49 protein-coding genes and 1 pseudogene (2 of these 50 only partly in view) are annotated in these 57671 nt (G+C 52.8%); 29 read left to right on the plus strand and 21 right to left on the minus strand.

Features of this window, described 5'->3' with window-relative positions:
* The 4 genes from P0X86_RS08900 to P0X86_RS08915 form a co-directional block, all read right to left on the minus strand.
* On the minus strand, positions 1 to 847 hold the 5' portion of the coding sequence (locus tag P0X86_RS08900) for a cation:proton antiporter (RefSeq protein ID WP_096772978.1). The gene continues 398 nt to the left of window position 1, outside the view; 847 of the gene's 1245 nt are visible here — the first part of the coding sequence; its start codon is at positions 845 to 847; its stop codon lies off the left edge, out of view.
* Positions 848 to 850: 3 nt separating this feature from the next.
* Entirely contained in the window at positions 851 to 1342 is a 492-nt protein-coding gene (locus P0X86_RS08905) for a cation:proton antiporter regulatory subunit (protein WP_009591954.1), read from the minus strand.
* A gap of 237 nt (positions 1343 to 1579) precedes the next feature.
* On the minus strand, positions 1580 to 1924 hold the full coding sequence (locus P0X86_RS08910) for a hypothetical protein (RefSeq protein ID WP_015734106.1): 345 nt from the start codon (positions 1922 to 1924) through the stop codon (positions 1580 to 1582).
* 141 nt (positions 1925 to 2065) lie between these two features.
* Positions 2066 to 2257 (minus strand): hypothetical protein, encoded by a 192-nt coding sequence (locus P0X86_RS08915; RefSeq protein WP_096772979.1) that lies wholly within the window; start codon positions 2255 to 2257, stop codon positions 2066 to 2068.
* A 207-nt stretch (positions 2258 to 2464) separates the two neighbouring features.
* On the opposite strand from P0X86_RS08915, the gene P0X86_RS08920 reads away from it, so the two are divergent.
* Genes P0X86_RS08920 through P0X86_RS08930 form a run of 3 tightly spaced genes read left to right on the plus strand, consistent with a single transcriptional unit; the run spans position 2465 to position 3310 of the window.
* Positions 2465 to 2686, plus strand: a complete 222-nt coding sequence (locus P0X86_RS08920) for a YHYH domain-containing protein (protein ID WP_277748330.1) — start codon at positions 2465 to 2467, stop codon at positions 2684 to 2686.
* Positions 2601 to 2831 carry a copper amine oxidase N-terminal domain-containing protein gene (locus tag P0X86_RS08925; protein ID WP_277748331.1) on the plus strand — a complete coding sequence of 77 codons (231 nt, stop codon included), beginning with the start codon at positions 2601 to 2603 and terminating at the stop codon, positions 2829 to 2831. The genes P0X86_RS08920 and P0X86_RS08925 overlap by 86 nt, the downstream gene beginning before the upstream one ends.
* A gap of 47 nt (positions 2832 to 2878) precedes the next feature.
* Positions 2879 to 3310: a zinc ribbon domain-containing protein gene (locus P0X86_RS08930; protein ID WP_096772981.1), complete on the plus strand. Its 432-nt coding sequence runs from the start codon at positions 2879 to 2881 to the stop codon at positions 3308 to 3310.
* Positions 3311 to 3399: 89 nt separating this feature from the next.
* On the opposite strand, the gene P0X86_RS08935 is transcribed toward P0X86_RS08930, so the two are convergent.
* Entirely contained in the window at positions 3400 to 4293 is an 894-nt protein-coding gene (locus P0X86_RS08935) for an IS3 family transposase (RefSeq protein WP_277746080.1), read from the minus strand.
* The gene (locus P0X86_RS08940) at positions 4230 to 4574 is read right to left on the minus strand and encodes a transposase (protein ID WP_277746081.1); all 345 of its coding nucleotides are present in this window, start codon (positions 4572 to 4574) and stop codon (positions 4230 to 4232) included. The genes P0X86_RS08935 and P0X86_RS08940 overlap by 64 nt, the downstream gene beginning before the upstream one ends.
* A gap of 206 nt (positions 4575 to 4780) precedes the next feature.
* On the opposite strand from P0X86_RS08940, the gene P0X86_RS08945 reads away from it, so the two are divergent.
* The 8 genes and pseudogenes from P0X86_RS08945 to P0X86_RS08980 all read left to right on the plus strand — a co-directional run bounded on the left by P0X86_RS08945 (position 4781) and on the right by P0X86_RS08980 (position 20418).
* Positions 4781 to 6340, plus strand: a complete 1560-nt coding sequence (locus P0X86_RS08945; RefSeq protein WP_277748332.1) for an extracellular solute-binding protein — start codon at positions 4781 to 4783, stop codon at positions 6338 to 6340.
* Positions 6322 to 8173 (plus strand): annotated as a pseudogene (locus P0X86_RS08950) (sensor histidine kinase). The gene P0X86_RS08945 and the pseudogene P0X86_RS08950 overlap by 19 nt, the downstream one beginning before the upstream one ends.
* Positions 8174 to 8199: 26 nt before the next feature.
* Positions 8200 to 9810 carry a response regulator transcription factor gene (locus P0X86_RS08955; protein WP_213577345.1) on the plus strand — a complete coding sequence of 537 codons (1611 nt, stop codon included), beginning with the start codon at positions 8200 to 8202 and terminating at the stop codon, positions 9808 to 9810.
* A gap of 1136 nt (positions 9811 to 10946) precedes the next feature.
* The gene (locus P0X86_RS08960; protein ID WP_050802821.1) at positions 10947 to 11915 is read left to right on the plus strand and encodes an ABC transporter permease; all 969 of its coding nucleotides are present in this window, start codon (positions 10947 to 10949) and stop codon (positions 11913 to 11915) included.
* A gap of 16 nt (positions 11916 to 11931) precedes the next feature.
* Positions 11932 to 12849, plus strand: coding sequence for a carbohydrate ABC transporter permease (locus P0X86_RS08965; protein ID WP_096772986.1), 918 nt, complete (start codon positions 11932 to 11934; stop codon positions 12847 to 12849).
* Between the two features lie 288 nt (positions 12850 to 13137).
* Entirely contained in the window at positions 13138 to 14670 is a 1533-nt protein-coding gene (locus P0X86_RS08970) for an extracellular solute-binding protein (RefSeq protein WP_096772987.1), read from the plus strand.
* 124 nt (positions 14671 to 14794) lie between these two features.
* Positions 14795 to 19444, plus strand: a complete 4650-nt coding sequence (locus P0X86_RS08975) for an S-layer homology domain-containing protein (RefSeq protein WP_277748333.1) — start codon at positions 14795 to 14797, stop codon at positions 19442 to 19444.
* A gap of 866 nt (positions 19445 to 20310) precedes the next feature.
* Positions 20311 to 20418, plus strand: a complete 108-nt coding sequence (locus tag P0X86_RS08980) for a hypothetical protein (protein WP_015734120.1) — start codon at positions 20311 to 20313, stop codon at positions 20416 to 20418.
* A gap of 23 nt (positions 20419 to 20441) precedes the next feature.
* On the opposite strand, the gene P0X86_RS08985 is transcribed toward P0X86_RS08980, so the two are convergent.
* Positions 20442 to 21203 carry an aminoglycoside adenylyltransferase domain-containing protein gene (locus P0X86_RS08985; protein ID WP_277748334.1) on the minus strand — a complete coding sequence of 254 codons (762 nt, stop codon included), beginning with the start codon at positions 21201 to 21203 and terminating at the stop codon, positions 20442 to 20444.
* Between the two features lie 184 nt (positions 21204 to 21387).
* Here P0X86_RS08985 and P0X86_RS08990 point away from each other — a divergent pair, with 184 nt between their 5' ends.
* Positions 21388 to 22095: a 4'-phosphopantetheinyl transferase family protein gene (locus P0X86_RS08990; protein ID WP_277748335.1), complete on the plus strand. Its 708-nt coding sequence runs from the start codon at positions 21388 to 21390 to the stop codon at positions 22093 to 22095.
* 77 nt (positions 22096 to 22172) lie between these two features.
* Here the strand turns inward: P0X86_RS08990 and P0X86_RS08995 are convergent, their stop codons facing one another.
* Positions 22173 to 23747: an FAD-dependent oxidoreductase gene (locus tag P0X86_RS08995; RefSeq protein ID WP_277748336.1), complete on the minus strand. Its 1575-nt coding sequence runs from the start codon at positions 23745 to 23747 to the stop codon at positions 22173 to 22175.
* A gap of 145 nt (positions 23748 to 23892) precedes the next feature.
* On the minus strand, positions 23893 to 26205 hold the full coding sequence (locus P0X86_RS09000) for an AraC family transcriptional regulator (protein ID WP_277748337.1): 2313 nt from the start codon (positions 26203 to 26205) through the stop codon (positions 23893 to 23895).
* A 198-nt stretch (positions 26206 to 26403) separates the two neighbouring features.
* Between P0X86_RS09000 and P0X86_RS09005 the strand changes: the two genes are divergently transcribed.
* The 8 genes from P0X86_RS09005 to P0X86_RS09040 all read left to right on the plus strand — a co-directional run bounded on the left by P0X86_RS09005 (position 26404) and on the right by P0X86_RS09040 (position 35604).
* A complete protein-coding gene (locus P0X86_RS09005) occupies positions 26404 to 27942 on the plus strand; it encodes an extracellular solute-binding protein (RefSeq protein WP_277749018.1) in 1539 nt (512 codons plus the stop codon).
* 210 nt (positions 27943 to 28152) lie between these two features.
* Positions 28153 to 29691, plus strand: a complete 1539-nt coding sequence (locus P0X86_RS09010; protein ID WP_277749019.1) for an extracellular solute-binding protein — start codon at positions 28153 to 28155, stop codon at positions 29689 to 29691.
* 150 nt (positions 29692 to 29841) lie between these two features.
* On the plus strand, positions 29842 to 30735 hold the full coding sequence (locus P0X86_RS09015) for an ABC transporter permease (RefSeq protein WP_374705873.1): 894 nt from the start codon (positions 29842 to 29844) through the stop codon (positions 30733 to 30735).
* Between the two features lie 21 nt (positions 30736 to 30756).
* Positions 30757 to 31635, plus strand: a complete 879-nt coding sequence (locus P0X86_RS09020; protein WP_009592190.1) for a carbohydrate ABC transporter permease — start codon at positions 30757 to 30759, stop codon at positions 31633 to 31635.
* A gap of 46 nt (positions 31636 to 31681) precedes the next feature.
* Entirely contained in the window at positions 31682 to 33091 is a 1410-nt protein-coding gene (locus P0X86_RS09025; RefSeq protein WP_481858296.1) for a family 43 glycosylhydrolase, read from the plus strand.
* Positions 33092 to 33105: 14 nt separating this feature from the next.
* Positions 33106 to 34224 (plus strand): hypothetical protein, encoded by a 1119-nt coding sequence (locus P0X86_RS09030; RefSeq protein WP_277748339.1) that lies wholly within the window; start codon positions 33106 to 33108, stop codon positions 34222 to 34224.
* A 182-nt stretch (positions 34225 to 34406) separates the two neighbouring features.
* Positions 34407 to 34739, plus strand: a complete 333-nt coding sequence (locus tag P0X86_RS09035; RefSeq protein WP_192569267.1) for a cupin domain-containing protein — start codon at positions 34407 to 34409, stop codon at positions 34737 to 34739.
* Positions 34740 to 34794: 55 nt separating this feature from the next.
* Positions 34795 to 35604, plus strand: a complete 810-nt coding sequence (locus P0X86_RS09040) for an alpha/beta hydrolase (protein ID WP_192569266.1) — start codon at positions 34795 to 34797, stop codon at positions 35602 to 35604.
* A 96-nt stretch (positions 35605 to 35700) separates the two neighbouring features.
* Here the strand turns inward: P0X86_RS09040 and P0X86_RS09045 are convergent, their stop codons facing one another.
* Genes P0X86_RS09045 through P0X86_RS09055 form a run of 3 tightly spaced genes read right to left on the minus strand, consistent with a single transcriptional unit; the run spans position 35701 to position 38961 of the window.
* On the minus strand, positions 35701 to 36804 hold the full coding sequence (locus tag P0X86_RS09045) for an ABC transporter permease (protein ID WP_228468769.1): 1104 nt from the start codon (positions 36802 to 36804) through the stop codon (positions 35701 to 35703).
* Positions 36770 to 37792 carry an ABC transporter ATP-binding protein gene (locus P0X86_RS09050; protein WP_277748340.1) on the minus strand — a complete coding sequence of 341 codons (1023 nt, stop codon included), beginning with the start codon at positions 37790 to 37792 and terminating at the stop codon, positions 36770 to 36772. The genes P0X86_RS09045 and P0X86_RS09050 overlap by 35 nt, the downstream gene beginning before the upstream one ends.
* Before the next feature lie 5 nt (positions 37793 to 37797).
* Positions 37798 to 38961: an NEW3 domain-containing protein gene (locus P0X86_RS09055; RefSeq protein WP_192569264.1), complete on the minus strand. Its 1164-nt coding sequence runs from the start codon at positions 38959 to 38961 to the stop codon at positions 37798 to 37800.
* 234 nt (positions 38962 to 39195) lie between these two features.
* On the opposite strand from P0X86_RS09055, the gene P0X86_RS09060 reads away from it, so the two are divergent.
* The 3 genes from P0X86_RS09060 (at position 39196) to P0X86_RS09070 (ending at position 41793) form a co-directional block, all read left to right on the plus strand.
* A complete protein-coding gene (locus P0X86_RS09060; protein ID WP_277748341.1) occupies positions 39196 to 39795 on the plus strand; it encodes a sigma-70 family RNA polymerase sigma factor in 600 nt (199 codons plus the stop codon).
* Positions 39776 to 40657 (plus strand): anti-sigma factor, encoded by an 882-nt coding sequence (locus tag P0X86_RS09065; protein WP_277748342.1) that lies wholly within the window; start codon positions 39776 to 39778, stop codon positions 40655 to 40657. Before P0X86_RS09060 ends, P0X86_RS09065 begins: the two co-directional genes overlap by 20 nt.
* A 104-nt stretch (positions 40658 to 40761) precedes the next feature.
* Positions 40762 to 41793: a dienelactone hydrolase family protein gene (locus P0X86_RS09070; RefSeq protein WP_096773000.1), complete on the plus strand. Its 1032-nt coding sequence runs from the start codon at positions 40762 to 40764 to the stop codon at positions 41791 to 41793.
* 178 nt (positions 41794 to 41971) lie between these two features.
* On the opposite strand, the gene P0X86_RS09075 is transcribed toward P0X86_RS09070, so the two are convergent.
* The 6 genes from P0X86_RS09075 to P0X86_RS09100 form a co-directional block, all read right to left on the minus strand.
* Positions 41972 to 45223 carry a carbohydrate-binding protein gene (locus P0X86_RS09075; RefSeq protein WP_277748343.1) on the minus strand — a complete coding sequence of 1084 codons (3252 nt, stop codon included), beginning with the start codon at positions 45221 to 45223 and terminating at the stop codon, positions 41972 to 41974.
* An 80-nt stretch (positions 45224 to 45303) separates the two neighbouring features.
* Positions 45304 to 46377: an ABC transporter substrate-binding protein gene (locus tag P0X86_RS09080; RefSeq protein ID WP_277748344.1), complete on the minus strand. Its 1074-nt coding sequence runs from the start codon at positions 46375 to 46377 to the stop codon at positions 45304 to 45306.
* Positions 46370 to 46654, minus strand: coding sequence for a hypothetical protein (locus P0X86_RS09085; protein ID WP_277748345.1), 285 nt, complete (start codon positions 46652 to 46654; stop codon positions 46370 to 46372). Before P0X86_RS09085 ends, P0X86_RS09080 begins: the two co-directional genes overlap by 8 nt.
* 99 nt (positions 46655 to 46753) lie before the next feature.
* Complete coding sequence (locus P0X86_RS09090) at positions 46754 to 47653, minus strand: carbohydrate ABC transporter permease (protein WP_192569260.1); 900 nt, start codon at positions 47651 to 47653, stop codon at positions 46754 to 46756.
* A 14-nt stretch (positions 47654 to 47667) separates the two neighbouring features.
* Positions 47668 to 48558 (minus strand): carbohydrate ABC transporter permease, encoded by an 891-nt coding sequence (locus tag P0X86_RS09095; protein ID WP_036666123.1) that lies wholly within the window; start codon positions 48556 to 48558, stop codon positions 47668 to 47670.
* Entirely contained in the window at positions 48545 to 49876 is a 1332-nt protein-coding gene (locus P0X86_RS09100; RefSeq protein ID WP_277748346.1) for a glycoside hydrolase family 125 protein, read from the minus strand. The genes P0X86_RS09095 and P0X86_RS09100 overlap by 14 nt, the downstream gene beginning before the upstream one ends.
* Positions 49877 to 50401: 525 nt before the next feature.
* On the opposite strand from P0X86_RS09100, the gene sigK reads away from it, so the two are divergent.
* On the plus strand, positions 50402 to 51103 hold the full coding sequence (sigK, locus tag P0X86_RS09105) for an RNA polymerase sporulation sigma factor SigK (protein WP_006208952.1): 702 nt from the start codon (positions 50402 to 50404) through the stop codon (positions 51101 to 51103).
* A gap of 179 nt (positions 51104 to 51282) precedes the next feature.
* Here the strand turns inward: sigK and P0X86_RS09110 are convergent, their stop codons facing one another.
* From P0X86_RS09110 to P0X86_RS09120, 3 genes are all read right to left on the minus strand, one after another.
* On the minus strand, positions 51283 to 51552 hold the full coding sequence (locus P0X86_RS09110) for a hypothetical protein (protein ID WP_192569258.1): 270 nt from the start codon (positions 51550 to 51552) through the stop codon (positions 51283 to 51285).
* Between the two features lie 204 nt (positions 51553 to 51756).
* A complete protein-coding gene (locus tag P0X86_RS09115) occupies positions 51757 to 52035 on the minus strand; it encodes a hypothetical protein (RefSeq protein ID WP_096773007.1) in 279 nt (92 codons plus the stop codon).
* 103 nt (positions 52036 to 52138) lie between these two features.
* On the minus strand, positions 52139 to 52975 hold the full coding sequence (locus P0X86_RS09120; protein ID WP_277748347.1) for a sugar phosphate isomerase/epimerase family protein: 837 nt from the start codon (positions 52973 to 52975) through the stop codon (positions 52139 to 52141).
* Positions 52976 to 53277: 302 nt separating this feature from the next.
* Between P0X86_RS09120 and P0X86_RS09125 the strand changes: the two genes are divergently transcribed.
* From P0X86_RS09125 to P0X86_RS09145, 5 genes are all read left to right on the plus strand, one after another.
* On the plus strand, positions 53278 to 54243 hold the full coding sequence (locus P0X86_RS09125; RefSeq protein WP_277748348.1) for an acetylxylan esterase: 966 nt from the start codon (positions 53278 to 53280) through the stop codon (positions 54241 to 54243).
* 280 nt (positions 54244 to 54523) lie between these two features.
* Positions 54524 to 54898, plus strand: a complete 375-nt coding sequence (locus P0X86_RS09130) for a Na-translocating system protein MpsC family protein (RefSeq protein ID WP_009592183.1) — start codon at positions 54524 to 54526, stop codon at positions 54896 to 54898.
* 149 nt (positions 54899 to 55047) lie between these two features.
* Positions 55048 to 55827 (plus strand): ABC transporter ATP-binding protein, encoded by a 780-nt coding sequence (locus tag P0X86_RS09135; RefSeq protein ID WP_009592193.1) that lies wholly within the window; start codon positions 55048 to 55050, stop codon positions 55825 to 55827.
* A gap of 30 nt (positions 55828 to 55857) precedes the next feature.
* Positions 55858 to 56739, plus strand: a complete 882-nt coding sequence (locus P0X86_RS09140; RefSeq protein ID WP_090911916.1) for an ABC transporter permease — start codon at positions 55858 to 55860, stop codon at positions 56737 to 56739.
* A 53-nt stretch (positions 56740 to 56792) separates the two neighbouring features.
* On the plus strand, positions 56793 to 57671 hold the 5' portion of the coding sequence (locus tag P0X86_RS09145; protein WP_192569255.1) for an ABC transporter substrate-binding protein. Its footprint extends 165 nt past the window's final position; 879 of the gene's 1044 nt are visible here — the first part of the coding sequence; its start codon is at positions 56793 to 56795; the stop codon falls past the right edge of the window.

Below are 57671 nucleotides of genomic sequence, written 5' to 3' on the forward strand. Positions count from 1 at the left end.
TAAAGAAGAATATGGCTCCAAAGAAATCGCGGAATGGTAATATCAAATGCTCAATGCGTTCACGATGCTCGGTCTCGGCCAGAACAAGCCCGACGAGCAGCGCGCCGATGGCCTCGGCAACATGAATCGTTTCAGCGAATCCTGCGAGCAGGAACAACGCGCCGAATACGACCAAGGCAAACAATTCGTTAGACCGTATATTCAATGCTTTATTCAGAAGCGGTACGGCTTTACGCCCGATAATAATGACTAGCAGCATAAATCCAAGAGCGATTACGGCAGATATCAGGACGCCGCCCAGCGACGAGGAGCCGCTCAATACGAGTCCGGAAAGAATCGAGATATATACAGCGAGGAATACGTCCTCAAACATGATGATCCCGAGGATCATCTCGGTCTCCGGATTCGCCGTTCTTCTCAAGTCGACCAGCACCTTGGCTACGATAGCGCTCGAGGAGATGGTCGTTATGCCTGCGACAATGAGCGTCTCCGCCAAGGGAAATCCGGCAAAGATCCCGATCATCAGTCCAAGCGTAAAGTTAATGGCAATGTAGATGCTGCCACCTACAACGATGGACTTGCCCGATTTGATCAATCGGCCGACCGAGAACTCGAGTCCGAGATAGAACAGAAGGAAGAGTACGCCGATCCGCCCCATAAAGTCGATGAGCGGAGCACTTTCTATAAAACGAAAATCGAAAGATCCAAAATGAAAAGCATGAGGCCCAACCGCCATCCCCACCAGAATATAGAAAGGGACGACGGAAAACCGGAGTTTAGCTGATAGCAACCCCGCCAGGGCGATCAAGGCAATCGCCAATCCTACTTCTAAAACCAAATGATCCATTCATCAACCACGTCCGTTCATCAAGATTTGTTTAAATAGCCGCTGTTGTTGACGTTCACCCACGACGACGAGCGTCGAATCCGGTGTAATGATAACGTCAGGCCCGGGATTGATTTGTTTGCTGTTTTTGTCAACTCTTGCAATGATGGTTGCGCCTGAGGCTTGGCGTACGCCCAGATCGCCAATCGATTTACCTGCCCCGTAATAGTGGGGCTCGATGCGGTACCACTCGATGATCAATTCATCCAGCGCCATGTCGATCGTTTCGAGCGCCTTCGGTTTATACGTGAGACCGCCGACGATGGCCGCAATTTGACGGGCCTCGTCATCGTCCAGGGAAATCATGGAGATGCTTTCGTCCGGATCGTCGTATTCATAATGGTACATTTCACGGCGGCCGTCGTCATGAATGATGATGACCAGTTTATCGCCACCGCGGGTATCAATTACGAATTTCTTACCGATTCCAGGCAAATCTGTTTCGCGAACATGCATAGATTAGAGTCCTCCTAAGAAAATACACTTTTTAGTTGTTTTGCACACCGATCACACGGATATCAAAAATACACGCAGCCAAATAAAACAATCCATTCACGATGAAATTGCACAGTCTTTAATAAACCCTGATGCACAGGTCAATCCGCACAGGCTGTTTATGTTGTTGCATGGGAAAAGAAAAATTGGCAAATTTAAGAAACCGCAGTCAGTTGGAATGCGAAAAAGTGTGGAGGACTAGACGAACTTCGATGTGTATTTAATGGGGAATAATACTAAAAGCCGGAGTCGAAGCGGAATAATCGGCCGATAGGGCAGACGTGTTTTGGGAGCCTGCTGCATCACAATGGCCGACATCAATAAGAACAGCGCTATGGTATTGCCGGCTGCCTTAAGTTTGGAGAGAATTTGAGAGTGTTTCAGAACAGCCGCTTTCAGATGATGGTCATGCTTGTAAACATACCGCTCATCTTGGGTTTCGTTGCTGTAATACTCCTGGACGGGAATGTATAGGGCAAATGCCGTAACCAGAACAAGCACCAGCATCCATGCAATTCTTGCCGTTTTTAAGAAACAGTTCACGGTTACTCCCCCCTTCGTCCCAAGCTTCTATGTTAATCATAACATAAAAATAATCGTTCTCAAAATGAGAACGATAAATTATTTTTGAACACTTTTACAGATCGATTCAATTTTTTACATTATATAGAAGCGATGCTTCTTCTATTTTTTGCGAAGCTTATCATAGTTTTCCGTATCGGGCCCGATATCGGCTTTCGCTTGATCCTTGTCTTCCAAAACGCCGAGGACAAGATCGTCGAGTTTATCGGTTGCGGCCTGATCCGGCCGGTCGGGCTCGGGGATCGGGTCCACGCCGGGGAATTGACCGTCAAATTCAGGTTTCTGTTTGCTCATTAGGCTCTCATTCCTTTCTGGCAATATTGTGGCACAAAAGGATCTGTTATATGTAACGAATAAACGCGGGAGATGAAAGTGAAACAATGCAGGAACGTCGGCCTGGTAACAATTCACCTTCTATATAGTGTAACTCTATATATCAATCAGCTATATAAGAATATGCTAGAATAGTAGAGGAATATTATACCAGGGGGTTATTTAGGCATGAAGAAAAAATGGATAGGCTGCACCCTTGCTTTATTGCTTGTATCCGGCTCTGTCGTATCTGCGCATCCGGGACGAACGGATGCCAACGGAGGGCATACCTGCCGAACCAATTGCGAACGCTGGGGTCTGTCATATGGCGAGTATCATTATCATAACGGCGGTGGGAGCTCTTCCGGAAGCAATCACGCTCACGATCGGAAGCAAAACCGTTTATTATAATGGCAAATCGGAAACCGTTGCGGTCGCTCCCAAAGTGATGGACGGCGTGACGTATGTTCCCATTCAGGTGTTCGCACGGGGGCTGGGCGCTGGCGTGAACTATACCGAGCATGATAAAATTCTGAGAATATCGTTTAAGGAATAAAATAAACACGGGTTCCATTTTGCGAACAGAGAGGGGAAGAGTTTGCTTTGAGTTTTTTTGATAAATTTAAAGCCGGTGTATCGGACGCCGGAAACAAAGCGAAAACACTGGTAGAGATCAATCGCTTAAAGCTGCAGAACAACGGCAAAAAAAGCGATATCGACGAACAGCTCCTGGAAATCGGCAAGGTTGTATTCGCTTCAACCGAAGCAGGGAAGTGGCCGCCTGATCAGGAGAGCATCCAAAGCTACGTGGCCAAGATTCATCAATTGAATTTCGAAATCGAGCAAAATCTGCTCCAGATTGCCAACCTTACGGATGAGAAAATATGCCGGGGGTGCGGGAACAGTTCAGCCATGAACGCCAAATTTTGCGCCCACTGCGGCCGTACGTTCGAAGTGATTCAAGTTCAAACGGAAGAGCAGCGCAAAGAGGTTCCGCTGCTGGAGGATGGCGGCGACCAAGAGGAGCCGAAATAGAAGCTGTTTGCTTCATGAATAGCCGTACCCTGGTTCGGGAATGACCAGTGAACTTACCCCTGTCAAGTAGACAGCCTTAAAAAGCAGCCTTAAGCAACCTTAGTTCGGTACTCGATCGGACTAAGGTTGTTTAGTTTTTGTTGAAAACGTTCGTGGTTGTAAAAATGGATATATTGTTCAATCGCCTTAATAAGCTCTTCTTCGGTCGAGAAGGTGTCGAGTCGAAGACATTCCGACTTGAGGTGTCCAAAGAAGCTCTCGATACAAGCGTTATCCCAGCAGTTTCCCTTACGCGACATACTCACTTTCATTTTCTTGCGCTTCAACAAGGCATGGTACTCCTTGTGGGTATACTGGAAGCCTTGGTCGCTGTGGAGCAGTAGGTTGGTTACTTTGCGTTGATGTACAGCTGCTTGTACGGTCTCCAGCACAAGCTTTAAATTGTTGTGGCGTCCGATCCGAAAGGCAACCACCTCGTTGTTATACAGGTCAAAAATAACCGACAGGTACAGAAAGCGAGAACCGATTGGCAGATAGGTCACATCGGTGACCCATTTCGTATTAGGTGCCGTGGCGTTGAAATCCCGATTTAGCACATTGGTTGAGGTAATCCCAGCTTCCCGTCGGCCAAAGTATGGCTTCCTCCGCCTAATGCGTGCACGAATCCCCAGTTCTTTCATCAGCCGGTACACACGCTTGTGGTTGACGTTCAAGCCTAAGGTTTTCTTTAGCCAGACACGAACCCGGGGGTATCCGTAAATGCCCTTTAGCTGGGTATGGCACTCTAGAATCTTCTCTTTCAAAGCCTGCTCTTCGATCTGTTTAGGCGTTGGATTATTCTTTCTGGCTGCCCATTTGTAGTAACTGCTTCGAGCGATGCCTGCCAGTTCACACAGCAAGGCCACGGGGTAGTTGATGGTTAGCGCTTCGATGGCTTGGTAGGTTTGACGTCGCTTTGCTCTTGCCCCCTTTGCAGTTCCCATAGCTTTTTTAGCAAGGCATTTTCCGCTCTCAGCCGCAGGACTTCTTCCTCCAAGGTTTTGGCCTTCTTCGGTCTCCCGTTCTTTGAACCCGTCGAAGTGCCTCTCTTTTCCTTGAGCCCCTCAATTCCTTCCCGCTCGTAGTGAGCCACCCATCTTCGAACCATCCGATCGTCAATGCCTAGGGCCTTGGCTACTGTCTTGTAGCCAAGACCTTCCTCCAGGAACATCGCAACAGCCTTGCGCTTGAATTCGATGTCATATGTCTTTCGTATTTCACCCATGAAAAAAATCCCCTCCAAGTAGACTTTAATGCGCTTTTTACACACTGTCTACTTAAAGGGGATAATATCACAGGGTCGGCTTTTTCTTTTTGTCCGGGGTGAAGGAAGCAGCGCTTGATTAGGAGAATGATTATTAAGGTGATCTTACTCACGACATCATCGTTATATAGTAATATTAGCTTACTAGCTGGAGGGAGTGAGGACATATGCCGAAGAACAAGGCCTGTAATGATGAATTTAGTCAACATGGGGATCGAGGGGTGTCAAGGCTGCTTAAAGGTAACGTTCTATTGCTTCCCGTATGCGTAATTTTGATGCTCTTTGCTGCCGGGTGCAACGGCCCGGGGTCTTCGGAGGAGGAGAATCCGCCGGAGAACCTCCCCAAGGGCGCATCCATCAACATCGTCATTTCCAGTCTGGGGATGACGTTCCCTGCAGGAATGGACGAGAATGACAATCCGTACCTGAATTACATCGAAGAGCGTACGGGGCTCGAGATCGGAGTCAATCTTCCTCCGCCCGAGGTATACAACGAGAAGCTCGACGTCATTATGTCCTCAGGCAATTTGCCGGATATGCTCCATACGTACGAGCCGGTGTGGTTCGACAATTACGTCAAGCAGAAGGCATTTATGCCGCTGGATGAATTAATCGACGAGTACGGCCCCCACCTGAAAGAAAAAATTCCGCCGGAGGTCTGGGATCGGGTCCGATACGGCGGTAAAATCTATGCGGTTCCGAGCTTGAATGAGGTGACTGGAGCCGAATTGATGTATGTCCGGAAGGACTGGCTCGATCGGCTCGGCTTACAGCCACCCGAAACGCTGGAGGAATATTACGAAGTCATTCGTGCCTTCACCCTGGATGATCCTGACGGCAATGGCGTCCAGGATACGATCGGTCTAACCTTGACCTCGAGCCTGGGAAGGTCCTCGCCGTTTTTCGGCGCTTTCGGCACGCAGCGAAATACGTGGTTTGAACGGGACGGGCAGCTGGTGAACGGAAGCATTCTGCCGGAAACGAAGGAAGCCCTCGCCTTTTTTAACAAGCTGTATCAGGAGAACCTGCTCGATCGGGAATTTCCTTTAAACCTGCAAAACAATCTGTTCGAAAAAATAGAAAACGGCACGGTCGGCCTGTTCTCCGCGGCTTGGTACGATACGCGCGGACCGATTGCGGCCAATATGAGCAAGGACCCCGAGGCCGAATGGATGCCGCTTCCGTATCCGACGGGACCGGACGGATTTAAAGGCGTTGAAGGGAAGGACATCATACGAGGTTATAACGTCATACCGGCCGAATCGGAGAAGGCTGCCGAAGTAATCCGGTTTCTGGACTTCATTGCCAGCGACTACAAGACGCTGAAGCTCGGCTTCGAGAACGAAATCTGGCGCTGGGAGGACGGGGCGATCGTTACGGACTTCGCGCTGCACGACAAGCATTTATACCGCGGCATTTACCAATCCCTTGTCGACGTGCCGGATCAATTGCTGTTCAAGGAACGGCTTGACTCGCTCGGGGACTTCAATCTGTACAACAATCTGCAGCTGATCAATCAGCATATTATTCCGAATGCATTCTACGGAGTTCCTACCCCCGGGATGACGAAATACAACACGAAGCTTAAAAATCTGGAGGATGTGTTCACGAAAATCATCATGGGGCTTGAGCCGCTGGACGCATTCGACGACTATGTGAAGACCTGGAAGGAAGAAGGGGGAGATGAAATCACGAAGGAAGTGAATGAATGGTACTCCAAACAATAATGCTGGCGGCCAAGAGCGCGGGGGACCGAGTGATCGACTTGTTTCGCTGGATCCGGGATCGGTTTTCGCAGAACATTCAAACCCGCTTGACCGGTTATTTTCTGCTGATCCTGCTGCCGCTGGTCATTATCAGCCTCTTCGCCGTAGAACGGTCCCGGGATATTCTCTACGAACAGGCGGTGGGGAGGACGGAGATGGCGCTGTCGTCGGCGATGAACCATTTTGATCTGGCGCTGCAAAACGTGGAGGAGATATCGACCCTGATTGCAGGGGATCCAGGAATGAACGAGCTGCTTAACAAAAACAGCACCAACTTCTCCCCTCAATCGATCGTGGATTTCTCGCACATTTTGGAGCAGCTGTCGAATTCCGTATCGGTAAACCGGTTCGTATCCCAAATTACGGTGTATCATCGGGCTTCCAACATGTTCATCTCTACCCATTACGGCGGCAAAAAGCTGACGGGCGAGACGCAGCAGGAATGGCTGGTGGAAGCTGCGCGACGGAACGGAACGGGGATTTCCTACGTCATGTCGGAAGCCCCAGTGGCGGAGGGCATTACGTTTGGCCAGATGACCAATACGGACAGCATCTCCCTGATTCGGGCCATGGACCTGTACAACAGCGAACGGCAGTCGAATCTGCTGGTGGTGTCATTCAATAAAAGCAAACTGCTGAATATCATCAAGACGCTGCTTCCGTCCGAGAACAGCCGTATCGCCCTGCTGAACGAAAGGGGAGAAGTGGTGGTGGAGACCGGAAGAGTGTATGAGGAGGACATTACCGAGAAGGATATGACCGTCACGATTGATTCGGATTACTCCACATGGCGTCTTGAGCTGGTCCAGCCGAAAAGCGAGCTGTACAAAGAGACCGATCAGCTGCGCCTGTTCACGGTTGGGATCATCGGGCTGAGCATCCTGCTGGCCATTATCATTTCATGGGTGGTGTACAGCGGGATTGCCTCGCCTGTGTTGAAATTGTCGCGCGGGATGAAGCGGCTTAGCAGCGGAGAGCTGAACATTCATGTCGACACCAAACGGAAGGACGAATTCGGTTTTCTCATCCAGTCGTTTAACAAAATGGCCGTCGTGCAGAAGCATCTGATCGAGGATCATTACGAGCAGCAGCTTCGATTGACGACAACGGAGCTGAAGTTCCTGCAATCCCAGATCAATCCGCATTTTCTGTATAACACCCTCGATTCGATTTATTGGACGGCCAAAAACTACGATGCGGATGAGATCAGCGAGATGGTGATGAACCTGTCGAAGTTTTTCCGGTTGAGCCTGAACAAGGGCAGGCAGGTGTTTACGATTGAGGAGAGCATTACCCACCTGCACTACTATCTACGAATCCAGCAGCTTCGTTTCATGGACAATTTCACCGTGGATTATCAAATTTCGGAAGAGAGCAAGGGGGTTCCGATTCTCAAGCTCCTGCTTCAGCCTTTGGTGGAAAATGCCATCATTCATGGCATGGAGGGCAAATCCTCCGGAGGGAGCCTGGTCATCTCCAGCCGGATTGAAAAAGGGCATACGGTGGTTATCAGCGTACAGGATAACGGGCCCGGGATCAGCGAAGAGCGGCTGCGCTACATCCAGCATGAGCTGGAGATGATGGGCTCGCGCAGCGCTGCCCGCGTCTTCCCAGGATGAAGAGCATGTGAAGGATCTGTTCGGTCTTCGGAACGTGCTTGGCCGAATGAAGCTGTATTATGGCAGAGAAGCGGATCTGACGGTACACAGCGTGGCAGGGGAAGGCACCACCGTCACGATTTCCATCCCGCTGGATCGCTGCAAGGAATTTAACCTGAAGCAGACACTTATATAGAGATGCTCGAAAGGGGAACAAACCGAATGAATCTCATGATCGTGGAAGATGAACCCCGGCTGCGCAACGCACTGGCTTACAATATCCCATGGGACAAGCATGGGATTGAAGTTGTGGGCATGGCGTCCAACGGCATCGAGGCCCTTGAGCTGGTTGGCCGAAAAAAACCCGATATTATGCTGATCGATGTACAGATGCCTGAAATGGACGGGCTGACGCTCCTTGGCGAGCTGCGAAGCCGGCAGGACATCAGCCGATTGACGAAAATGATCATCCTGAGCGGACATGACAACTTCGAATTTGCGCAGCTGGCGCTGGAATACGGGGTGTCCAAATATTTATTGAAGCCCGCCGGCGAGGAAGACATTCTCGAAGCGGTGCTTGAAGCGAGGCAGCAGCTGCGGGAGGACTTGGAGCAGTGGCAGCGCAAGGCGGCTTTGGAGCAGAAATGGAAGGACAATCTGCCGCATTTGCAAAATCTCTTTTTTATCCAATGGGTCAGCGGCAAATATACGAAACAGGACGTCCTTACCAAGGGCAGGGAATTATATATTTCATTGAAGGAGAACGACCGTTTCGCCGTCGCCGTGGTGGATCTGGACCCCTTGCCGGAGAGCGAGACCCGCTTTCAGCGGGGGGATGTCGAGCTGCTGCAGTTTACGATGCAGTGCCTGGCCAAGGAACTGCTGTCCCATCCATCGCTCTGGATCACGTCGGATTCAGGCAATATGCTCCTGATGGTCCTGATCCTGGAGGAAAGCCAGGATGCCAAGGAAGCCATGCTGCGGCTGAATGCGGACGTATCCAAGCTCCTCTCCCAAACGAGGGAGGTGCTGAAGATAACGGCCAGCGCCGGCATTTGTGCATCCATCGGGACGATCGAGGAGATGAGCCTCTTGTATGCGCAGGCTTGCCGGGCGCTTCAGGAGCGCGTCGTGTATGGACACGACCTCGCGATTCCTTACCGGGAGCAGCTTCAGCGGGATATTCAGGGCGTGATCGTGCAGCAGAACCTGGAGAAGACGCTGGAGATCGCGCTGGAAACGGCGGATGAAACGAAGGCGCTGGAGGCGCTGAAGGGATTATGGGAGGAAGCCTTCTCGAGATCCGAATCCTCGGACGAATTCCAGGAGGCGGTGCTTTACATGAACAGCTTCTTTACCCGCATGATCCAGAAGCAGGGCTGGACGGTAAAAAGAGTCGTCGGCGACGATATCGAATATTTCCACAACGTCAAGCTGCTGAGCACCAAAATGCAAACCTGGTCGCTCCTGGAGCGAACGGTGAAGCATATCATCACGTTTATGGGCGAACAGCGGAAAACGACAAGCAATCAGGTGGTAAAGGACATTCTGAACCTGCTCGAGGAGGAGATGGACCAGGAAATTACGCTGCACACGGTAGCGGACCGGCTTTACGTGAATTCTTCCTACCTCAGCCGGCTGTTCAAGCAGGAAATGGGGGTCGTCTTCTCCGCATATGTGCTGGAACGCAAAATGGAGCGGGCCAAGTCGCTGCTGCAGGACGGTCTCAAGGTATACGACGCAGCCCGGCTGGTCGGGTACCGCGATGTCAGTTATTTCACCAAGGTGTTTCGGAAGTATTGGGGCGTGAACCCGGGGGAGTTCAAGGGATAAGGATATGGGAGAGGCCGTACGGCACTGCTGCACACATCTGAAAGCCCGCTGCGCGGCCGTATCGTTCTTTCAATCGCTGTTGTCGCCAAATTTCCTGGAATGAATGTTGCAGAGGAAGAAATTCAGCTACAGTCAATGCTTTCGATGCGAGTTTTCCGTTGGAAAACTTTCGGGCGCCCGCTTCGCTTTTCGGAATCGATTGGTCCACTCCGCTGGTTCATGTAAGGTCTATCGCAAGAACGTCTTCCCCCTTGAGTTTGGGTGAAGGGAGGGAAGTGGAAGCCCGCTGCGCGGCCGTATCGTTCCTCCAATCGCTGTTGTCGCCGAATTTCCTGGAATGATGATGACAGAGGAAGAAATTCGGCTCCAAAGGCGACCGCTAACGCTTTTCCGGAATCGATTCGTCCTCTTCGCTGGTCCGCGAGGGTCCTCCCATCCTCCCCCAATGAGGATGGGGGGAGGGGGCAAAACGCAGCGCAGCAGAGCGTGCGCAGTTACATAAACCAAGCAAACGAGCCGTTCGGGGCATACATCCCGAACGGCTCGTTTGCGTTTACCCCCAGCCCCAACCATCGGCAGGGCGGAAGTAATCACCCGCGCAGAATGGTTGAGGCTAGGGAGGCCAAGCTCGGTGCAGAGCAGAGGAGGCCTCGCTTGGCGACGAAGCACGGCATTGCCGTGTTTCGAATGCCAACGCCATGATTGAAACGGCTTCAACGGAGCAGGCGGAATTGTTCTGGAGAAGCGGCAGCGGTCCCCTTTATCACCGGATTTCCACATTGTCTATCCATTCGGATGAAATCCGGGGGTAACAGGGATCGGAAGAACAATCCGCATGCGGAGTGATGAACAATCCTCTTTTTTTGATGTGGGTTTAAAGGCTCCTAGGGGTTCAAATAGCGTATGCTTTGAATCCAGTTATGAATTTCGTTGTCAACGGTTCGCCGATCGTCACAAGTTAACATCCCATGAAACACCCACCGCAGCCCCATGGCATAATTACTGACGTCCGTGCCCCAACACAACATCATATTACCATAAATAGTAATGATCCTCGCCTACTCAGTCCCTGCGCAGGGAATTACAATTTGTAGTAACCAAGGAGATTGAATCAATAGAAAGGGGGAGACGAGTCGATGAAACCCACGCTAGAACCATCGCCCGCACCGCATAGAGAGATGAAGCCAAAACGAGGGTATTGGGGCCGTTTAGGGTCCGATATATGGAAAGAGTGGGATCTTTATCTGCTGCTCGTGCCGGGCATTTTGTTCATTTTACTGTTCAAGTACACGCCGATGTACGGGATCACGATCGCATTTAAGGATTTCAACATCTTCACCGGATTTGCCGACAGCCCGTGGGTAGGATGGAAGCATTTCGAGAAGCTGTTCACGTCGCCGGATTTTGCTCAGGTATTCAAAAATACGGTCATCATCAGCTTCCTGAAAATCGTGATCTTGTTTCCGCTCCCTATCATTATCGCACTGATGCTCAATGAGCTGAGGCATATGGTATTTAAACGCACGGTGCAAACCGTCATCTATCTTCCGCATTTCCTGTCCTGGGTCATAGTTGGCGGATTGTTTATCGATTTGCTCTCGACGAATGGAGGAATCGTCAACAAATTGCTGGTGTCTCTGGGCATGGAGCAGATTGCGTTCTTCCTGGATAACAGCGTGTTCCGGAGCGTGCTGATCACGTCGGCGGGCTGGAAGGAAACGGGCTGGAGCACCATCGTATATTTGGCAGCGTTTACAATGATCGATCCGATGCTGTATGAAGCGGCGAAGATTGACGGCGCCGGACGCTGGAAGCAGTTGTGGCATATCACGCTGCCGGGGATTGCTCCAATCATTGTCCTGATGTTTATCCTGCGGCTGGGGAATGTGCTGGAAGCGGGAACCGAGCAGATTCTGGTCATGTACAACCCGGTGGTGTACCAGGTGTCGGATGTCATTGGTACCTATGTTTACCGGCAAGGCTTAGGGAACCAGGACTACAGCTTCTCGACCGCGGTCGGCTTGTTCGAAGCGGTGATATCGTTCACGTTGGTCATTCTCGGCAATGCCATGAGCAGAAAATACTTACAGCGCGGGATCTGGTAAAGAAAGGGTGGCACAAATGGATCACAAAAAAGCTTTGGAAGGAACAAACACCACCCGAGGTGTCATCAAAACGTCGTTCTCGGAAAAATGCTTCTCGGTATTTAATTATACGTTCTTCATCGTGATGGGTTTAACGACCCTGCTGCCTTTCATGAACCTGATCGCGAAATCCCTGAGCAGCGAGGGAGCCGTCATATCGGGTCGGGTTGGGCTGCTCCCGGTCGGGGTTCAATTCGAAACGTACAAGTACGTGCTGCAGGATTCCATGTTCTTGAATTCGCTCAAGGTGTCCATCTTACTGACGATCGTCGGAACGGCTTGCAGCTTGTTTTTGACCACGCTGACGGCTTATCCGTTGTCCAAATACCGGCTGCGCGGACGGAAAGGCCTTCTGTTGATCTTCGTATTCACGATGCTCTTCAGCGGCGGACTGATTCCGACTTACCTGCTCATGCAGAATTTGAATCTGGTGAACTCCTTCCCGGTGTTATTCCTGCCGGCGATGGTGAACGTGTACAACATGCTGATCATCAAAAACTATTTCGAGGGTCTTCCGGATGAGCTGGAGGAATCCGCCAAGCTGGACGGCGCGGGGAACATCCGCATTTTGGTTTCGGTCATCGTGCCGCTCTCGCTCCCCGTCATGGCAACGATCGGATTGTTCTTTGCGGTTGCTTTCTGGAACGACTATTTTGCAGCGATGATCTACATTACCGATCCGGCGATCAAACCGATGCAGCTGTACCTGAAGGAACTGCTGGTTTCGTCCAGCGGGGATTTCCTGAAGGACAATGTCGACGCCGCGATCAACGCAACGCCGCAGTCCATACAAGCTTCGTCGATCCTGCTGGCAACGATCCCGATTTTGCTGGTGTATCCGTTCCTGCAAAAGTATTTTGTCAAAGGCGTGCTGGTGGGTTCGGTTAAAGGTTAGGGTCATCAGATTTTCTGAAGATATCAGAAAGTATAAACTTTGGAGGATCTGCAGCCTGGTATCGCAAGAAAAACCACCGCTAAACGCGGTCTGTCTTCTTTGAGAGTACGTCGATAGACGTTTTTCTTAACATTATAGAAGTTATAATTTCCGGGGTCCCCGCAAAGAACCTGAATGGACTTCGGAGCAAAGCCCCACTTTGTGGGGGGATCTTAAAGGTGGTGATGCGCTTCGTATTGCTCAGCTGGCAGAATTCATTGAGTTTCTCAATCACAAGGAGGGTTATCCATGATCAAGATTAAAAAATCCGCGGTACTAGCCGGGATTCTCGGATTCACGCTGGCGCTGTCCGGCTGCGGCGGCGGGGGAGGCGGCACGACGAATACACCGGCGGCTCAGCCATCGGACACACCGGCAAGCACCCCGAAAGACGACGGGAACAAAGATACAACGGCTGAAAAACCAGGGCTGCGCATGATCATGCAATATGGATTGTTTGATCCGAAGACCGAATACGTGGCCAAGTACATCCAGGAAAGAACCGGGTTCAACGTGGAATACGAGCTGCTGCCGGCCGAGAACGCGGACGAGAAGCTGAACCTGCTCGTGTCCAGCAAAGATAACTACGATCTGGTGAAATTGAATGCGGCCCAGTTCTACAATCTGGCCTCAGCGGGTGCGCTCGAGCCGATCGATGAGCTGTTGGAATCCCACGGCAACTATATTAAGCAGTCCATTAAACAGGAATCCTTCGGCAGTGCAACGATCGACGGCAAGATTTTCGGCATTCCAGAAACCGGAGCCGGCGTAAGCATCGGGGAGGAGCTTGTGGTCAGACAGGATTGGATGGATGAATTAGGGCTGGCCACGCCTACGACCGCCGATGAGCTGTACAATGTGCTCAAAACGATCAAAGAGAAGAAAAAGGTCATTCCGCTCACCATGAGCAAGGACTCCCTGTATGGCGACATCGCAACGACATTCGGCATTTTGACCGATTGGAAAGAGGTTGACGGCAAGCTGGTGCATCGTGCCGAGCAGCCGGAAATGAAAGAATACATCACCTTTATGAACAAACTGTACAAAGAGGGTCTGCTGGACACCGAAACGCCGATCAATACCGCGCAAAAGTCCATCGAGAAATTCTCGGGCGGCAATGCGGCGATGTATAAGCTGGCATGGTGGAACGCAGGCACGACGATTGCCGCACTGGAGAAAAACTTCCCGGATGCCAAAACGTCCATCATTCCTTATCTGAAAGGCAAGGACGGCAAAGCCGTGGTCGGAGCGAAAGCGAACACCACTTGGTATGTAGCCATCCTGAAATCCTCGAAGAACAAGGAAGCCGCCATGGAATTCCTGAACGCAAAGATGGAGCCGGAGACCTTCAAAGGCATCGCGCTGGGTAAAGAAGGCGTCCACTATGAAGTGAAAGACGAAAAATACTATCCGATTCTGCCGATTTTCAATGATGAATTGAGTAATGCAAGCAGCTTCCTGACAGGGGTAGACGAAGAGAAATACCCGATCTACTGGCAGGCACGCGTACGTAAAGATCCGATTCTGCAAGCGCATTTCGAAGCCTTCCAGAAGAATGCCGAAGGCATCATCGTTGTGGATCCGATGTCAACGGCACCGCCGATTGAAGCCGTATCCAAAAACCTGCTGAAATTGACGACCATGCTCGATGACAACGTGCTGCAATTCATTTCCGGAGCGAAGCCGATTGATGCTTACGATCAATTCCTGGCTCAATGGAGAGCCGAAGGTGGAGCCGATATGGTGACCGCAGCAAATGAATGGTTTCAATCCACGAAGTAAATGACCTAAACGAAAAAGCAGTCTGCGCAAGCAGCTGCTTTTTCAAAATTCGTAAAGGGGGTGACTGTTGAATTTATATTCACGTGATCGTTCATTCTGAATAAAAGAAGGGTGGTATTCCTTGATGTATCGTTTATTTCGCAGGCGGATCGCGCTGCTCCTCAGTTTGTCGCTGATCGTATCGCTCATCGTGCCGATTGGTTCTTCCGCGTTCGCGGATAACGAAATTGCCCCGGCTCAAAGCGCGGTTCCCGAGCCGGTTACGCTGGTCTCCCAAGGCGGAAACAGTCTGGAATTCACGGATATCAACGTGGCAGGCGACGCGCTGGAGAGCAAAAATGACTACTTGGCGCTGTACACGAGCGGTGCTTCGGTTACGGGCTCCGTGTACACCGATGAGGTATGGGTTCCCACGCTTCATGTTGCGGTCTCGGTGGATGCCGGCGGTCAAGTGCTGGACATTCTCGGACCGAAAGACGATCCTCCGACTGCCTGGGATCCGGGCACGCTGCTGCCGATTCCGGCCGGCGGTTATGTTGTCGTGGCCGGCGGGACGCTTCCGTGGGAGCAATCCGCTTTTCAAAAGCCTCTCTTTAATCAAAACAAAACAGGAGATTCGGTGAAGCTGATGCGCGCGGGCGTCGAAGTGAAAGCAGCCGATTTCCTGCCGGATCAGCCAGGGCCAGGGCCGGATCCGCTGCCTCCGGAGCTGCATCTGCTTACGCCAAACGATGCGACCGTGGATATCCCGGTCATTGAGATTGCGGGTTTTGTGGCGAACTATGCCGCGGACCTGGATTTAAGCGTGACCGTCAATGGCGATGAAACGGCGCTTACGGCGGATGGCGTGTTCCGCACGAATGTGTATTTGGAACCGGGCCCGAACGCGGCTGAGGTAAAGCTGTTTAAGGGAGACGGCGAATTGGCCGTCCAAACGCTGAACATCGTGTACGAACCGATCGAGAACCAGGATTATATTGAAGTCGAGGCGGCACCGAAGGATATTACGATCGACATCGAAGGTCCGCGCAAGAAGCTGGATTACGTCGATAAGGATGTCACGGGCGTGCCGAACATCGTGGCGGTATTTACGAGAGATTACGGCAGCTCCATCACGATTCCCCAGACTAATGTGGCCGTGCAGGTGGATGCCAACAACCGCGTATTGCTGGTGGTCAATCCTTCGATCAACGGCAAGCCTCCGGTATGGACCGGACCGACCGATCTTGAAATACCCGAAGGCGGTTATGTGCTGATGGCACAGGACAACAGCTATGCAGGCAACAATATCAAGCGGTATTTGGCCGAGAACTTTAAGGTCGGCGACATGATCAAGCTGCGCAAGAACGGGGAAGTGGTTCAGGTACGCGACATCATGAGCGGCAACGGCCTCATTGCACGGCTCACGCTGGATAACCAGACGATGTACACCGTAACGGAAGGCAGCACCGCCATCACGGGGCGCATCGACAACATAGACGATGTTGCAGCGATCAAGCTGCTGGTGAATGGAAACGAGATTCCGTTTGAAGGGGATGGCACCTTCACTCACAATTATACGTTAACGAACGGCACCAACTATATCGAAGTGAAAGTGATGAAGAATGACATCGAGCAGGATGTGCGTCATTTGGCCGTGTTTGCCAGACCTGGTTTTTCTCCGGAAAAAGAAGTCATTCTCTGGGTGGACCAGGCATCCAATGCGAGAAAGTTCAAAACCAGCGAGGATGTTTTGGCATTTCTGCAAAAAGCCAAGGAAACGGGCGTGACTTCGGTCGCGTTTGACGTGAAGGGCGTTGAAGGCTATGTTTCGTACAAAAAGAACGATTTGACGGGCAGACCTTACGTCAGCGAGATCAAAGCACCCGAAAAGGCGGGGGCAAGTCCGGATCTGGACCTGCTGCAGGAGTTCATTGACCATGGTCATGCCCTGGGATTAGAGATCCATGCGGCGATCAACGTGTTTGCCGAAGGATCGATCGCCCATAACGAGTATGCGGTTCTGAACGACCACCTAGACTGGGAAGAACGCGTGTATTTCCCTGAAAACAACGGCGAGATTAAGCGTCTGCGCGAAAGCAAAAAGCAGGGCCTGGTTGCCTTTGTCAATCCGTCCAATGACGAGGTCCGCGATTATCAGCTCAGAACGTTCGAGGAAATCATCAAGAACTACGACGTGGACGGGGTTGTCCATGACCGAAGCCGGTATGACAACGAAGGGGCCGATTTCAGCGACGAAACCCGCGTGAAGTTCGAGCAGTTTTTGCAGGCCCGGGGCAAGCAGCTTGACAATTGGCCAAACGATATCTTCTCCTATGAAAACAATGTAAGGGTATACGGTCCGCTGATTCAGGACTGGTGGGAATTCCGCTCGGGCACGATTCAGAGCTTCTTCGGCGAAGTGAAGGCGCTGGTGGATTCCTATGAAGTCTCAGAAGGCAGAAAGATCGAGGTATCCTCTTATGTAGGATCCTGGTATGAGACGTATTATCTAAACGGCGTCAACTGGGGCAGCAAGAACTTCCGGTTCAATCCCGCACTCGGCATGCCGGACGAATCGGTGTATACGGAGGAATATTACCAAACCGGATACATCGAGTATTTGGATTTTCTGATGATCGGAGCTTATCAGACCACCAGTCAGGAAATCCAGAAATACATTACGCTCGGCAATATCGTAACGAACGGGGAAATTCCGCTGTATGCAGGCATTGCCATGAACAACGTGCAGGCACCGGCCGTCCAGCGCGAAGTATTCCAGGCGGGGCTGAAGTCCACGAACGGCCTGATGCTGTTTGACGCATCCCAGGTCAACTGGCCGATCGCGGCTGCCGCTCTCCAAGATAAGGAGTGGGTGAAGGACTACCAGCTTGGCATGAGCTTGCCGGGAAGCCCGGATTCGTTCCTTGAAGGCAATTTCTATAATATCAACCGGATCGAGGGCAACGTCAACGTGATGACGGAAGCCTTCGGATACTCCACGGGCACGAACCGCTTCGGGGTTGAAGTGGTTGTGGATAACACGGGTCACGTGACGCGAGTAGTCAACCGGAACCAAGCGATCAACTGGAGCTGGGGAGCCCCGGAAGAGAATAACAGCGTCATACCTGCGGGAGGTTTTGTTATTTCCGCTCTGGATCCGTCAGGCACAAGAACGCTTCGTCAGCTCGTGGCCAATGCTTACAATACGGGCGACCAGGTTCGTTCGGCCGTATTAAGCGGGCTGATGGACGACGAAGGCAAGGAAACGCGCGCCAGCCAGCTTGCGTTGACAGGGCTGGTCGAAGTTCTCGGACCCGGCCAAGCGGCCGTGAAGGTGAACGGTGCCGATGCGACCCTGTCGGCGAAAGGTGAATTTACAGCGAACGTGCCGCTGCAAACGGGCGCCAATTCGATCACCGTGGACGTATTCGTTGACAACTTCAAAACAAACAGCAAGACGTTTGAGGTCATCCGGACTTCTACGGGAGACGGCGGATCCGATCCGGGAAATCCGGGCGGAGGATCCGGTTCACCTGGTGGAGGAACGCCGCCGCCCCCTCCAAAACCGACCGAACCCGAGCGCTTGAACATCAAGAAAGAGACGGCACAGGACGGCAGGACGGTCATCATAGCGGATGCAAACGAGAAGTCTTTGCTCGATGATGTGGCACGGCTTAGCAAGCTGCCGGCGGCTTCACGCTTGCTTACGTATTCGGTGACCGACGCTTCGGATTCCGTCATTCTTCACTTGCCGGTTCAAGGGCTGAGCGCCGCCGTGAAAGACCTGCCGGGGGGCTCCATCGTGTTGGAATCCTCCCAAGGGCGATTGGAAATACCGCTCCAGTCGCTGACGGAAGCTCTGCAGCAGCGAGGGACGGCGGAAAGCTTGCAGATCCGCGTCGGGTTTGCTTCGAAAGAAGAAGAGGACCGGATGAAGGCAGCACTGGAGGAGGGAGCCTCCATGCTGGATGCATCGCTTGCCATAACCTTGGCTTGGAAACAAGGTGACAAGTTGTCGACACTTCCGGCACTGAAAGGGCCTTACGCTAAGTTTACGAAGGTTCTATCCCGTGTCGCCGGTCCATCCCAAACGACGGTGCTGCGGATGGATCCGGCTTCCGGCAAGCTGGTCTTCGTACCGGCGCTCATTCGCACATCGAACGGTACCTCCCAAGCGGAGTTCAAATGGAGGGAGAGCGGTGTTTATTCCGTTGTCTCCCATGCGAAGACATTTGAGGATTTAAGCAGTCATTGGGCCCGCGAGGACGTATCGCTGCTGGCCTCGAAAAAATTGATTGAAGGACTGAGCGATACGCGTTTTGGTCCGAACGAGCCGATCACGAGAGCGCAGTTCACGGCCATGCTCGTCCGTGCGCTCGGGTTGAAGGATCAGGGAGCCGACACGGGCTTCCAGGACGTAAAGGCAAACGATTGGTTTGCGTCCGCTGTCGCTACGGCTGTGGAGAGTGGGCTGATCGAAGGCTTCAGCAATGGCACATTCCGTCCGGACGAGGAGATTACCCGTGAGCAGATGAGTGTCTTGCTGCTCCGGGCGCTGAAGCTTGCCGGCAAGGATCTGGAGACAGGAGACTCCGGCTCCATATTGGAAGGGTTCAAGGATCGTGACCGCATCGCATCCTGGTCCGAAGAGGCCGTGTCGGCCATCGTCCATTCAGGTCTGATGGAGGGACGTTCTTCTGACAAGTTCGTTCCAAAGGCACATTCTACCCGTGCTGAAGGAGCAGTCGTATTAAACAGAATGCTGCAGATGGCAGAATTCATTAATTGGTAAAGCCAAAGACCCGTTCGATCCTATCGAACGGGTCTTTGTTATGTACCAGGGCGTTGCGCATAAGCAACGATCTATTGAATACGGATAGATCATTATCGATCCGTATCGTTAGTGTTATTTTTTATTCTTAAGTAAACCCATCTAACAATCAACAGTATCAGGAAGGAGGTTGTTACGTACCAAGGAGTTGCGTTACCAACGAATCTGCCGAGCAAGAAAACACCGATAAATAGAAGAATGAATATAACAACGGCCAGAGACTTAACCATTATGATCGTTAAATTATCCATAAGAAACTCTCCTAGAAGAACCAATTATATCTAATTCCAACAGCTATAAATAAAATGATCCAACCCCACAGAACCCATAATCGAAAAGAACGCGGGATAATTAAATACTCCGAATACAGTTTGAGTATAATCTTCAACCGATTTCCTCCAGTCGATCGTGAGACTAGACTCTCTAAATCTAAGTGGGGTTTTAGTGCATCGCTGCGGCTACTGACCCAGCCATCAGTTGAATAGCTTCATCATCAGTCGCGGGATATATAACACGGTATCAGTGATGAGGGTAAGGATGTTTGCCCAGTTTTCGATACGGGATCTTCCAAACCTGAACTTTTTCATATTAAGCACCTCGCTTCAGAATGAGATTAGCTCTTTAAAGTCAATATTACGCAGGAACCTGTACAAAGTTCCAATAAATAGGAGGTGAGCGGATGTACCGAACCCTGCTTCGGACATGCAGGAGGCATGGCATGGAGATTAGACTCATGCACATTCTGATCATCATTGCCGAAATGCCCTGTCTAAGGGCATCCGTTTACATAAACTGTACCATACCATCACACAAGGAGGTTTATATCGATGAGCTACGATAAATGCTGCTACGGCGGCGGATACGGAACTTCGGTAGGCATTGTTCTGGTATTGTTTATCCTGTTGGTTATTGTATTAAGCACCTTTTGGATTTAAGTCATGATGAGCATCCTCGTCAATCATAAAGCCTTTCGGATTCGCTCCAGCATGTCGCCGGCAAACGCGATGAGTCCTTCCGATGCGGATTCCGCGGGTTTCCCGGCTCCACCGGTATATTGATGCAGGGCATGCTCGATCATCGGATGATACTGCGAGGGAAGTGCGCGAAGCCCCCATTCGCCTCCTTCTTTTTTGGAGGACACCACGCCTTCCCTCAGATAGTACAGCACCCGGCAAAGGTTCAGCGTGTAATACACAGGAGAGGCGGTAATATCCTGTACCGCACTCTCTACATCCTCGAGGACGGCTTGAACGTAATAGGATCGGTCCACGGGCGGGAAGACCTCGCGAACGGGTTTGCCGTACAGTGCAATGCCCCGATGATAGATCACGGTATAATGGGCGGCCAGGTCCGCATCTTGGAATCCGCCGCATAGGTAATCGTCATCGGCCAGATACCTCTCGCGATGGAAGGCGGAGTAGTGGAATTCGAATGATGGCGGATAGACGAGCTCCCGAAGACTGGACTCCAGGACCAGGCTCAGTTCCAATCCCTGCTGATTGGCCATTCCATCGTGGAGGGCTATGAGTTTGTTGGCAAGCCGCCTCAATTGATCCCGGGACGGCTGCCTTGCTGCCACGACCAGCAGATCCACGTCGCTTGCTTCCGGGTTGAAACAGCCCATAGCCAAGGAACCATGCAAGTAAACGCCGACCAAATGGCTGCCCAGCTCCTCCGTAAACAAGTCCACCGCTTGATCCAAAACCGATTGCGTGTCCAATCGAACCCCCACCTTCATTTAAACGATAATTTTCTCCATTATGGTAGGGTGGTCTTTCCGTTGTCAATGATCATTCCTTCCCCCGTATATGAAGATAAGGCAGCAGGAGGGCGGAAAGAAGCAGGGGAACGGTACGTACATATCGAAGTGAACACGGGACTATGTTTAGAGAAAGGGCGGAGTTATGGACACTTTTTATGAGAATCAGCCTAGCGCTGTGGAGGTCTACGCGATCCGGAATTCGGATCATATCCGCGACGAAACGTTTCGGGCCTTGTTCCAGACGCTGTCCCCTGACCGACAGGAGTATGTGTCCAAGTTCAGAAGGGCGAGCGATTACCAGCGTTCGGTGCTTGGCGATGCCTTGGCCCATCGCATGCTTCGGGATAAGCTGGGACGAGAACGGACGAATATGGAAATCATCAGAAACGCTTACGGCAAACCATTCTTGAAGGATCATGATAACCTGCATTTTAACGTCTCCCATTCCGGGCAGTGGGTCGTGTGCGCCGTCGGCTATGAGCCGGTCGGGATCGACGTCGAGAAAATGGAGAACATCGATATGGATATCGCCAAACGTTATTTCCATAAAACCGAGTTTAACGCGCTGCTTAACTGCCCTCCATCCGAACGGCTTTCCCGCTTCTTTGATTTATGGACGCTAAAAGAAAGCTACATCAAGGCCGTTGGCAAAGGCTTGCATCTGCCGTTAGATTCTTTTGTAATGGAGCGGCAAGGCGTTGAATGGGAGTGGGCACCCGTGGTTGGCGAGAACGGAGGAACCTACTATTTTAAGCAATACGCGCTGGAAGAAGGGTACAAGCTGTCGGTGTGCAGCATGGATCGCCATTTCCCCGAGCAGATTCAATACGTAACGGCTGATGAGTTATAAAAGGGAAGGAAAAACCAAAACCAGCTCAGGGCGTTGTCCTTGAGCTGGTTTTGCAGCGGTTCTATAGCGGCGGCGGATCAGACGGGCCGGAGTGCCGGCCATGCCAGCTCGATGCCTTCGCTTACGAGCTTTTGCTGGAAGCTGGCCAGTCTTTCTTCGTCGTTCCGAACATCCGTCGGCAAAATGCCATGATCCAGGCAATGGCTGATGCAGTATCCGGCGGCCTCGCCGATGTTCCATTCTACGGGATGCAGCCGGTAGCAGCCGTTCGTAATGTGGGTGACCCCGATGTTTTTGCTGGCCGCCAGCACATTCTTCACCCGCTTCGGTATTAAGCTGCCCAGCGGAATTTGGAATGGCAGGGAAGAGATATCAATGTAAGGACGCTCACCCGTGCTCGGGTGCAAATCGATCCGGTAACAGCCGATACCGACGGAATCGTGGAACGTTTCGGCAACGCCGTCAGGGCGCGATTCGGTTGCCACATGCTGTTCCAGGACCGTGAACTCGGCCTGAATTCTTCTCGACTCACGGATGTAAGGATACATGGCCATTCCGTCTTCCGTTCCAACCACATCGGGACGCAGACGCAATCCGGGATAACCCTGTCCGCCATCCGGCCGGGGCACCTCGGTTTGAAGCCAGTACAGCAGGGACAAGCTGAGCTGTTTGGCTTGATCAATATGATGGTCGGCCTCTTCCTTCGGCACATCGATAATGGAACCCAGCCAGTAGTCGTTCTGCGGCCAGTTCACTAGCGACACCGAACTGTCGAACGTACCTTCGGCAAAATGCTTCGGGTCCAGGATTTGACGGTATTGATAAAGCGGGAACTTGCCGTGTCCCGGGAAAATCTCATACTCGACCGGCTCATTCGTCGACGGCTTGACGGCGGTCAGGCTTAACAGCTTATCCGGCCAGAAATCGGGTTTATACTCCCGCCAAAAATCATAAAGCGCGGGCTTCTCAATCGTATGGTCTTCACCCTCCAGATAGTCGACGGCAAAACAATACGTAAAGCCTTGCATGTCCTGCGGCAGCGGATCGCCGTCGACGGCGTGCTGCTCCCCTGTTTGGGATTTGGACTCCGCACCGGTGACATATTCGATGCCTGCCAGCGGAAGCAGATCCCCTAGCTCGGTGGCATCCACGAAGAACGGGGCGCGGAGGACGATTTGATCCTCGGTTTCAAGATGACGCACGGTTACGCTGTCCACGCGATCCCCTGAAACGTCGGCAGACTCCGCCGCATATTGATACAGGATCGTCAGCCGCCCGCTGTGAATGTACGGGGCCAGCATTTGGTGCAGCACGGCGAGCGCCGTGCGGGGCTCATGGCACAGCCGGCTGACGATGCCGCTGCCGGGATTCAACTGCACGTTGGATCTGGCCTCGGGCGTCATGGGAAAATAATCGCGATAGTACTGGCGGACGCCTTCGCGGAACTGCCGGTAGCTGCGCGTGCAGCCAAAGGACTCAATCCACGGATGCTCGTCGGGCGGAACCGCCTGACTGGTCAGCTGTCCCCCGATCCAAGTCGTTTCCTCGGTCATGATGACGGTTTTTCCTGATTTGGCGGCGGCAAGCGCAGCGGCTGTTCCTCCTGTCCCGCCGCCGAGAATGACGATATCGGCCTGCATTTCTCGTATCATGGCACAGATTCTCCTTTTGGGATGGTTTCGTAAATGATCAACAATCGGCACAAAAAGTGACTATTCTAATTGTAGATGCTCATCCTTAGGAAAAGTACGGGACACAGGTGACCTTTTTTGGTAATCTGATGCCGTTTTACAAGGCTTATGATCCGGTTTTGTATTTGCTGCGGTATTGCCCGGGCGTCATCCCCTCCAGCTTGCGGAAGGACCGGATAAAGTTCTGCGAATTGTTGTAACTCAGCTTCTCCGCAATATCCTTAATGGGCATATCGGTTTCGACAAGCCATTTCCTGGACATCTTGAAGCGGTATTGGGACAGGTATTCGCTGAAGGACATGTTGGTTTCTTTCTTGAACACGCTGCTTAGATAAAAATTGTTGTAATGGAGGCGCGAAGCACATTCCTCAAGCGTAATGTTGCGGTCGAATTCCTTGCGGATCATCTCGATCATCTGCTCGGAGAGGTTCTGGTATTGAGAGTCCTGGCGATCCCTGAACACACTCACCATCGGCCGGATGATCCGGGATTTGAACCAGCTCTCGATATCGGGATTGGTGTAGAGCCGAAGAAGCTCCTCCACGAGGGAGCTGTCCCGGATGTCGAGCTGCTCCAGCATGATCCCGTTCTCCTGCATCACGATCATCAGGTCATTCAACAGCCGTATGAGCGAGATTTGATACTCATGCGGTGTCCGGTCCTTGCGAAACACCTCGTCCAGCCACTGCCTCAGAAGCTCCACGGCCCGTTCCTCGTCAGCCAGCTTGATGGCATCGATCAGCTCGTTCTCCACCTGCATCGGGTAGAAGTAGACCCGGGTATGCTTGCCGGAGTTCAGGCTGAAATAAGGGACGATGACGCCGGTTCCCAGCTTGATGCGGTGTTTCAGGGCTTCAAGCCCTTCCTGGTAAGCGCGCGACGTTTTGGACAGGTTGTCGTAAGGCAGGCTGATGCCGATGCTGACCTCCAGGTCCAGGAAACTTCGCGTCGTCTTCTGGATCTCCTCCGATAGGGTATACACATAATCGTTGAATGCCTCAGGCGTGATGCCGCCTCGTCCGATGAGCGTAACCTGCGTAAGGTCGATAATGACGGAGGGGAGCCGGTGGGAGAAGGGGATCATCTCCTCGATGATATTGTTGACGGCAAACAGCAGCAAATCCCGGTCTTTGCGTTCATAGCGGGTTTCGTCCAGCATGTCGATCTGGAGGGTGAAGACCGCCAGCTGTTCCCATGCGGATACTTGCTCCTTGAAGCCGAACATCTCGATCTGTTCCATCGCTTCGGGCGGATTGATCTTGCCCAGGAACAGTTTATGGAGGAAAAAGGTGCGCACCTGCTGGCTCGTCTGCCGAAGCTCGCTGCGGAGCTTGGTATTCGAATTGAACATATCCCGGATATGTTCGTCGATGACTTGCAGCTCGTTCTTTTTGTTCGCTTGGATTTCCGGGAGACGCTCCACGATATTTTCGAAAATGTGACGGATCGGCGTATACATCTTCCGCGTTCCAAGCCATACAATCAGGACGCTGAAACCGATCATCAGCAGGCAGATATACAGCGTGAACCAGCCGATGGAACGGGACTCCTTCGTGATGGCGGACATTTCGGTGAAGGAGGCATACAGCCAGCCGTTAAAATCGGAACGCACGTACGTAACCGACACTTGCCTGTTGTCGATCTTCGTCTCGAACTGCCCCGATTTGCTGTCAAAATGGTCCAGCTCCGCCTCCGCATACCCGGTATCGGTCAGATATAGTCCCAGTTTCCCTTGCTCCGGATGCACAACGATCCGGTAATTGTGGTCCAGCACCATGACCTCCCGGGATTCGGAAGGGCTGTCCATCATGGCGGCAAGACTGCAGCTGGGAATGGTGGCAAGCGCGACGCCCCGGGCGCTGGAGGAGGAGAGCGGCATTTTCTTCACAAGGGCGATCGTATAGGGGCAGGCATAACTGAGCGTATCGCTGGAGCCGAGGGATTCGGTCTCCAGCATCATCCAATTGGAGTTTCCTTGCAGCTCGAGAAGCTTCAGGAGCGTCTCTTTGGAAGCGTATTCATTAAATTCGTACATGCCCCGGTTATTGATCAGCCAGTTGCTTGTCGCATTCGCAAGAATGACGTCCGTTACTTTGGTTTCGGGAGACTGCAGCAGACTCATCTCTTCTCTCAGTTTGTTATACAGCTGGAAGTCATAATAGGACAGGGGACGATATAAGGCGCTCTGCAGCATGTTGGAATTGATGACGTAATTCAGTGTATAGTCTACGGTCCTCAGCACTTGTTCAAGATTGCTGTTCGTTTGATTCATGATCTGGATGTTGCTGCTGTTGACATGGTTTTGCACGGAGGTGGATGATTTCATGAACGAGAAGAAGCCGAGGGCCACAAGAGGAATGATGCTGATGAAGCAGCCGAACAGGACCATTTTAGAATAAAAGCTACTTTTTGGATGCAATAGGTACACCTTCCTGTTTAACAAAGTGTATAATCATTGTATGGGCAACCCCCGTTACATTCAATAATCATTTCAAAATGAATAATCACTGGATTTGATCATCCTGGTTTGTCATGAAAAAAGATGTACATATGATATGATCGTCTCAGTCACCTGGGATCCGCAAGAAACATGGGGGAACGGAGGTAGAACGGATTGATGACCCGTCTGTCAAACTATGTTATGCTTACGCTCGCTATCCTATTGGTATCGGTTGCTTGCATCACCATGGCCCGCTCATCGGGGGCGGATGGCGGAAATGCGTCTTTTGAACGCAGTACCCGCATTTCGATGATGGCCAACCTGCACACCACCGAGATTCCATCCGATCGGATCGAGAAAGAGATCGAGGAAAAAACGGGCGTTCAGCTGGACATCCAGTGGGTGCCGGACGGCAGTTATGATGAAAAAGTGTTTGCAGCGCTTGCGACAGGGACCTTGCCGCAAGTCCTTTATCTCAAGAATGCCGCATCCTTGTCCTACTTCAGGGATGAAATACGAAGCGGGCTGTTCTGGGAAATCGGCCCGTACCTTGACGGCTATCCGAATTTAAAGCGATTGAAGCCCGAGGTTTTAAGGAATACCGCTATTGACGGGAAGCTGTACAGCCTGTATCAGGAGCGTGCCTTGGCCCGCTCGGGCATCATTTACCGGAAGGATTGGGCGGATCGGCTGGGGCTTCCGGCACCGGAAACGCTCGACGATTTATACGAAATGCTGAAAGGGTTTACATTTAACGATCCGGACAACAACGGCATCGATGATACCATCGGGTTAACGGACCGCAACGACTTGATTTACGGGGCTTTCAAGACGATCAGCTCCTACTACGGAACGCCGAATCGTTGGGGATGGTACAACGATTCGTTGCAGCCGGAATTCGTCTTTCCGCAGTATATGGAAACGATGAGATTCTTTAAGAAGCTGCATAGCGAAGGACTGGTGAATGAAGATTTTCCGATTACCAGCAAGACGGACCAGCAGGAGCTGTTCATTACGGGGAAAGCCGGGGTCTATATCGGCGCGATGGGGGACGTCCTGTCTCTGCAGTCAAGGCTGCTGGCGAATGACCCTGAGGCCGTACTCGATGTTCAGAATCGGGTTCGCGGGCCGGAAGGGTTCGGGATATGGGCATCGCAGGGATACGGAACGGTCATCTTGTTTCCGAAGTCCGCGATCGCCACGGAAGAGGAATTGAAGAATGTGCTCTCCTTCTACGATGCGCTAATGAGTCCAGAGCTTGCGAACCTGATGTATTGGGGAATCGAGGGCACCCACTATACCGTACAGGATGGCAAAGCGGTGGCGGTGGATGCTTTTGAGCTGAGGGAGAAGGACGTGAAGCCTTACCAGGCTTTGATGGCCGGAAGCTTCAGCACCATCCCGGGCATGCTGGAGCCGGTTAACACGAATAAGGTCAAGGATAAAGCCGAGCGGCTGATTTATGATAATGAAAGCTTCCTCATCTATGATCCTACCGCACCGCTCGAATCTCCGCTGTATAACGAGATCGGCGTCCGATTGAATGAACGCATGCGGGACGCCACCTATCAATTCATGCTGGGAATGATCGATGAGAAGGGGTTCGAGGCGGAGATCGACCGTTGGCTTGAAGAAGGGGGCAGCCAGATTATCGAGGAATATGATGCTTCGTATCGAAGCACGGTGGGACCGTATCTGCATGAGAAATACCGCTAGGGGATTGATTTCCCCGGCGGTTTTTTTGTTGTCGCGCCATCATCGGCGATCCCATTGCCTATGTAATCATTAGATTTGATTCCCCCGGCTCCCTATGCCGGGTGCGGCCGAACTCCCCATATCCAATCGAAGGATTATATACGCACCGAGCTTCCGTCATCTAAGCTGTTTCTTGTCAGTCCTTAACCCAATTATAACGGAGGTCAGATGATGAAGAAGAAAAAAGCCAGTACCATCCTGGCAATTGTAACCGCTTTATCCGTGTTGGCGGGCTGTGGCGGCGGTTCCGCCCCTGCAGCAACCGGCAGCAGCACAAATGGAGGTCAGGCGCAAGGCGAGAAACCAAGCGACCCGGTTGCCATCTCGATCATGGCCAACCTTCACACCCCTGAAGTTCCTTCCGACATGATTGAGAAGCTGCTGGAAGAGAAAACGGGCACCAAGCTTGACATTCAGTGGGTGCCGGACGGCACTTACGACGAAAAGGTCAATGCATCCTTCGCAACCGGAACGCTGCCGCAGGTGACGTATCTGAAGAATGCCGCTTCGCTAGTCAATATGCGGGACGCGATCCGCAACGGGCAATTCTGGGAAATCGGGCCGCTGCTGGATCAATACCCGAACCTCAGCAAGCTGAAACCCGATGTGTTAAAAAACACGGCGGTGGACGGCAAAATCTATGCGTTATACCGTGAAGTGCCTTTGTCGCGCCAAGGCATCATTTATCGCAAGGATTGGGCCGACAAGCTTGGGCTCAGCGCTCCGACCAATATTGACGAGTTCTATAATATGCTGAAGCAGTTCAAGGAAAAGGATCCTGACGGCAACGGCCAAGACGACACGATTCCGTTGACGGACCGGAACGATCTGATCTATGGGGCATTCAAAACGATAAGCTCATGGCTCGGGACACCGAATAACTGGGGCGAGAAGGACGGCAAGCTGGCTCCCGAGTTCATGTTCCCCGAATATATGGAGACGATGAAATTCTTCAAGAAACTTCATCAGGAAGGGTTGATCAATCAGGATTTCCCGGTTACCAGCAAAACCGATCAGCAAAATTTGTTCATTACCGGCAAATCGGGCGTTTATATCGGAGCGATGGGGGACGTATCCAGCCTGCATCCCAAGGTCGTCGAAGTGAATCCGGATGCGGAGCTCGATGTTCAGAATAAAATCGAGGGGGGACCGAACGGCTTCGGAATCTGGTCGGTTCCCGGCTACGGCTCGGTGATACTCTTTCCGAAAACAGCCATCAAATCGGAGGAAGAACTGAAAGGAGTGCTTGCCTTCATGGATCAGCTGATGAGCCCTGAGCTCGGCAACCTGATCTATTGGGGAGTGGAAGGACAGCACCACCAGCTGGAGGAAGGCAAGGTCGTTCCTTCGGAGGACACCAAGCTGACCGATCGTGAAGTGAAGCCTTATCAAGCGATGCAGGTAGGCGGGCCGCTAACGATCGAAGGATTCTATGAGCCGAAGCATATGCTTCCTGTTAAAGCGAAGGCGGAGGAAATGATCGTGGAGAACAATGATTATCTCATAGAGGATCCTTCGGCTTCCCTGGACTCCAAGACGTTTAACGAAAAGGGCGTGCAGCTGCAGGAGATGATCAAGGACGGCACGTATCGGTTCATGCTCGGAGATCTGGACGAGGCCGGATTCCAAGCCGTCGTGGACAACTGGCTAAAGAGCGGCGGTCAGCAAATCATCGATGAGTTCAACGTTTCCTACGAATCTTCCAAATAACGAACATGCCAGCATCCCGAACGGCCGGAGACTGCAATGCTGCAGTCTCCGGCAGGCTTCGGGGCAGAAAGGAAGTCTGAGATCATGAGCGAAACCGCAGTGAAGACCGGGATGCGCAAGGACGCCCCCACAATACCGGAGTCCGGTCGAATGAGAAGAATCGTTAAAAACCGGGCGATCTATCTCATGATACTTCCGGGATTTTTATACTTCCTGATCTTTAAATACATCCCGATGTCGGGATTGATCATAGCCTTCCAGGATTATCAGGCTTATCTGGGCGTAACGGGCAGCCCCTGGGTGGGGCTCAAGCACTTTGAGCGGCTGTTTACCGAGCCGATGTTCTTCACGATATTAGGCAACACGCTGCTGCTGTTTTTCTTGAACCTGGCATTTTATTTCCCCGTACCGATCATTCTTGCCTTAATGCTCAACGAGGTCCGGCGCGAAGCGTTTAAACGTTTTATCCAGACGCTGGTATACATTCCCCATTTCATGTCGTGGGTCATCATCGTATCCATTTCGTTTGTCATGCTCTCGATGGATCGCGGCATCATCAATGAGCTGCTGGTTATGGCCGGATTCGAAAAAATCAATTTCCTGATGAGCAGCGACTGGTTCAGGCCGATGTATGTCCTGCAGATCATCTGGCGTGAGGCCGGCTGGGGGACCATCATATATTTGGCCGCCATGGCCGCGATTGATCCGGGTTTATACGAAGCGTCCCGAATTGACGGGGCCAGCCGCTTTCGGCAAATGTGGCATATCACGCTCCCTTCGATTCGAAGCGTGATCGTCGTTTTATTGATTTTGAAAATCGGCGACGTGCTGGAACTTGGGTTCGAACATATCTATCTCCTCTTAAACTCGATGAACCGGGATGTTGCGGAGATTTTCGATACGTATGTGTACACCGCGGGTCTGAAGCAAGGACAGTTCAGCTTCAGCACGGCGGTCGGGTTCTTTAAATCGCTGATCGGTCTCATTCTGGTGATGCTGGCCAATTGGCTGGCCAAAAAGGCCGGAGAAGAAGGCATCTATTAATTATGAGAAAGGTGGACCGCTATGGTACAAGATAAAACGATATCGAGCCGAATCTTCGATATCGTGAACTACACGCTGCTGTCGATCATCGGCCTCGTTACCATTCTGCCTTTCCTTCACGTCATCGCCGGATCGTTCACGACGGTGACGGAGCTGGCGCAGAAGCAGTTTGTCCTGTTTCCGACCGTATGGTCCCTTGACGCTTACAAATACGTGTTTTCGACCAATACGGTTTTTCGTTCGCTAGGCGTTTCCGTTGGAGTCACCTTCCTGGGCACTTTGTTCAGCATGCTGTTAACCTGCCTGATGGCCTACGGGCTGTCGCGCAGGGATCTGGATGGCCGAAATTTCATCATGTTCATGGTCTTGTTCACGATGCTGTTCAGCGGGGGGATGATACCGACGTTCCTCGTAGTGAAGGAGATGGGGCTCATCGATACGTATGCGGCCTTGATTGTCCCGACGGCGATCAATGCCTTCAACCTCATCATCATGCGAAACTTTTTTCAGAACCTGCCCGAGGGGCTGGAGGAATCCGCAAAAATCGACGGGGCCGGCGATTGGGGCATCCTGTTCCGAATCGTGATTCCGCTGTCGATGCCTGCCATTGCAACGATATCGCTCTTTTATGCGGTTACCTACTGGAATACGTATATGTCGGCGATTCTGTACCTGAATGACGCGGCCAAGTGGCCTGTGCAGGTCATCCTGCGGCAGATCGTCATTCTTGCCAGCGGCTTGACGGCCGATACCTCCGGCATGGACGAATTCGTCCGGCCGCCGGAGCAGACGGTGAAAATGGCGGTCATCGTCATTGCCACGCTGCCGATACTATGCGTGTATCCGTTCCTGCAGAAGCATTTTGCGAAGGGCGCGCTGCTGGGATCCATCAAGGGATAGAGAGGAGCGAAGGAATGTGTTGGAAAAGAAACGGCATGCACCGATCATGGCCGGCAATTATGCTGACCCGTCGATCATCCGGGTCGGCGAGGATTATTACATGACGCATTCATCCTACAAGCTGACGCCCGGGCTCGTCATCTGGCATTCGCGTGATTTGCTGAATTGGAGCCGGGTCGGGGCCGCACTGCCCCATTACGAGGGAGATGTGTGGGCGCCGGATTTCGTCGCGCATAACGGGAGGTATTACATCTATTATCCGGCAGGGCGGACGAATTGGGTCGTTACGGCATCCAGTCCGGCGGGACCGTGGAGCAAGCCGATCAATCTGGGGATCAAGGGAATTGATCCGGGGCATACGGCAGGACCGGACGGAAAGCGTTATTTGCATATGTCGGGCGGTGATTTTGTAGAGCTTACGGCAGACGGGCTCGCGGTCGCGGGCGAAGTGAGGCATGTGTATAACGGCTGGCGGTATCCGGAGGAGTGGGTCGTAGAGGCATACAGCCTGGAAGGGCCGAAGATGACCGTTCGCGACGGATATTATTATCTGACGGTAGCTGTCGGGGGGACGGCAGGACCGCCTACAAGCCATATGGCTGTATCGTCAAGATCCCGAACGCCATGGGGGCCGTGGGAGCATTCGCCTTATAACCCGGTCGTTCATACGGAATCCAAGGAGGAGCCCTGGTGGTCCAAGGGACATGCCTCGCTGATCGACAGTCCTGACGGCCAGTGGTGGATGGTCTACCACGCATATGCGGGCGGATTCCATTCGCTCGGTCGGCAGACGTTGCTCGAACCGATCGAATGGACCTCGGACGGGTGGTTTCATGCTGCGGAAGGCCATGAGAGCCTTGACGGGCATGTTGGGTCGCACGACGAAGAAGAAATCGATGCGGTAAATCAAAGCGTTTCATTCAGGGATACCTTTGCCGGATCTGAACTGGGCCTTCATTGGCAGTGCGAAGGCGTGGAGCCTTCCACCCGGTTCCGTCCGGGGAATCATCAGTTGGCAGCCGAAGCAGCACCCGAGGAAGCCAAAGCTTCTCCGCTGCTCTACATGGCGGGCCATAAGCGTTACTCAGCAGAGGTCGAGATTATCGTGGAGGGTCCGGCGGAGGGCCGACTGCTGCTCTATTACAACGATGCGGCATATCTCGGCATGGGAGTCAACGAGCGCGGAGTCCGGCATTTCCGGTCATTTAAGGGATACGGCACGATGCCGAACCATACTCGCAGGGCATTTCTGCGGTTGGTTAACGATGCGCATATCGTTTCGTTCTATTACAGCTTCGAGGGGACCCAGTGGATCCGGTACGACAAGATCGCGGATGTTTCAGGGTTCCATCATAACACGTTTGGCGGATTTCAGAGTCTCCGCGTCGGATTGGATGCCATCGGCAAAGGCAGGGTGATTTTCCGGAATTTTTCATATAACGTCATAAGCAGCTGAAAGAAGGGGTAGAAATGGCACAGGGATTAGAGGATATTCTGGCAGGCGGCGACAGGCTGTTTGAAGGCTTCTTCGAATGGCTCGAGGGGCAATATGACGCGGCTTCCGGCGGTTTCTATTATGCCCGCAGTTCACGGGATTCCGAGGCGTTCGTTCCGGACATCGAGTCGACCGCGCAGGCATTGGGCATTATCGAGCGATGCGGGCTTCTGCAAAGACTGTCCGATGGCATCAAGGCGGGGCTCGTGCGGTTTTTTCAGTCCAAACAAGACCCCGCGACGGGTTACTTTTATGATGCCGATCCCAATATGAAAACAGACGATGTGATGGTCGGACGAGCGCTTGGGTACAGCGTGGGAGCACTCCGCAAGTTGGGTGCAGCCCCCTTGCACCCGCTGCCGGGCAATCGGCATTTGGCTCCGGCATACTGCCGCTCTCCCGAGGAATATGCGGAGTGGCTGCGCTCGATCAGTCTGGTGAACAGCTGGCGCGGCTGCGATCGTCTGTGTAATTCGGCCCCTTATTTATCCCAAATGCCGCAGGAAGAGAGGGAGCCGTTTTTGCGTAAGGCGCTGTCGTATTTTGCGAGCATACAAGATCCGGCGACGGGGCTGTGGGGCGAAGGCACGCCATATGTCCGAATATCGGGAACCTTCAAGCTGCTGACGTTCTATAATCGGTTTCAAGCTCCCTTGCCGCGGATATCGGAAATATACCATTCGTTGATGCGTGCGCTGCAAAGCGAGAAGGCTGTTGATATGTGTTATGTCCGGAACCCGATCAGTCTCCTCACATCGATGAAGCTGCGCATCCCGGAGCAGGATGTTCGGATCATCGCGGAAATCACCTTGCAGAATATGGCGCGTCTCAAACGCGTGGACGGCGGATTTTCACGGGAAATCGATCATTCCCCGCCAGCGCCGAATGTGGCCCAGGTAAAGCCGGGAGAGTATTATCCCGACATGCCGGAGGCGGTTCCGCTGGGCAATGGAGAGATAGAGGGGGATATGAATGCGGGAACCCAGGCGATTCTGATCCGCTATTCGCTGCGGGAGCTGGGCGGGCTGCAGGGGCGAAAGCTGGATGCCGCCGATTCCGCATTCTCCAATCTTCGGGCAGCTGCAGATACATAGTTGCGGGTTTTGAAGGCAAGGACCTTCTCATTAAGAAAGATCCATCTTCGTGCGGACATTTCGATTTTTTTGGTGATGGCCATAGGAAAATGCATGACCTTCGCCGAAGAAGTAGAAAGCTCGTTTACGGAAGAATCGATGGCGCGAAAATAAGGCGCTTGGCACAGGAGAGGAGAAAGAGGATGGCGGAGATCGGGGTTTGGGAGCAAGCGGAGCCCGGTGTGACGAGGAAGGTATTTAAACCTGGGACCGGTCTGATGATGATGGAGGTTCACTTTGAAGCAGGAGCGGAAGGGGCACTCCACAGTCATCCCCATGAGCAGATGAGTTATTGCCTGAAGGGAGCCATTGAATTCTATATCAACGGCGAGACGACCCTTGTGCGTCAGGGAGACACCATCGTCATTCCGGGCGGAGCGGAGCATGGCGTGAAAGCACTCGAGCCATCCGCTCTTTTGGATGCGTTTACACCGTTGAGGCTTGATTTGCTTGGACCCGAAGAGAGTTGCGGCTGAAAGAAATCGATTCGAAGGACAACGACAATTATGAAGTCGGAAAGGAATGGATAGAATGAAGCTTTGGGAACAGGATACACCAGGATATGCGTCGATGGAAGAGTCGTTCACGCCTTATATGACACCTTATCTTCTACAAAAAGAAACACCACACGGAGCCGTGCTCGTTCTGCCGGGCGGCGGATATGGACGGCGGGCAGATCATGAGGGCGATCCGGTGGCCCTGTGGCTGAATTCGATCGGCTTATCGGCATTCGTCGTTCATTATCGGGTTGCCCCGTACCGGCATCCTTATCCGCTGTATGATGCCCAGCGGGCGATTCGGCTCGTAAGGCATCATGCCAAGGAATGGAACATCGATCCGGAACGCATCGGAATTCTCGGATTCTCTGCCGGCGGACATCTCGCGGCCAGTGCAAGCACCTATTTCGATGAAGGAAATCCGGAGGCCGAAGATCGCGTTGAGAGGCAGGGCTCCCGTCCGAACGCATCCATTCTCTGTTACCCGGTCATTTCATTTAAGGACTACTACCATGAGGGCTCCATGATCAATTTGTTGGGGGAGAATCCGGCGGAAGACTTAAGGAATGCGATGTCCCTCGAATGGGCGGTAAAACCGGATACCCCGCCTTCCTTTCTGTGGCATACCGCGGATGACGGCGCGGTCCCGGTCGAGAACAGCCTGATGTATGCCGGATCGCTGAGCAAGCAGCAAATTCCGTTCGAACTGCATGTTTTCCCGGAAGGCCGGCATGGCCTTGGCCTTGCGGAAGAAGATGCCAGTGTTTCGCAATGGACGCGCCTGTGCGAGGGTTGGCTGCAGAAGATTGGGTTCCTGTCGCAAGCCGTCGTGCAAGGAAGGTAGAACAAATCATATAACTTGAGAACGCTTGAACGCTCGATAAAAAAACAAGCTCATCTGAAGAATTCTTCAGATGAGCTTGTTCGTATAGCCTGAAGATCAGGACCGGCCTCGAATCTCCTGGCGGAGGAACAGGACGTAGGAGATGGCAAAGCAGATCAGCGTGGCTGCGGCCAGCCCGATAATTTGCGGCCAGACGAGCAGCAGGCTTTGGCCGAACGGCAGCGGACTGGCAATGGCTCCATACACCTGCTCCTGCGTGAGCGGACCGAGATTGCGGATGGATGGCATCAACAGGGTGGTCGTCGCTTCATTGAACAGGGTATACGGCGACAGCCGGCCTAGCCACAGCATCAGATTCTGATAGGTCATGACATCTTGGACCGTCGCCGAGGCAGTACTGGGAGCCAGTCCCCGCGACAGCAGCTGCAGGATCATGTCAAAGAAGAAGCTGAAGAACAGCCAGACGGCTATGCTCGACAAGGCGGAGGTGGCTGGCTGTCGGAACCTTACGGAGAACGTAATGGACAGATTCAGCCAGAAGCCGACGTAACAGATCGTCACGACCAGAAAACTGATGATCCGTAAAAATTCCTCAAAGGTAGGCGGAATGCCGATAATCAGGGTGCCCAGTGCCATGGTCAACAGCCCGAGCGTGATAAACATGATGCTGATGACGATCAGGGAAGCCGCGAATTTCGCATTGAGCAGATCGTCGCGATGAATCGGCTGGGCCATGATTCGGCTGAGCGTGCCTTTGTTCCGTTCACTGTTGATGGCATCAAAACCCATGCCGATTCCGAGCAAAGGACCCAGGAAACCGACAAACCCGATGAAGGTCGGAAGGGTGCCGTCCGAGATGGTGAACAGCTTCAGAATGACAAAATCATGGACCCCGTTCTCCGATCCGAGGGCTTCCCGGATGCTGTTCATGGCGGTATACAGCGAGGCTACGCAGGTTAGGGCAATGATGCCTAGCAGCAGGATGAAGCGCCAGCTGCGGATATGGTCCGCTATTTCTTTGCGGACAAGCACGCCGAATGCCGAGGGCATGGAGGGTTGGGCGGATTTTTCGGCTGCCGTTTCTCCGGGGGCCCGGGCGGGCTTGGCAGATCCCTTTTTCCTGCTTTCGAATAAGGCTTGCAGCCGGCGGCCCATGCCGGTCAGCTTAGCCGGTATGCTTGGCGTCGTTCGTTCTGCCATGCTCCTCACCTCCTGCAAAATAACGGTGGTAGATTTCGTCCAGGCCGTGCTGCTGGCGATTCAGCGAGAACAGCCGAACGCCTGCATTTACGACCGTTTGGGCAATCTCCGGGCTGCAATCCCTATCGGCCCGAATCAGAACTTTAATTGGCAGCTCTCTGGTCAGCGTGTCGTTTGATTCAGCCGGACCGCTCTCGGCAGGCGGAACTTCGATCTGGTGAACCCCTGGGATGCTGCCGATGGCATCCCGCAATTCGGGCACAAGCTTATCCAGCTCCGCCGTGATCATAATGGGATCATCCGCAAACAGAGTTCGGGACAGACTCCCGACATCGCCTTCGGCGAGGAGCCGTCCCCGAACGAACAAGCCGACGCGGTCGCAAATCTGCTGAACCTGGTGGAGCTGATGGGACGATAACAGCACGGTCAATCCTTGCTCGCGGCTGAGCTTCCGAATCAACCGCAGCAGCTCTTCCATACCTGTCGGATCGATGCCCAGGGTCGGTTCGTCAAGAATGATGATTTCGGGGGATTTCATTAAGACGTCGGCAAGTCCGAGCCGCTGCCGCATCCCGCGGGAATAAGCCCCCGTCTTCTTGTGGGCAGCATGCGTGAGACCTACCTGCTCCAGCAGCTCCAATGCCCTTTCGCGGGCTTGGTTATCCGGAATTCGATTCAACCGCGCGGTTAGCATCAGGTTTTCCATGCCGGTACGGTCTTCGTAAAAGCCGACGTCATCCGGAAGGTACCCAACCCGCCGCTTCACCGGAATCGGCTCTCTTGTCGGATTGATGCCAAGCACGCTTATCGATCCCGAATCCGGTTCGCTCAGCCCCAGCAGCATCAGGATCGTGGTGGATTTGCCCGCACCGTTCGGACCGAGCAGGCCGAAGATCTCGCCCCGCCTGATTTGAAGGGATAAACGGTCCACCGCTCTCGTGTCGTGGTAACTCTTCGTCAGTTCCTGAATGTCAATGACCGTATCCATCAGGGTCATCTCCTTCCGTATTTGCGAATGAGGACATAGATGCCTCCCAGAATGGCTAATATGACAAGCACGCCGATCCAGCCCCATAGCATGGAACCTTTGACGGCTACGCGGAATTGGGCGTCGGAGCTTGCTTCGGCCGCAGCGGCTTTCAGGCTCGTAACATAATCGCCGGCGATGGCTTTGTCGCTTGAAGTCAGCTTGGCTTCTACCGTTGTGGATTTGCCTGCAGGCAGATTCTCGATCGTTTTCGGATTAAAGCTGACCTCCCAGTCCACCGGCGTATCGGCGCTGAGATTAATGTCCGAGAGTGGTGCGGTGCCCGTATTCTTCACCAGCAGCTCTATGGTTTTGCTTCCGCCCGCATTGACATTCGTGCTGAGCAAGCCGCTTGGCGTTGTAAGCTCCAGCCCGTAAGACCCTGTAATGACGGCTTCCAGCGCAAGCTCGGAGGACGTCGATGAATTGGAGGCGCGGATCGGAATGGAGAAGGAGCCTTCCGTCACCTCCGCAGGCGGCTTGACATCGACGGTAATGGATTGGCTTGCGCCTGCTTCGATTTCGACGGAGGATACCTGCTTGCCGCCTGACGTGAACGTAACGTCCCAACCCGCCTGGGCATCGGCGCTCAGGGCATAGTTTTGCTTATTGGCCGTTCGGTTTTGCAGATTCACCGTGTAGGTGAACGTGGAATCGGCGTGGCCCTCCAGATTGGCCTGATCGGTTGTGAGCTCGGTTTGATAGGTTCCTTTTTCCGTGATATCCACGGTTAACTGCAGACTGGCCATCGAGCCCGCGGTTAATTGAAACCGGTAGGAGCCTTTATCTACCTTAAGCGGCACGGTTACCTCCAGGGTCACCGATTCGGATTCGCCGGGCTTCACCGATACCTCCTTCAGCTGCCAGCCTCCACCGTTTAGCTTGGTGCTCCAGCCGCTCGGGAGGCTGTTGATTTGCAGTGGAACCGTAATGACGCTATTCGTATTGTTTTTGACCTCTAGCGGGTAATTGATGACTTCTCCAGGCGGAACGGAAATCGACGTATATGGCGTGTATAACGTGATTTCTCCGGCCGCTAACGCGGTGTTCCCCCCGCCGTACAAGCAAGCACCCAGGATGAACAAAAGCATCAGGCTCAGCTGCTTGGCTCGTTGTTTACATGATTTCATGACACTACCCCTCCTAATTTTTTTTTGTCACAAAGAGTACGTTGGAACGACCGGGATTGGATTTATCGGAAAGATTAAAATTACCTAAAAAATTCATTAAAGGAACCTGAAAAGCGTCCCGGTTTATTCAAAAGCCAAGGACGGTTTGCTAAAATATTGAATCGAAAATGGCCGTATGCAGGCGAGCCATCCTTAATTATTGGAGAGGAGAACAGGTTAGGGGGAGTTATGGGGATGAACGATCATTCCGCGTTATGGTTGGAGGAGATTGCCGAGGGCTCCACCGCAGCATTCAGACGCTTCTATGATGCCTATGCCCGTCTAGTGTACCGGTTGGCTTTACAGATGACGAAGGACCCGGCCGAGGCGGAGGATGTATGCCAGGATATCTTCATGGAGGTGCTGCATAAGGCGGATCAGTACGATCCCGCCCGCGGAAGCGTCGAGGCTTGGCTGGCGGTGAGAACAAGGTGCAGGGCGATGGATCGCCTGCGCAAGCGGCAGCGCATCGCTGCGGCCGAATGGAACGGGGAGGCGCTGCCGGAGACGGTATGGAGCGAAGAGCAGGAGTCGGTTGAGCTGGCCGCCTTGCGACGGGTGGAGCTGGAGCAGGTAAAGGAGGCGCTGCAAGGCATTCCGCCCCTTCAGCGGATGGCGGTTTACGGAAGCTACGTCGAGCAGCGGTCCCACCGGGAAATGGCGGAATTGTTAAACCGGCCGGTCGGCACCGTCAAATCCTTAATCCGGTACGGCATCCTCAATGTCAGGCGGCGGCTGGATGCGATGAACGGGAAGGAAGGGGGAAGCGCACAGCATGAAACTTTCAAAGCATAACCTTGAACACCTTGTCCAAGGTGACAGCGGCTGTACGGCCTATCCCGAGGAGAAGCTTGTCGATTACGTCATGAAGCGTTTGCCGTACGCGGAGAGCAGGAATCTGGAGCTCCATCTCAAGGAATGCGAGGCGTGCTCCGGCACGGCGGCGGAATGGGCCGGCCTTATGGGAGCAGAAAATCTCGCAATGCCATTCCATGAATCCGATGTCTTCGGGCAGGAGCTGTTTCGAAGCCGTGAGATGGACGGCGAACAGCTCGGATCGACTCAGCCGGCAGGTACGGAGCCGGCCATACGGGGGGCCGTGCAGGATCAAGCTCCGAATGATGGACCCATGCCTCCCGATCGGCTGCGCCACAGGCTCATGCGAGCGGCTTATATCCGGTCCTTCCGAAGCAAGGTCCGAATCAGGAAGCATGCTGCCTTGCAGGCGATATCCGGAGCGCTGCTCATCCTGTTGATAGCCGGTTTATTCACCTTGAAAGGGAACGACGTCCAGACCCAGGCGGCCTTCGAACATACCGTGAGCCAGCGGATTGCCGATATGCAGAGCGACGATACCGAGCGGTACGTCATACAGCCCGTAGAGCCGTTTTACGGCAGCGGATCGGTATGGCTCAAACGCGGCTCTGGAGAAATGCTGATCGTTGTGAACGGCCTGCATTCCTTGCAGGAAAAAGACTATCAGGTATGGCTGCAGGATGAGGAGCGGCTGTCGAGCGCCGGCTTTATGCTGGTTCAGGGTCCGCAGGGAAAGAGTTATTATTACGGGTTCGGCGCGGAGAACGCGAAGCGGATCGTGGTCAGCATGGAACCCAAAGGGGGAGCCGGAGTCCGACCGGGCCCGAAGCCGTCCTGGTGAATATGGGGCCTTGATGGCCTGAGGTTTAGGTGCAGGGATATGCGATGATCCAAGGGAGCACCGGGTCTACAATAGTGACTTTATCGAAGGGGGTGAGTTTTCGGATGTGGCGTGCAGATGCTTTTCTGGAATCCATGTATAACGAGGCTGAGAAAAAAACGAAAGACAGTCAGGCTGCCATGAGCGCCGAAGAGCGCAATCGGTATTTGAAGCAAGCGCTTCGGCGATTGATCGGCGAGTTCGAAACCAACGAAAATCACAAGCCTGTCCTGCTCGAACAGGTATCATGCGACGGTTATATTCGCGAAAGGATAGAATTATCAGCCGTACCGGGCGTATCCTTTGCCGCGTATATCCTAATCCCGGAAGATCAGCGGAAGCCGATGCCCGCAGCCGTCGCCGTTCATGGCCATGGCTATGGAAGCCGGGAGATCGTAGGGCTGAGGCAGGACGGATCCAACGATTCGGATCCGCCAGGCATTCATCGGCATTTCGCGGTTCAGTTGGTGCGGCGGGGCATGGTGGTGATCGCTCCGGATGTGGCCGGTTTCGGAGAGCGTCGCCTAGCCGCCGATCTTGCACGGAACCCGGAAGCCGCGAACTCCTGCCACCGGCTGGCCGCCCAGCTGCTGATGCATGGCAAGACGCTCGCCGGTCTCCGCGTAGCCGAGACGCTAAGGGCAGTGGACTATCTGGCCGAGCGCCCCGAAGTCCAGCCTGGCGGAATCGGCATCATGGGTTTTTCGGGAGGCGGCCTGATCTCGTTCCTGTGCGCGGCGCTGGATGAACGGATCCGGGCTGCGGTGCTTGCCGGTTATCCCAACACCTTCAAGGACAGCATTATGGCGATGCAGCACTGTATATGCAATTACATTCCGGGCATCCTGAACCATGCCGAGCTGCCGGAATGGATAGGGCTGATCGCTCCGAGATCCTTGTATCTGGAGTCGGGAGCCGATGATCGGATATTTCCGGCTGCGGGTTTTAACTCGGCGGTTGAACAGCTCAGGGAAACCTATCGGCGTGCCGGCGCGGAGGATAGGCTTCAAGCCGACCTGTTTCCTGGAGCGCACGAAATTAGCGGCCGTCATTCGTACGATTGGTTGTTCGAACGGTTAAGCAGCCCGGAGAATTGAAGATTTTCCCTGCTGGCCGCTGATCAGCACTGAAATAGAGCCCGATCTCGCATTGATTAAGGTCTGAACTTGGAAGAGTGGCGCACGCACAGGAGATTAAATTCGAAAAAGATGACTCCCGAGTGACCGGGAGTCATCTTTTTTACATGTCATCCAGGGGGGCTAAAGCGCCTCCGGTTTACTCCAAGTCATCCTGCCAATCATGAATCAGAAAGTTGGCATCCGTATTCAATACTGCTTTGGCTTGATCGTTGATATTGCGTCCCATAGCCTCTTTATTCAGGTGCTTGGTGAAATTCTGCATATGTTTCACGGCCTGATCGCGTCTTCCCTTATCCAGATGATGCTGGACCTGGTTAAGGGCATTGCTCAGCTGGGGAATGAGTGCACCGCGTACATCGCCTGAATCCGTGAATCGCTCGACTAATTGTTTCATGGAATTCACGCTGGTGATGACCCGGAACCGGAGGTTTTTCCGAAGCTTGTTTCCTGAGCGGTCCTCGGTCGTAATCGTGGCGGTTTTATCGCCCAAGTTGCCGGCCAAATCAATGTCGATAGGATCCATGGTCATCGGATCGAGGGTGTAAGCCTTTCCGTCGATGGTGATTTCGGCAAAACGAATGGAAGAGTCCAGGATATTAAAACGAAGGGGCGTAAAATCCTCCATGGAATCGCCGTCTTGCAAGCTCTTGCCATTCACAGTCAGAGAGAAGGCAGGCGAGTCGGTTACCTCGAGGGTGATCCCCTGCGAAACATTGCCGGATAGATCCTTGGACCGGATGAAAAGCGAATAATCCTTGCCCGCTTCGATTCCTTGTATCACCGCTGTTTGAATTCCGCGATTGACCTCGATGACGTCTCCGACCTGCTGCCCATCGCTCCGCAGCGTAATTTGCACTTTTTGAGCATCGATATCGTAAGGACCGTCCCAATACAGCGTCATACTGCCCTCTCCGCGCTTCACCTGCACGTTCTCTACTTCGCCCGGAGCAACGTCGTCTTCTTCGGGTATGGTAGGAGGGGCAGGCTCCGTGAATACGGCCGGATCGCCAAAGGTGAATTTATCGAAGTTGTATAACCAGTCTCCGCCTTTAAAAGACATGAATACAATGTGTTTTCCCGTTACGGGAGTCGTTACGTCCGCCGAGAAAACCTTGAAATTTTGCCAGCCCCCGGTTCCAGAGACGGTTCCGGTAGCAATAACCGGCCCGTTAAGGCTATCCAATCGGACTTCAATTGTCCCGCCGCTAGTGTCGCTGGCCGCATTGACATGGAACTGGGTTGGGCTTTCGCTGCCGAAATCGATGTAATTGTACATGGCATAAGGATTATTCGGTCCGAACATGCCGGCCAGGTAGGTTTCCCCGCCCCCGGTTTCATTGCCGAAGCCTACTCCGTTCGTATAGTTTTCGGCTTCCAGCTTGCCGTAAGCATCCCTGGCTTTTCCTTTCATGGTTGTAAAGGTGAACCACTCCAGATTAAGGGGATAATCGCTGCCGTTCGCTCCCTTGAAAACCAGGTAAACATCGTGCACCCCTACGGCCAGGGTGTCATCGATATTCGCCATAATATCGACCCAACGATCCCAGCTTCCAAGCGCCGGAATTGGGATTACGCCTGCGGTAGGTCCATCCAGGCCGTCCAACCTGACTTCGATCGTGCCGCCCTGATTGCCGCTCGCCACATGGACGGTCACGCCTGCCGCGCCCGATCCAAAGTCGATTCCTTCATAAGCCGCATAAGCATTGTGATGGATGCCGTCTAAGTACCCAAGCTCGGCATGTTTGCTGAGACCTTCGCTGCTGTCGTAATTTCCCGCTTTAAGCTTGGCATAGGCATCGGTTTCGGTGGGATCGGTCGTCGTGAATTTAATCCAGTTCAAATTGAACAAATAATCGTCATTCGTTTTGGTGAAGACAAGATACACATCATGGACGCCGGTAATGGAGCTTGGCGATCCCTGGTCGTCCTTAAGTAGGGTGACGGCATCGATATAATTATTCCAGCCGCCCGTTCCCTCTACGTTCAAGGTCCCGACCTTGGGGCCGTCTTTGGAGTCGAGCCGGATTTCGATATGGCCTCCGCCCGTTCCGCTGGACGCCCTTGCGATGAAGCCGATCGCCCCTTCTGATCCGAAATCCACATTTTTATATGCGGCATAAGAGCCGTGCTGAATTCCGCCCAGTTGGAGCGAACCTTCAAACGCACCCTCGAGCACGAATCCGGAACCGATATTATAGCGTTCCGCCTCGATTTTATCGAAGGGATTCTTAACGCCATAATGAAGGTCGGCTTCCATCGGCTTGATGACGTTCAGAGCTTGAACGGCAGCAGCCGAGGACCAGGACTCATAGGTTCCGGACAGCAGCTGTCCTGCCCAGTTTCCATCCACGATCTGATTCGGATTGCGGTGGCTCCAGGCCATTTCGGTATTGAAGGCAAGCCATTCGTCGAATTCGGCGCTGAACTCCGGGTGCTGCCCGGTCTCATCCAGTGTTTTTTGCAGGTGGGCCAAATTGCGCATCAGGATCGTTTTGCCGCCCTTCAGATCCCCGTTGGGACCTTCATAGTTCAACACGCCGTTTGCATCCACCAGACGGCTCTTGGTAAACTTCGCGGCTTTGACCGCGTCGTCGAGGTAAACCGCATTCCCGGTCGCTTTATACAATCCGACGGCCGCTCCGATGTATGTACCCTGGTTGTAGTGAGTGGCGTCCGGAACCGCGCCGCGTTCGAGCTCGATCCGGTCGAATACTTTTCCGTTTCCGTCCGTCAGCATCGTTTTGCCCCATCTGAATATTTGGGTTGCCGCGTTTAGATAATGCTCATCCTTCGTAATATCGTAAAGATACAATGCCGCTTGTGCGGCCGGGAAATTGATGCACGCGTTCTTGGTGTTATGGTCGCTGTTCAGCCACCAAATGCCGCCGCTCGCGAATTCTTCGTCCCACTGCGTGTCGTACACGAAATCGAAATGATGCCTCGCCGCCTCCAAGTATCTTGGGTTCCCGGTGATTTGATAGGCTCTGGCGCTGCCCATCGCCCACCACATGATATCGTCATTGAACGGATTATTCGTCCAATCTTCGCCGTACTTGGCTACGGTGCCGTCATAAACATCGTCGATCTGTGTTCTGAGCTCAGCCTTCAAAGCAGGATCTGAGGTGTGCTGATACGCATCCATGACCAATTCCCACAGTTCGGCCTCCACCCAGAAGTCCTGATGCTTGTCGCGTTTGGTGTCCTTCCAGAACATCTTGGCGTTCGGATCCCAGAATGTTTCGTTATAAGCTTTCATCGCCGTATCCCCGTCCGATGCGGTATAGGCATAGGCTTTGGAAGAGCCGATCCCCGGCATGGATCCAAGCAAGAATGCGAGGGTCAAAGGCACCGTCAAAAACCTGAACCATTTGCCTGATCTTCGTGACATGAATATTCCTCCTTCATTTTCAATTGGAAGCCGATCCGGGCAGATTCGCGATCGGCTTCATGAGCGCTTGATGCTTCCGGTTATTTGCCGGTAGTGATCACGTTATTGATTTTTTCAGCCATCACATCCAGTTCGGTGATCGGGGCTTTGCCCATCAGTATGTTTTTCCATGATGCTTCGATGAACGGGTACGCTTTGCCCGCCCACGTCGACAGGAAACGAACCGGCTGCGTATTCGGGGATTTCAGAATATGATCGAGGCCTTCGCCTACTTCGGGATGGCCCGCCGCTTTCAGCGCATCGTAATAAGCTGCGGAAGAAGCCTGGTAGGCTGCAGGAGCGACCGGGGTCGATGGGAGGACCTCTTCATACATTTTGGAATTCAGGTACTTGAGCACTTTCCATACCGCCTCGGGATTTTTGAGCGTTGCCGGGCTGGACCAGCCTACGGCGTCGTAAATCTCGGTCTGGCTGTTCACCACCGGCATCGGCGCGTAGCCCCATTCCAATTCCTTGGGAGCCGTGCGGATCAGATCGTCCGCTACCCACTGTCCTTGCAGGGTCATCGGAACTTTGCCTTGTTTGAACGAGCTCATGGCATTCGTTAAATCAAAGGTAGGGGGATTCATGTAGCCGTTTGCAATCGCGGACTTGTACTTTTCGACGCCTTCCCGGAATTGGTCGCTGATTTCCACCTTCGTCGGGTTGATGATGGCGTCGGCGAAGGGAGCACCGCCCGCGGAAACCGAATAGAGTGAGACGTGGAAGGGATCAAGGGGGGCATAATAACCGAATTGCTGCACGCCGCCTTGATTGCTCGAAAGCTTCTCCATCGCCGCAAAGAATTCGTCATAGGTCCAGCCGATTTTCGGTTCCGGAAGGCCTGCCTCCTGGAAGGACTTTTTATTGTAAAAAATGCCGTACGTGTTCAAGAGACCCGGTAAGCCAACGAGCTTGCCATCATAGTACCAGCTGTCCACCACGCCTTCGTAAAAGCCCTCCATGAACGCTTTGTCCTGGGTGGCAAGCTCCGTCCAGTCGTAGAGTAGTCCCTTGCCGGCATTATCGAGCAGCATGTCGTTGCCGGTCATGAAGATGTCCGGCGCTTTCTTGGCCGTGATCATCCCGTTGATCTTGACGCCGTAATTATCCAATGGCGTAGGGATGAGTTTTACTTTGATGTCGGGGTTTTCCTCTTCGAATTTTTTTCATGGATGCCATGATTTTTTCGTTCATGGCCGCCGACTCCCAAGTAATCATCGTGACTTCGACGGGTTTGCCGGATCCCGCGTTATCTTGTCCGGACGGCGCGTTCCCGGAGTCCGCCGAACCGGAGCCTCCGCCGCCGTTCCCGCCGCAAGCGGCCAGCAGACTTGAGAAGAACAATAAAGCGATGATAGCGCTGGCCCACCCTTTTGCACCCTGTCTCATTGAAAGACCTCCCCAAAGGTAAATTTAATGAACTGAACATCACCTAGTTTTTCGCTTCAGCCAACCCGGTCTGCATCACCTCCCATCCGTGAGGACGACTTACTTCAAGCCTGCGGAATTCATGGAGCCGAGCCCCTGCATAAAAAATTTCTGGCCAAAGAAAAAGAGCAGCAGCATCGGCAGGATATAAATCAGATCCGCGGCCATGAACAAATTCCAGGCTGTCGCATAGGTGCCCGTATAGGTAGCCATTGCCAGAGACAGCGTCCATTTGCTCGGGTCGATAATATAGAGCAGGGGTTCCAAATATTGATTCCATGCGCCTTGGAACGCAAAGATCACCATGGTCATGATCACCGGCATCGACATGGGCACCAATACCTTAAGCAGCACATACAGGTCCGAAGCCCCGTCGATTTTGGCCGCCTCGTCAAACGAAACGGATATCGTTCTTAAATACTGGACGAACAGGAACGAGAACGTGGCGTTTCCAAAAAAAGCGGGCACGATGATGGGCAGCCACGAATCGTACCATCCGATGCTGGTGTACAGATTAAACATGGGAATCATGCCTACGAATCCGGGAAGCATGAGGCTTCCTATAAATAGCGAGAACCACAGCTTCCGCCCCGGGAACTTCAGCCGTGCGAGCCCGTACCCGACCAGCACCGAGCTGATAATCTGCCCGATCGTGCAGGTGATGGCAATGAACAGGGAGTTTCCGAATGTTTGCCAAAAGTTGATTTCCTTCGTTCCGGTCACGAAATTGGACCAATGAAATTCCCGCGGAAACCATTCGGGCGGAATTTTGAACACGTCATTGTTGCTCTTCAGCGCAATGGTGACCATCCAGAAGAGAGGGAACAGCATCGCTATGGCGCCGATGGCCAAGACCATAAATCGAAAGGCGTCAATCCAATTGAACCTTGCTCTCCGCTTCACGCGAATGTCCGCTGGATTCAGGTTTCCTCTTAGTTCCGGCCGTACTTCCGCTTGCATCGCTTCTTACCCCCTTATTTGTCGCTTTCGTAATAAACGAACCGGTTGGAGTACCGGTATGAAATAACGGTAAAAATCATGATGATAACGAACAGAACCCATACCTCCGCGATGGCATATCCAAACATTCTTCCGTTGAAGGCATCGGTATAGATCTTGTAATTCAGCAGGGAAGTGGAAAAATTCGGCCCGCCTCCGGTCAGCACCTGAACCTGGTTAAACGCCTGGAATGCGCCGATGATGCCGAGTATAAGCTGCAGAAACAGGATGGGCGTGATCATCGGAAGCGTAATGTTGATCGACATTCGCCATCTGGAGGCGCCGTCGACTTCGGCGGCTTCATACATGTCCTGCGGAACCGACTGCAGCCCGCTCAGAAAGATGATGACGCTGGAACCGACCTGCCATAAACCGATCAACACGATGGATGGAAGCGCTGTCGTTTCGCTCGTCAGCCATGTGCCCGGCGGCAGCCCGAACTCCCTTAGCAGCGAATTCGCCAGCCCGTATTGCGGCTCATATATGAACTGCCACAACGTGAGCGTAGCGATGGAGGGAACGACCACCGGAAGATAAAAGATGGTACGGAACCATTTGATGCCGGTCAGGTTTTTGTTCAGCATCATCGCCAACAACAAACCTAGGACCAGCGATAACGGAACACTCAGGATCACGAAATAAAACGTCGCGCGGATCGATGGCCAGAAAGCCGGATCCTCCGTGAACAGGTATCTAAAGTTCTCGAAGCCGATAAAACGGGGGGTGTCGTACCCGCTCCATTCCGTCAAGGCATAATACATGGACGAAAGCAGGGGATATCCGACAAAAACACTAAAGCCGATAATGGACGGCAAAATGAACAGATAGCCGATGACCCAGCCGCGTAGCTTTCTATTGGTTCCCATGATGATCCCGATGACCTCCTAGGCGTTCATTCGCTTTGACCCGAATGCCGTTATAGTCCATGATCAGCTCGCAGAACATCATATTTGCCCAAGAAAACCATGGGCGGGTATAACGGGCAGGGTCGTCGACCAGAAATCCCTCATGCATCATGCCGGTGCCAGCATCGGTATCCGCCATTAACCGAAGCAGCCGAAGCTTCTCCTCTTGATCGGTGGTCGTCAAGCCCTGAATGGCCAGCCCGATCGGCCATATATAACGAGTCGGCGTATGGGGGCTCCCGATGCCGGAGGCGGCAGTGCCTTGGTAATAATACGGATTGGCCTGGCTCAGCACGAACCGGCGGGTATTTTGATAGACCGGGTCATCGGTGCTTGCATAACCCAAATAGGGGATGGACAGCAGGCTGGGGACGTTGGCGTCATCCATAAGCAGGTGGTTTCCCATTCCGTCCGTCTCATAAGCGTAAATTCTGCCGTATTCGGGATGGTCGAGTACGCCGTACATTTCGATGCCATGCCGGATTTCATCCGCCAGTTTCGCCGCTTCCGCCGCCATCTGAGGATCGCGAAGGACGTCTCGGCAAATTTCCGCCAGATAACCGAGCACGACGACGGCGAACATATTCGACGGAATCAGGTATCCATAGGCGCAGGCGTCGTCGCTCGGACGAAAGCCGGACCAGGTCATTCCCGTATAAGCCACTTCCGTGCCTTTGCCGCCGCGGGGCAGCGTGTCGCTTGGAGGACAATCAAAGCGTTCGAAATAATACGGCGATTTCGATTCATGATGCTGTTCGGTTCGCCAAAGGGCCAGAATCGCCTTGGCAGCTGAATGGAATGTGTGATCGAGGTGAGAGGTTCTGCCGGTTTCTTTCCACAACAGGTAAGCAAGTTGGAGGGGGTAACACAATGAATCGACCTCATATTTGCGCTCCCAAAGCCAGGGGTTCATGGCGGTGCGATCGTTCTGATGGCCTTGACCGGAAGGCGAATCGTTAAACGCGTTGGCGTAAGGATCCAGCAGGATGAATGCCGACTGCCTCCGTACGAGCCCTTCGATCAGATCGGCCAGTCTGGGGTCTTGGCCTGCCGGAACGAGGAACGGCCGGATTTGCGCCGCCGAATCCCTCAGCCACATGGCCGGAATATCGCCGGTAATGACAAAGGTGGTGCCGTCTGGCTGTCTTCGGATGGTCGATCCCAGCGTGTTGTCCAGCATGCTCCTGAACATATGCCCAAGTTTTGGATCATCCGGGGTGCCTTCGGATATCGTGCGGTGCAAATCGTGCAAAACAGCAAAATAGTCCAACGTAAACATGTTAGCTCTTCTCCCTTCCATAGTTCCGGGTGTCGATCGTTGCTGTCATGCCCATATATAAAACGCTTACATTCAATATAATTACATACCAATTTAATGTCAATATATTATATTTAATAAATTTTATGCTGTTATATTATTTTGTTGTTCTGCGCGAGTTAATGGTGGTTCTTTGGATCGTTTACTTTGGTTTGAAGTGAGATCTCTTTGTTTTCAAGATGTGGATTCTGCTGATTATTTGATTTATATCATGTTATATTGATATGTGGCATACCTCTGGATTTTCGATGTTTCGGATCGTTTATGTTTGGCAGCAGGATCCATTAGATCCGCAGAAACTCCATTGGCCAAGAGAGCGAATGGCGTCTGGAATTTACGGGAAAGCGATAGCGCATTTAACGATTTTGCGCATCAGTTTCCCCCGTACAGGCACTTCTGGGCCGCTGCCTACATACAATGAGAAGACCGAGAAACCGAGCGCGATAAGGGCCGGTTGCATTGTAACTTCGCAGGAGGTGTCCTAAAGTGCCTGGATTGTTTACCGCAATTGCTTTGTTCATTAAAGAGTTGACCCTGCTCGTTTCGTATGTGAAAAACAACGCGTTTCCCCAGCCTCTGACCGAGGAGGAGGAAGCTAAACATCTGCAGCGAATGGCCGAAGGCGATCCTCAGTCGCGGAATAAACTGATTGAGCATAATCTTCGGCTGGTCGCGCACATCGTCAAAAAGTTCGATAACACCGGCGAGGATCTGGAAGATCTCATATCCATCGGCACCATCGGTCTGATCAAAGCCATTGAAAGCTTTCGGCCCAACAAGGGGACGAAGCTGGCGACGTTTGCTGCCCGTTGTATAGAAAACGAAATATTGATGCACTTGCGTTCGCTTAAGAAAACGCGCAAGGACGTATCCCTGCATGATCCGATCGGAACGGACAAAGAGGGGAATGAGATTACTCTTATCGATATCCTCGGGACGGAAGCGGATGACATTGTGGATGCAGTGCAGCTGAAAATCGAAAAGAGCAAAATTTATCGAAATCTGGACATATTGGACGACCGGGAGAAGGAAGTTGTCATAGGACGGTTTGGATTGGAAGCCGGGGGAGAAGAACGGACGCAGCGGGAAATCGCCAAGGAACTGGGAATTTCGCGCAGCTACGTGTCGCGCATTGAGAAGCGGGCGCTGATGAAGCTGTATCATGAGTTTTATAAGCAGAAACGATAAGAAGCGGCTGTTCTCACATCAAAAGGATCGAAGAGGATTGTCTATATAAAGAAAGATAAAGCCACTTCCATATGATGGAAGTGGCTTTATCTTAGTTGTTTCGGGTTAGAAAAAACGATGCTCGGCAAGAGGTTTCGGAAACTAGGCGTGCTCAGTCAAAACCATCATGATGCACGGTGTTATGTAGGGTTCGGCGCGCTCGGCTTGAAGAGTGAGCGCAGATCCAGGCGCGCATGACGCCCGGATTTGAGCTGCTGCCATTGCAGCACGCGGCGGATCGCCATCGGGGCGATGATGCTGCCGATCATGCCGAACAGATCGGATTGAAGCGCTCTTTGAGCGATGATGTAACCGCAAGAACCGCCGATAAATTCGATGGACATGTAGCGCTTGACGTTGGATAACGAAACGACATAAATCACGAATTCCTTCTCTTTCTTAATGGGCATGGTATACTCCCCCGCTCCCTCATGTCTTTTAACACTGCAGCCAACGGTGTTTCTTCCTGGGGATCGTGTGTTAGATGCGCGTTTTTTACATGCCATTTTATGTATTTTTATAGGCCGTTATGCATTCGGTGTCGGGTGAATACAAGCCCTGTTACGACAAAAACCAACCGTCTTGTCCAAATAACGACGGTTGGTTATAAACTCCTACTCAGGTTTCTCTTGTCCCGGATCTGCTTGCATGCTCTCGTCTTCGCCGGGATACTCCCGCTCGATGCCCATATGCAGCCGGCGATCCTCATAATCGAACCGATTCGGAGGCCGCTGATCCTTGCGCCAAGGCGTGCTCTTGCCGAGGGAATCGCTGCGAAGATCGGAACCGTAGGGTCCCTCGGGAAATTCCTCTGCCACCAGATCGTTCCGTTGGGACTCAACGGTAGACAAATCCGTGGACTCCGCTCGTTTTTCCTTCTCAAATCCGTTCATGCTAAAGACCTCCCGAAAAGGTACTTAACGTACCCTTTCAGTGTGCCCTGTATTAGAGGAATCATTCCGATATGTGCGCGGCACCGACTGTGCAAACTAAATATTACAGACCTGCAGCGCCGAATACGTTGTTGAAGGCTTGGCGCGATTTGGCAGCCAGCTCCTCTGGAGTACCCGCCGGTGTGGAAGGCGTCAATATTTCTTGCGTTACCGGGCCCTTATAGCCGATATCGTTCAGCGCCTGAAGGAAGCCTGGCAAATCAATCACGCCCTCACCCGGGTAAAGGCGGTCATTATCGAGCACGTCCCGAATTGGAATGTCCTTGGCATCGTTGATGTGGACATGAACAATCTGGTCTGCGCGCAGCTGCCGAATATCGGCGGTTGTCATCTCGTTGGTGTACCAGTGATAGGCATCATACAGCAGCCCGACATTCGGCTCCCCGATGGCATCGATCCAGTCCAACGTCTCTTGTACCGTCCATATGAACGGGTTCTTCCATTGGGTGCGCAGATGGTGCGGACCGACGAACTCCAGGCCCAATCGGATTCCGTATGCTCCCAGAATGCTGGCGCAGGCCCGCAGCCTGGAAGTGGCCAGCGCCATGAAATGGGCTGCAGGCGCGTCCGTGGAAGGAAGAATGTATGTACAGCAGCGGGTGCTGCCAAGCGCCTTGGCGGCGGCCGCGGCGGCCGGCAGCTTCTCGAGTTCGCTTAGGAACTGCTCGTTCGACCCTCTCCATTCCACCGGGAGACCGATCGCCCCGATTTCCAGTTGGCGGGATTGCAGCATTTCGGCAGCCGCTTCCGCGCCAAGCCGGTCCACAAGACCTTTTGCATCGATATCGACGCTTTGGAATTCATATTTGGCCGCAAGCTCGATAAACTGTAAATCGCTTTCAAGTTTTCCGAGCCCTGCGCTTGTTAAACCTTGCAGCATATTCATCGTCTCCATTCGCTATATGATGTCGTATTGCTAGAGGCGGGTGCTTGTTTATATCAACCCGTTTGGCATTTCATAGTTTCTATTATGATATGTTCAACTCTATAAATCTATGATCGCTTTTTAATTTTTTGAAGAAAGATAACGATGGTGGCTGCGGCCGATTCGTTATTTTGAGAGGATTTTGTAATAAACCGGCATGAATTCCAATCGTTTCGAAGGGGATAAAGGACGTTATGCCGAAATAACCATGTCATATGAACTTTCACTTAACACGCGAAAAGGAGATTTAACACAGAATGAATACCATTGAGCAGCGTAAGAAAGAGCTTGGCAACTTGCGTCCGGAACCAACGATCGACGAGCAGGTTTTGAATGTTTTTTGGGAGGGAGTGCTGAAGTCGCATGGGGACAGACCGCTTCGCATGGTTAGTAGACCGGAAGCTACGCCTTATCCCCATATGGAGGTATCTCGGGTAACCTATCATGGATATGATGATACTCCTATCAACGCTTGGCATATAGCGCCGGCTAATCATTCATCGAAAGCAGAGGCCAGGCCGTGTATCGTAACCTTCCCGGGCTATACCGGAGACCGCGGATTTCCTGAACGGTATGCTCATTGGCTGATGTTGGGGTATACGGTGTTTGCCGTCGACGTCAGAGGTCAGGGCGGGGAGACGGGGAATTTGCTGCCGCTGGACAGCGGCGTGGTTAAAGGCTGGGTGTCGCAGGGGATTACGGATATCCATCGCTCCTATTACATGGCCATTGCCATGGATGCCGTGAGAGCCGTGGATGCGGCGTCACGGCAACCGGGAGTAGACCCTGCAAAAATCGCCGTGGTGGGCGGGAGCCAGGGTGGCGGCCTGTCGATGCTGGCAGGGGCGCTGAACCCCAAGGTTGCGGCCATCGTAGCCGACATTCCCAACATGTGCAGGATGGATTACGGCATTTTGTATTCGGTCAGCTCGTTGAACGAAATCGCCCAATACATAAAGCGGTACCCGGAGCAGCTGGATCAGATTTTGGCGCATCTCGCGCATTTTGACATGCTGAATCTCGCACCGCGAATCCAGGCGCCGATCATGGTGTCCGTCGGATGGAAGGATACGGTTTGCATGCCCGAGACCATCTATGCGGCTTACAACCGGATCGAGGCGGCAAAAGAAATCAGGGATTATCCGTTCTCCGGCCATGAAGTCAGTGAGTATCAGAAGCGGGAAGGCGTTTTGTTCCTGGAACGGGTATTTAATCAGAGATAGACAAATGAACGGAACGGGAAAATAGGGCTTTGTCCCGTTCTAAGGATGTGTAAAAATGTGAAAAGAGATCACGCACGAACGGTATATCGCAAGTCGATTTGTTATATATATGTCATATAAATTAACATAAAACTAAATGTTGTTAACTTTTTTGACGTTAATGTATTGACAATCCTCTGTGTTTGCCTATAATTAAACCCAAGGACACAACGACCTCGATAAACACCCTATACCTACCCCGGTCAATGTAATAATAATTTACACAAAGGGATGTTGAACCATGATGACAGCAGGCGAACTCAAACAGGATCTTTTGAGGGTTTACAACGCGATAAATAAGAAAATATTTAACGTGGGTGTAAAGCAGCAAAAAGTCGATTTCGTTGGCAACAAAATCATCATTGTGTCGAGGAATAGTAGAGTCCCCGTCCTAAAACTGCTGGATGAGAATTACCCCCTCTCTACCCGGCAGTTGGACCACCTTTTATTCCAGGTGTTCAAGCAGGAGATTAAAACCAGCCTGGAAGAGAAGTTTCCGTTTAAAATCATCTCCATTCTTAAAGACTATGATGCAGAGACCGAGTTTTCCGGTACCATCGTATTCTTGGAGAAGGAGATAGAAACATATCTGAACGACATGCCGGAACTCGGGTAGAGAGCGGGCCGATCGTCAGTTTGGTACCAAGGTACACGTTGGTGTGCGGCTTGGGGCTGGACTGGCGATTTTTTGTTACATCCGCTTTTGAAAATAAATGTGTGTTGTTACTGAAAAAACATGAAAAACAAAGAAGAGGAGGAAGGGCCATGACTCACAAAATCGAAATTTCGGGCGTCAGCAAATGGTTTCGCAGAAACGGGGAAGAGATTCCGGCCATGCGGGAGACGAGTCTGGCGATCGAGGAGGGGCGTTTTGTCAGCATAATCGGTCCCAGCGGTTGCGGCAAATCCACCCTGTTCAACATTATCGCCGGCCTGATGCCTCCTTCCACGGGCAAAGTGATGGCCGACGGAAAGGATATCGTCGGTACGACCGGTTATGTGGGTTATATGCTGCAAAAGGACATGCTTCTGCCATGGCGCACCATTCTCGATAACATCATTCTGGGCATGGAGGTTCGGGGCGTTCCCTACAAGGAAGCCGTGGAGAGGGCGCTGCCCTTGATGGAAAAATACGGTCTGAAGGGCTTTGACAAGCATTATCCGAAGGAACTCTCTGGGGGGATGAAACAGCGTGCCGCGCTGCTGCGGACGCTGCTCTACGACAGGGACATCATTTTGCTGGACGAGCCGTTCGGTGCGCTTGATGCACAGACCCGGTTGACCATGCAGAACTGGCTGCTGCAGATCTGGGAGGACTTTGGCAAAACGGTGCTGTTTGTCACCCACGACATCGATGAAGCGATTTACCTGTCGGATGACATCTACGTATTCTCGTCCAGGCCCGGGCGGATCAAGTCCAAAATCACCGTGACGATGGAGCGTCCACGCAAAACGGAAGACATGACGTCGCCGGCATTCATGGAGCTGAAGCATCATCTCATGGACCTGCTGTCGGCTGGGCATGAGGAAGAGCAAATATCGTAAAGCGAGAAGAACGAAAGGAGAGGGAGCCTGATGGAAACTGCACGCAAAGAGGCTTTTATCGTACATGCCGTGACACCCGCGGAGTCTGCCGCGGGTTCGTCCAAGCGGCCGGAGGTCGTGCCGTACATATTGGATGAAGAGGGACTGGAGCGCCGCAGGAGCCGGCGGATCGTTTGGGGAAGGGCCGCTGTAGCCGTGCTTGTTTTTCTGGTATGGGAAGTGTTCACCCGAATCGGACTGCTGGACTCCTATTATTGGAGCAGCCCCAGCGCGATCCTTCGCACAACCTGGACCCAAATCACCGAGGGGACCCTGTTAAGGGATATTACGTACACGTCCGGCTCAACCATACTCGGGTTTGTGTTCGGCACCTTCCTCGGTGCACTGCTCGGGCTATCATTCTGGTGGTCGAAATCGTATGCAGGGATCAGCGAGCCGTACCTAATCATACTGAATGCGATGCCAAAACTCGCCTTAGCGCCCGTACTCGTCATTCTGCTCGGAATCGGATTCTTCTCGAAGGTGGCTCTGGCTTTCTCCATGACGGTTGTCGTGTCGGCCCTGTCGGCATACAGCGGCGTGAAGAGCGTGGACCCGGATATGGAAAAGCTGATGTACTCCCTGGGCGCCAAGCGGCATCAGGTCTTTACCAAGGTCGTTGTACCGTGGTCCATGCCCTGGATCATCAGCAGTTTACGGATCAATATTGCCCTTGCGCTGGCAGGTGCCATCGTGGGCGAGTTCATTGCCTCAAGCCAGGGCGTCGGCCGGATGATTATGTATGCAGGAACGATACTGGATATCAACCTCGTGTGGGTGGGCGTCGTCGTCCTGTCGCTGCTGTCCATGGTGATGTACTGGGGCGTGGTCGTACTGGAGAAGTGGTTATCCAAGGGCTTGACCAAGCAATAGCACTGGACACATCCACCAAAAACGAACTATTTCTATTAAAAAGGGGAATTCATATGAACAAAAAAACGAGGAAACGTTCACTGCTGTTCGCACTGGTCATGGTCACCGCCCTGCTTGGCGCCTGCGGCAACGAGAAAAGCGACGGCAGCACCGTCTCCGCTTCCGGCGACGGGAAGCTCAAGAAAATCGTGATCGCCGAGCCGCTCCACTCCACGGGCTATCTTCCCCTGTACGTCGCACAGCGCGAAGGCTACTTCGAGAAAAGAGGGCTGGACGTCGAGGTTATCCAAGCGGCAGGGGGAGCGCACGTAACCGCCGTGGTCAGCGGTGATGCCTGGGGCGTTATCGGCGGGACGGAGTCCAATGCCTTGGCCAACAACAACAATTCCGACCCGATCATCTCGGTCGTCAATGTCGTCAATCGGGCGAACGTGTATTTAATGGCTAAGAAGGGCACCGCGCCTGCGAGCGATTCCCCCGAGGACCTGAAGGCATTTTTGCAAGGAAAAAAGATTAACGCCGGCCGCCATGGAGGGACACCGAATCTCTTAACCCGCTATCTGCTGATTCAGCTGGGGCTCGATCCGGAGAAGGATGTGCAGCTGCTGGAGCCGGCCGACGGCTCCACGGTGGTGACGATGGTTCAACAGGGCGCAGCCGATATCGCCAATGGAGCCGAACCGCAAATCAGCGACGGAATTTCGAAGAACGTGTGGGAGGAGCCGTTTTACAAATTTCATGATCTCGGGGATTTCTCGTATTCGGTGCTCAGTGTGAAGAAGTCTACCATCGAGAAGGATCCGGAAGCCGTTCAAAGCTTTACCGATGCCATCATCGAAGCGCTTGAAGTCGTCCAGTCGGATAAGGAACTGGCCAAGAAGAATCTGAAAGCCGAATTCCCCACATTATCCGAGGATGCGATACAAGCTGCG

It is taken from the genome of Paenibacillus sp. BR1-192, assembly GCF_029542445.1.
Taxonomy (GTDB): domain Bacteria; phylum Bacillota; class Bacilli; order Paenibacillales; family Paenibacillaceae; genus Paenibacillus_AQ; species Paenibacillus_AQ lautus_A.

Coding starts and splice junctions, on each gene's coding strand:
- P0X86_RS08905 (WP_009591954.1), bottom strand. CDS start 1,342: ATGCATGTTCGCGAAACAGATTTGCCTGGAATCGGTAAGAAATTCGTA.
- P0X86_RS08915 (WP_096772979.1), bottom strand. CDS start 2,257: ATGAGCAAACAGAAACCTGAATTTGACGGTCAATTCCCCGGCGTGGAC.
- P0X86_RS08920 (WP_277748330.1), top strand. CDS start 2,465: ATGAAGAAAAAATGGATAGGCTGCACCCTTGCTTTATTGCTTGTATCC.
- P0X86_RS08925 (WP_277748331.1), top strand. CDS start 2,601: ATGGCGAGTATCATTATCATAACGGCGGTGGGAGCTCTTCCGGAAGCA.
- P0X86_RS08935 (WP_277746080.1), bottom strand. CDS start 4,293: ATGGGAACTGCAAAGGGGGCAAGAGCAAAGCGACGTCAAACCTACCAA.
- P0X86_RS08940 (WP_277746081.1), bottom strand. CDS start 4,574: ATGGGTGAAATACGAAAGACATATGACATCGAATTCAAGCGCAAGGCT.
- P0X86_RS08945 (WP_277748332.1), top strand. CDS start 4,781: ATGCCGAAGAACAAGGCCTGTAATGATGAATTTAGTCAACATGGGGAT.
- P0X86_RS08955 (WP_213577345.1), top strand. CDS start 8,200: ATGAATCTCATGATCGTGGAAGATGAACCCCGGCTGCGCAACGCACTG.
- P0X86_RS08960 (WP_050802821.1), top strand. CDS start 10,947: ATGAAACCCACGCTAGAACCATCGCCCGCACCGCATAGAGAGATGAAG.
- P0X86_RS08965 (WP_096772986.1), top strand. CDS start 11,932: ATGGATCACAAAAAAGCTTTGGAAGGAACAAACACCACCCGAGGTGTC.
- P0X86_RS08970 (WP_096772987.1), top strand. CDS start 13,138: ATGATCAAGATTAAAAAATCCGCGGTACTAGCCGGGATTCTCGGATTC.
- P0X86_RS08975 (WP_277748333.1), top strand. CDS start 14,795: ATGTATCGTTTATTTCGCAGGCGGATCGCGCTGCTCCTCAGTTTGTCG.
- P0X86_RS08980 (WP_015734120.1), top strand. CDS start 20,311: ATGAGCTACGATAAATGCTGCTACGGCGGCGGATACGGAACTTCGGTA.
- P0X86_RS08990 (WP_277748335.1), top strand. CDS start 21,388: ATGGACACTTTTTATGAGAATCAGCCTAGCGCTGTGGAGGTCTACGCG.
- P0X86_RS08995 (WP_277748336.1), bottom strand. CDS start 23,747: ATGATACGAGAAATGCAGGCCGATATCGTCATTCTCGGCGGCGGGACA.
- P0X86_RS09005 (WP_277749018.1), top strand. CDS start 26,404: ATGACCCGTCTGTCAAACTATGTTATGCTTACGCTCGCTATCCTATTG.
- P0X86_RS09010 (WP_277749019.1), top strand. CDS start 28,153: ATGAAGAAGAAAAAAGCCAGTACCATCCTGGCAATTGTAACCGCTTTA.
- P0X86_RS09015 (WP_374705873.1), top strand. CDS start 29,842: ATGAGAAGAATCGTTAAAAACCGGGCGATCTATCTCATGATACTTCCG.
- P0X86_RS09020 (WP_009592190.1), top strand. CDS start 30,757: ATGGTACAAGATAAAACGATATCGAGCCGAATCTTCGATATCGTGAAC.
- P0X86_RS09025 (WP_481858296.1), top strand. CDS start 31,682: ATGGCCGGCAATTATGCTGACCCGTCGATCATCCGGGTCGGCGAGGAT.
- P0X86_RS09030 (WP_277748339.1), top strand. CDS start 33,106: ATGGCACAGGGATTAGAGGATATTCTGGCAGGCGGCGACAGGCTGTTT.
- P0X86_RS09035 (WP_192569267.1), top strand. CDS start 34,407: ATGGCGGAGATCGGGGTTTGGGAGCAAGCGGAGCCCGGTGTGACGAGG.
- P0X86_RS09040 (WP_192569266.1), top strand. CDS start 34,795: ATGAAGCTTTGGGAACAGGATACACCAGGATATGCGTCGATGGAAGAG.
- P0X86_RS09045 (WP_228468769.1), bottom strand. CDS start 36,804: ATGGCAGAACGAACGACGCCAAGCATACCGGCTAAGCTGACCGGCATG.
- P0X86_RS09050 (WP_277748340.1), bottom strand. CDS start 37,792: ATGGATACGGTCATTGACATTCAGGAACTGACGAAGAGTTACCACGAC.
- P0X86_RS09055 (WP_192569264.1), bottom strand. CDS start 38,961: ATGAAATCATGTAAACAACGAGCCAAGCAGCTGAGCCTGATGCTTTTG.
- P0X86_RS09060 (WP_277748341.1), top strand. CDS start 39,196: ATGAACGATCATTCCGCGTTATGGTTGGAGGAGATTGCCGAGGGCTCC.
- P0X86_RS09065 (WP_277748342.1), top strand. CDS start 39,776: ATGAAACTTTCAAAGCATAACCTTGAACACCTTGTCCAAGGTGACAGC.
- P0X86_RS09070 (WP_096773000.1), top strand. CDS start 40,762: ATGTGGCGTGCAGATGCTTTTCTGGAATCCATGTATAACGAGGCTGAG.
- P0X86_RS09075 (WP_277748343.1), bottom strand. CDS start 45,223: ATGTCACGAAGATCAGGCAAATGGTTCAGGTTTTTGACGGTGCCTTTG.
- P0X86_RS09085 (WP_277748345.1), bottom strand. CDS start 46,654: ATGAGACAGGGTGCAAAAGGGTGGGCCAGCGCTATCATCGCTTTATTG.
- P0X86_RS09090 (WP_192569260.1), bottom strand. CDS start 47,653: ATGCAAGCGGAAGTACGGCCGGAACTAAGAGGAAACCTGAATCCAGCG.
- P0X86_RS09095 (WP_036666123.1), bottom strand. CDS start 48,558: ATGGGAACCAATAGAAAGCTACGCGGCTGGGTCATCGGCTATCTGTTC.
- P0X86_RS09100 (WP_277748346.1), bottom strand. CDS start 49,876: ATGTTTACGTTGGACTATTTTGCTGTTTTGCACGATTTGCACCGCACG.
- P0X86_RS09110 (WP_192569258.1), bottom strand. CDS start 51,552: ATGCCCATTAAGAAAGAGAAGGAATTCGTGATTTATGTCGTTTCGTTA.
- P0X86_RS09115 (WP_096773007.1), bottom strand. CDS start 52,035: ATGAACGGATTTGAGAAGGAAAAACGAGCGGAGTCCACGGATTTGTCT.
- P0X86_RS09120 (WP_277748347.1), bottom strand. CDS start 52,975: ATGCTGCAAGGTTTAACAAGCGCAGGGCTCGGAAAACTTGAAAGCGAT.
- P0X86_RS09125 (WP_277748348.1), top strand. CDS start 53,278: ATGAATACCATTGAGCAGCGTAAGAAAGAGCTTGGCAACTTGCGTCCG.
- P0X86_RS09130 (WP_009592183.1), top strand. CDS start 54,524: ATGATGACAGCAGGCGAACTCAAACAGGATCTTTTGAGGGTTTACAAC.
- P0X86_RS09135 (WP_009592193.1), top strand. CDS start 55,048: ATGACTCACAAAATCGAAATTTCGGGCGTCAGCAAATGGTTTCGCAGA.
- P0X86_RS09140 (WP_090911916.1), top strand. CDS start 55,858: ATGGAAACTGCACGCAAAGAGGCTTTTATCGTACATGCCGTGACACCC.